Genomic DNA, 57,671 nt, shown 5'->3' with positions numbered 1-57,671 from the left:
AAGGGCGCCATCACGGCCGCGTGGTGCGCCATGCCGATGAGCGGGCCGCGCGCGCGAAGGGCCTCCTTGAGCGCCTCCCACACGGAGATCGGGTCGGCCACGGTGGACCGCCCGGCCGCGTCGGCGGGGCGGTCGCGCACGACCAGCAGCACGAGGAGCGCCATCAGCGCGGTCAGGGCCGTGGTGGAGAGGAAGGCGGCCACCCAGCCGACCTGCCCGAGGGCCCACGCGAGGGGCGCCGCGCTCGCCACCTGGCCGATGCCGCCGACCACGCCGGTGAGGCCGCTGACGAGGGCGTAGCGCGCACGCGGGAACCACAGGGCGGCCAGCCGGATGACGTTGAGGAAGACGAGGGCGTCGCCGAGGCCGATGAGGAACCGTCCGGCGACCGCGGTCTCGATCCCGGGCGCGAGCGCGAACAGGCAGGAACCGACCACCATCGCCACCATGCCCATGGCGAGCGTGTAGCGGGGGCCGAGCCGGTCGGCGAGGAGGCCCGCCGGAACCTGGAGGAGGACGTACACCAGGAGTTGGAGCATCGGCAGCAGGGACAGCAGCGCCGGGCCGACGTCGAACCGGGCCTGGGCCTCCAGGGCCGCGACACCGAGGCCGTTGCGGTGCAGCATCGCCAGGAAGTACCCGGCGACGGCGACCGCCCACACGATCCACGCGCGGGCGCCGCCCGCGGGTTCGGCGGGCACGGTGCTCCCGTCCGGGGTAGTCCGGTCACCGGATGTCTGGGTCTGTGTCACTGGACGACTTCTCTCCGTTTTGTACGACCTCTTCAGTGTCCTCCAGAGACCGGACCATCCCTTACACCGGGGTGACAGGGTGCGCAAAACCGGCCGACGCCCGTGTGCGCCGCCGGACCCGGCATCGGCAAGACCCGCGCTTGGCAGAGTCAAGAACGCGTAACCAGCAAGAAGTCACCACGAGTCACCAGAAGCACGCCAGGAGTTGCCAAAACGGGTGAGACTCACGACAGCCAGGACGGGACTCAGAGGCCTTTATTCGACCCGCGCCAATCGAACAAAGGTACAGAAAAACCCATCTGACCAGCAGGTTCTCGGTTTTGCCCAGTCGATACGGTTTCGTTAATTGTGACATTGGTCACTCGCAGAAGCCTCGACTGCAAGGGGTGAGTTGCTGCTAGCATCCGGAGCGCAAAGAATAACTACGAGGTAACGACACCGTTCACACCTCACCAACTTTGTGGAGGGAACCCGCCAAGGTCCCAGGACGGGCGGAAACCCTCGAACCGCGGCGACTGTGGCCGCACCGAGCACACGGTCAGCACCGCGGCAACCGAGACCCACTGGAGACGACCTTGAGTCACTGGCGCCTGAACAATCCCCGGGCCTCCCGGGCGAAGTCGGCTCTCGCCAGACGAATCAAGCACAAGCCCCGCCACGCCTTCTGCGCCGAGCGCGCGATCACGGCGCTCCTGGGCGAACTCGTCTCAGCCACCCAGCGCCAGTTCTACTGGTCGGGCACCACCGACATGGCCGTCATGTCGGTCCAGCGCGACGTCAACGTCTGGTGTCGCGACGGGCGCTTCTTCTGGAACGACCTGTTCCACGGCGGCACGGTCTCCCATCCCGCGAGCGACCCGGTCGGCGCCGCCGAGCTCCTCAACCCCTTCGCCCGGGGCCCCGAGCCCGTCTACAGCCACGGTTTCGGCGCCGCACGCCAGCCGGTCGCCGCCTGACACCGCGCCTCCTCTCCCCGCTCCACCGCCGCCCGGCCCCGGTCAACCGTGCGCTCCGCACCCGCGGTGCTCTGGAAGACTGGGACGGGGGGACACGACGTGTCCCCCCGCGCAGTGAACCGAGCACAGTGAGGAGACCGGGAACCATGATCCTGATCGTCGTCAAGTACAGGGTCAGGCCGGAGGCCGTCGACCGCTTCCTCGACGAGGTCGCCGACTTCACCGCCGCCACCCGGGCCGAGCCCGGGAACCTGTGGTTCGAGTGGTCCCGCAGCGTCGAGCGCGACGACGAGTTCGTCTTGGTCGAGGCGTTCCGGGACGGCACGGGCGAGGCCCACGTCAACAGCGACCACTTCCGCGAGGGCCTGGCCCGCATGAAGCCGCTGCTCGCCGAGACCCCGCTCATCGTCAGCCGCTCCGTGGAGGGCGAGGGCTGGGACCGCATGGGCGAGCTCACCGTCGACGCCTAGGCGTGTCGGCCCCCCGCCCCCTCGGGCGGACCGCCGGGCGGGTTAGTCTGCCGGTCGGTCATCCGACGAGGGGAAGGCGGTCCGTGGGCACCTACGTGGCGAGCGAGGATCGGTACGAGACGACGGAGTACCGCAGGAGCGGTGACAGCGGGCTGCACCTGCCCCGCCTGTCGCTGGGCCTGTGGCAGAACTTCGGCGCGGACCGCGACCAGGAGAACCAGCGCCGCATCCTGCGCAGGGCGTTCGATCTCGGCGTGTTCCACTTCGACCTCGCGAACAACTACGGACCGCCGCCCGGGGCCGCCGAGGAGAACCTCGGCCGCGCCCTGGCCGAGGACTTCGCCCCCTACCGGGACGAACTGGTCATCACCACGAAGGCCGGGTGGGTCATGGGCCCCGGCCCCCACCAGCGGGGCGGGTCGCGCAAGTACCTGCTCTCGTCGCTGGACCGGTCCCTGGCCAGGATGGGCCTCGACCACGTGGACGTCTTCTACAGCCACCGGCCCGACCCGGACACGCCGCTGGAGGAGACCATGGGTGCCCTCCACCACGCCGTGGTGTCCGGCCGGGCGCTGTACGCCGGCATCTCGTCGTACGGCCCCGCCGCGACCAGGGAGGCCGCCCGCATCATGCGGGAGCTGGGCACCCCGCTGACCGTGCACCAGCCTTCGTACTCGATGCTCAACCGGTGGGTGGAGGGCGGCCTGCTGGAGGCGGCGGCCGACGAGGGCATGGGCGTGGTGGCGTTCTCGCCGCTGGCCCAGGGCGTGCTGACCCCGCGCTACCTCGGCGGCGAGGTGCCACCGGACTCCCGCGCGGGCGTGGGCCGCCCGAGCTGGCGCGACAACATGCTGTCCGAGGAGGTCCTGGAGCGGGCGCGCGCCCTGGACGCCATCGCCTCGGAGCGCGGCCAGACGCTCGCCCAGATGGCGATCTCCTGGGTGCTGCGGGACCAGGGGCCGCGCACGGTGACGACCGCGCTCATCGGGGCGTCGAGCGTGGAGCAGCTCGAACAGAACCTCGCCGCGCTGGACTCCCCCGGGTTCAGCGACGAGGAGCTGCGGCGCATCGACGAGTGGGCCGTGGACTCCGACGTCAACATCTGGTCCGGGGCCACCGCCTCCCGCCCGTAGGGCGTGTGCCGGGGGCCGCGCGGCGCACGCGGCTCCCCGGGGCCGCCCTTTGGGGCCCGTCTCCGGCGGGGTCCCGGGCGGTCCCTTTTCCGGGCGTCGGGGGCGGGCGCGCGCGTTCACCGGGTTTCGCGGCGAAGTCGGGCACAACAGATCTTCGGATCCGAACCACCAAAGGGTGACATAAGGGCACACACCCTCCGTGAACCGGTCGGAATCGTGCTCTATCAGCGATCTTCTCGGGTTACGGTGACTCCTGAGAAACCTCCGGCAGACGCACCGGGCCGTCCTGGCGGGCCCCGAGGCGTCCTCCGCCCCTGGCCCCCCAGAGGACCCATGCGCCCCCTCAACCCCGACGAGCCCACACAGCTCGGGGAGTTCCGCCTCATCGCCCACCTCGGCTCCTGCGGCATGGGCCGCGTGTACCTGGGCGCGGACCCGCACGGGCGCCCCGCCGCCGTCACGGTCGTCCGCGCCGCGTACGCCGTCGACCTGGACTTCCGTGCCCGCTTCGCCCGCGAGGCCGCCCTCGCCCACCGGACGGTCGGCCGCTTCGCCCCGCCCCTCCTCGGCCACGACCTGTCCGCCCCCGTCCCCTGGACCGCCACCGCGTACGTCCCCGGCCCCACGCTGCGCGAGCTGGTGGAACGCACCGGGCCCCTCCCCCCGGCGGCGGCGGCCGTCCTCGCCCGGGGGATTGCCGAGGCCCTGGACACGGCCCACGGCGCGGGCGCCGTGCACCGGGGCCTCACTCCCTCGACCGTCCTGGTGGACGCGCACGGCCCCCGGCTCATCGACTTCGGCGTCGCCAGGGCCGTGGACGAGGCCCGGCTCACCCGCCCCGGCGAGGGCGTCGGCTCCGCCGCCTACACGGCGCCCGAACTCCTCTCCGGCGGCGGGGCCGCCGCCGCCGGCGACCTGTTCTCCCTCGGCGGAGCCCTGCTGTTCGCGACCACGGGGGCCGACCCCTTCGGGGAGGGGCATCCCTCGACCCTGCTGTACCGGGTCCTGCGCGAGCCGCCCTCCCTGGACGGGGTCCCGGGCCCCCTGCGCCCGCTCGTGGCCGCGTGCCTGGACAAGCTCCCCGAGAACCGGCCGACCGCGCAGGAGGTCCTCGACCACCTCGGCGGGCCGCTCCCCGAGGAGCCCCCGACCGCCCCGTGGCTGCCGCCTCGGGCCCGCGCCGCGGTCGCCGCGGCCGAGGAGTCCTACCGCTCCGCGGTCGGCCCCCGGGCCGGCGGCCCCCCGGCCCCCGATCCCTGGGCCGCGCTCGCTCCGGGCGCCCGGCCGGCGCCCCCCGCACGCACCCCTCCCCGGCGGCGGGGCAGGGCCGCGCTGCGCGTCGCGGCCCTCCTGGGCGTGGCGGTCCTCCTCGCGGGCGCGGGCCTGTTCGCCGTCGCGGCCCCGGCGTGGGAGGCGGCCGGGGAGACCGGCGCCGCCCGCGACTGCTCCGCGTCCGGAAGCCTGGCCGGGAACCTCGCCCTCACCGGCCCGCCGCAGGTCATGTTCCCCCCGGACGTGCCCCTCGAACTCTCGTTCTCCCCCGACGGCACCGTCCTGGCCGTCTCCCAGGTCGACCGCGTGACCCTGTGGGACTGGGAGGGGTCGCGGCCCCTGGCCCGGATCGACAACGAGGAGGCCACGGTGCCCCCCACCCCGGCCGCGTTCAGCCCGGACGGCTGCCTGCTCGCCTACGGCACCCTCCACGGGACCGCCGTCACCGACCTGTCCACGGGCAGGGCGTGGAACGTCGGACCGGAGCAGGCCGTCCGGTCCGTCGCCTTCAGCCCCGACGGCTCCTCGCTGGCCGTGGGCGTGCGGAGCGACCCCGGGGCGCGGTTCCTGCACCTCTACGAGACGGAGCGCTGGAAGCTGACGGCCGCCCTGCCGGGTTCCGGGAGCCTCGGCGCGATCCAGTACTCGCCCGACGGCACCACCGTGGCGGGCGGCGAGGTGGGCGGGGGCGTCGCGGTGTGGCGCACGGGGGCCGGGGGGCTCGACCGGCTGGGCCTGGTCGACGAGCGCGCGCGGGTGGGCGCGGACGCCTTCGACATCCTCCCGGACGGCTCGGGCGTCCTGCTCATCCGCTCGGACCGCGTCCTGCTGGTCGAGCCGCAGAACGAACGGGTCCTGCGCGAGTTCGTGCCCGACGACGAGGACCACTTCCTGGTCGACGTCGCCTACAGCGAGGCGAGCGGCCGGGTCTTCGCCGCCATGCTGGCCCCGGGCGCCGGGTCGGGCAGCACGATGGCGTGGGACTACGGCGACGCGGCCAGCGCCCGGCTCGGCCCGGACCTGCCCCGGCTGTTCCCGCTCGTCCTGTCCCCGGACGGGTCGCGGCTCGCCGGGCTGCGAGCGGACACCGGCGACCTGGCCGTCTACGACACCGACCTGTCGCTGCTCGGGGTGATCGGCGACTGACCCGGGCGGGCCGCAACCGGTCACTCGTCCGGGCGGGCCGCCCACGAACCGCTACATTGGCGGAGGAACCCTCCCGAGCACCGCCCCGACCCCGCGCGACCGCCCCCGCGCCGGTGCCCTGACGCAGTGAGGAACGCGTACCCGCCGTGCAGCCCCTCGCCTCCGACGACCCCCGGCACATCGGCCGCCACAGGCTCCTCTCCCGCATCGGCGCGGGCGGCATGGGCAGGGTGTACCTGGCGCGCACCCCGGACGGCCACCTGCGCGCGCTCAAGGTGGTCAAGGAGGACCTGGCCCACGACACCGGGTTCCGGGACCGGTTCGCGCGGGAGGTCCGCGCCGCCCGGCGGGTGCGCGGCCCCTTCACCCCGGCCGTGACCGACGCCGACACGGACGCCGACGTCCCGTGGATGGCCACCGAGTACGTGCCCGGCCCCACGCTGAAGGAGGCCGTGAGCGCGAACGGCCCCTTCCCCGGCCCCTCGCTGCTGGTTCTGGCCCTCGGGCTCGCCCGGGCCCTGGAGACGGTCCACGAGGCGGGGCTGATGCACCGCGACCTGAAGCCGGGCAACATCCTGCTGTCCCCGCGCGGCCCGCAGGTCATCGACTTCGGCATCGCCCGCGCCGTCGAGGGCACGGTGCTCACCCGCACCGGGCAGACCTTCGGCACACCCGCCTACACCTCGCCCGAGCAGATCACGGGGCACGGCGTCTCCCAGCTCAGCGACCTCTTCTCCCTGGCGGGCGCGGTGGTCTTCGCCGCCTCGGCGGAGCCCCCGTTCGGCTCCGGGCGCCCGGTCGACTCCCTGCGCCGGATCATGGCCGACGAGCCCGCCCTGGGTGCGGTCCCCGAGGGCCCCCTGCGCGACGTGCTGGCCCGCTGCTTCGCCAAGGACCCCGCCGGACGGCCCGACGCCGCGGAGGTCCGGGGAGAACTGTCCGCGCTGCCCCTTCCGTCGGCCGAGCACGGCTGGCTTCCCGCCCCCGTGACGGAGCAGATCGACGCCCGAGAGGGCGAGGTCCGGAGGGCGGAGGAGGCCGGGCGCACCACCGTGGACCTGGGGGGCGGGGCCCCGGCGCCGCCGCGCGGCGGCGCCGGGGCCGACGGCACGGGGCACCCGCCCCCCGGGCGTGAACCACAGGAGGGGGCACCGCGGGGGGAGCCGCGGTTCCGCCGCCGCGCCGCGGTCCTCGCGGCGGCGTCCGCGCTGGTCGTCGCGGGAGGGGCGGCCCTCGCGCTCACCGCGCTGCCGGGAGGCGGGGACCCGCGGGAGGCGGCCGGGGGCGGTCCCCCGGCCCCGCCCGGCCCCTCCGCCTCCCCCTCCGCCCAGGGCGCGCCGGAGGTCGACCTGGAGGGGTGGATCTACGAGGTCGACTTCTCCGTGGACGGCGAGTCCCTGTACGTGTTCGGCACGTCCCTGTCCAGGTGGGACTGGCAGGCCGGGGAACCCGTCGACGTGTTCGAGCCCGCCCCGTCCGCGGCGGACATCGGGCCCGACGACCACGTCGCCGGCGCCTACAGCGACCAGATCCGCGTGTGGGACGGCGGCAGCGGCGACGAGGTCAACCGGTTCGGCCAGGACAACGGCGGCCGCGGGTTCTACGACATGCCCGCCCTCTCCTCCGACGGGTCCCGGGTGGCGGTGCTCGCCGCCGAGAACGGCGACCCCCGCGAGGAGCGGGTCGTCCAGATCTGGGACGTGGCGGAGGGGACGCCCGGCGTGGAGTTCCCCGCCGGAGGGGTCCTCACCGACCTGAGCTACACCGCCGACGACTCCCTGCTCGTCGGCACGGTCATGGAGGAGGGGTTCGACGCCTACGTCGGGGTGGCCGTGTGGGACCCCGCGACCGGCGAGCGGCTCCACCTGTTCGAGGGCGGGGACCACTACGCGTTCGCCCTCGCGCCCGACGGGCGGACCATGGCCCTCCAGAGCGGCGCGAGGCGGGTCGACATCGTCGACCTCGGCACCGGCGGGGTCGTCCGCCCCCTCGCCGAACCGGACGCGAGCCACGAGTCCGTCACCGGCATCGGCTACTCCTCGGACGGCGAGCGGGTCCTCGCGGGCTCCTTCGGCTGGGACGACGACCGGGGAAGCGTGTGGGACGCCTCGACGGGCGGGCTCCTCCGCGACGCCGACGTGATGGTGTACGCGCCCATGGGGTCGCACCCGGAGGACGAGTACCTGGCCACGGTCGCCGACGGCGGCGGACGCGTCCTCGTCCTCGACGCCGACTACACCGTCGTCAACGAGCTGAGCTGACCGGAGGGCCGCCATGCAGCACCTCGCACCCCGCGATCCGCGCCGGGTCGGACCGTACCGGACCGTCGCCCTGCTGGGCGCCGGCGGCATGGGCCGCGTCTACCTGGGGATCGACCGGGAGGGCCGCACCGCCGCCGTCAAGGTGGTGCGGGCGGAGTACGCGTACGACCCCGACTTCCGGGAGCGGTTCGCGCGCGAACTCGACCTCGCCCGCCGGGTGCACGGCGCCCACACGCCCCGGGTGCTGGACGCGGACACGTCCGGCCGGACCCCCTGGATGGCCACCGAGTACGTGCGGGGCCCCTCCCTGCACGACCTGGTCCGGTCCGTGGGGCCGCTGCCAGAGGACAGCGTGCGGTTCGCCGCCCGGGGCGTCGCCCAGGCCCTGGAACGGGTGCACTCCCACGGGCTGGTGCACCGCGACCTCAAACCCGGCAACGTGATGGTCTCGGCCGCGGGACCGCAGGTCATCGACTTCGGCATCGCCGCCGCGCTGGAGGACGCCGGGCCGGACGGGGACGGGCGGCTCGTCGGCACCCCGGGGTACATGGCCCCCGAGAACATCCGCCGGGAGCCGGGCGGCTCCGCCGCCGACGTCTTCGCCCTGGGCGGGATGATCGTGTACGCGCTGACCGGCACCGGGCCGTTCGGCGAGGGCCACCCCTCCGCCGTGATGTACCGCATCACGAACCAGGACCCCGTGCTGACGGGCATCCCCGAGCGGCTGCACGGCCTCGTCTCGGCGTGCCTGGACAAGGACCCCCGGGAACGTCCCTCCGCGTCGCGGGTGCTGCACGCCCTGGGCGGTCCGGCGGCGCCTCCGACGACGGCGTCCGCCTGGCTGCCCCCGCCCGCCGTCCACACGCTCGAACGGATCGACGGCGAGTACCGGGACGCCGTCGCCGCCGCAGGCCCCGGGGCCGCGGGCGGCGCCCCCGTCTCCCGGGCCCGGCGGCGACCACTGCTCGTCGGCGCCGCGGGGGCCGCGCTGCTCCTCACCGCCGGGGCGGGGACGTGGGCCCTGGCCGGCCCGTTCGGCGGCGGGACCGCGGAGGAGGACCCCGGCCGCCGCGTCCGGTGCGACCTCACCGAGCACATCGCCCCGGAGCTCGCCGAGGCGGCACGGCCCGTGCCGAGCATCCCGTCGTCGTCCGTCCCTCCCGGCACCGTGTTCTCCGCCGACGGCCGGGTCCTCGTCGTCGCCGGGAGCCAGGGGCTGGCCCTGTGGGACTGGGAGGAGGGGACCGAGATCGCCCGGATCGAGGACGAGGTCCCCGGCCTGTCGCCCACCCCGCTCGTCAGCCCGGACGGCTGCCGCGTCGGCTACAACGGGACGGGCGTGCACGTGTACGTCGCCGGGACGGGCGAGCACACCGTGTACCGGGGGGACGTGGAGGTCGTCGCCTCGGCCTTCGACCCCGACGGCGAGGGCCTGTACCTGGTCGAGGGCACGGGGGAGCCGGAGTCGGCCGTGCTGCGCGTCGACCTGGAGACCGCCGAGGTCACCGACACCTACAGCGGGACCGACGGCGCCCACACGATCGCGGTCTCCCCCGGCGGCGGGTATCTGGCGGCCGTCGACTACACGGGGCAGGTGCGGGTCTGGGACACGGAGAGCGGCGGGACCCTCTTCGAGGCCGGGGGCGCCGAGCCCGGGTACGGGTCCAACCTCGAACTCCCCGACGAGGACGGCGGCCTCCTGTACATGACCGGGGACGGGGTCGTGCACGAGGACTTCCTCGACGGGGGCCCGTCCCGCACGTTCGCCCCGGCCGCGATGCCGGAGAACGGGCTCAGCGAGTTCGTCCTGAGCCCCGGTGCGGACCGGCTGTACGCCCCGTACACGTCCGGCGAGCTGATCGTCGACGAGGACTCGGAGGGGTTCGGGATGAAGGTCTGGGAGTTCTCCACCGGCGAGGAGCTGACCGGGGAGGAGGACGAGGGGTACGTCAGCCGGCTCGGCATGCACCCCGACGGCCACGTGTTCACGGGGGTCCCGCTCCTCGACTCGGACGTCTGGATCGTGGACGCGGAGCGCCTGCGCCTCCACAGCCGTATCGGCTGACCAGCCGCGGCCCCCTCCGCACGGGTCCCGGGACCCGGCTCCGGCGACCCGGCCGCCCCCGCACGGCGCGGTCCCGCACCGGACACGGGTCCGCTCCACCCGCACCGCCACGACACCGGTAAGGCCCATGCTCCCTCTCCACCCCCACGATCCCCCGGCCGTCGGCCCCTACCGGCTCCACGCCCGCCTGGGCGAGGACGCCTGCGCGCGCGTCTACCTGGGCTCGGTGCCGGGGGAGCGCCCCGTGGCCGTGAGGGTCGTGCGCTCCGGGTATGCCGCCGACCCCGGGTTCCGGTCGGCGTTCACCCGCCTGGTGGAGAGCGCGTACGGACCGGACGGCCGCCACGTGTGCGGCGTGCGCTCCGCCGACCTGGGCGGAGCCGTGCCGTGGGCGGCGGTCGACCGGCCCCTCGGCCCGGCCCTGGCCGACCACGTCCGCGACCACGGCCCGGTCCCCGCGGACGCCCTCCACGCGCTCGCCCTCGCCCTGGCACAGGGGCTCGCCGAGCTGCACGCCCGGGGCCGCTCCCACGGTGCGCTGCGGCCCGACGGGGTGGTGCTCACCCGGGAGACCGCGCTCCTCGCCGACGCCGGGCTGGAACGGGCCGCGTCGGACGCCGGTCAGCGCGCTCCCCACCCCTCCTTCTCGGCGCCCGAGGGCGGCGCGGCCCCCGCCGCGGACGTGTTCTCGTGGGCGGCGACCCTGTCCTTCGCCGCGAGCGGGGCCGAGGGGGCTCCCGGCCTGCCGCGCGTCCCGCTCCAGCTCCGGGGGCTGGTCGACGCGTGCCTGCGCCGGGGACCGGACCTGCGCCCCAGCGCCGCCGACCTGGTGCGGATGCTCGGCGGCCCCGCCGATCCGGGCCCGTGGCCGCCTGGGTTCCTCGCCCGGCTGGAGGAGGCCGCGGCACGGCAGGAGGCGGCGGTGGCCGACGGGCCGGGGCGGGCGGAGCGGCCCTCCGGGACCGGGCCGGGGGAGGCGGGCGTGCCGGACGGGAGCACCGGGGCGGACGCCCGGGGGCGCCGGAACGGCCGGAGGGCGGTCGCCGCGGCCGCGGCGGTCCTCGCCCTGGCCGCCGTGGCCGGGGCGGCCGTGTGGGGGCACCGCCTGTCGACCGGGGACGGTGGCGCGGCGGGGGAACCGGGCGGGGCGGACACCGCCGGGCTGGTCACCGAGGGCGGCTGCCCGGACGGCGGAGGGTTCCCGCCGCCCGGTGAGGACGTCGACGGCGCGCGGACCACGGTGTGGGAGACCGCCTTCAGCCCGGACGGCGACCGCCTGGCCGTCACCACCGCCGAACACGGGCTGACGGTGTGGGACTGGCGGGTCGGGGAGGAGGTCGCCAGGCCGGCCGGGTCGGTGGGGCTCGCGGTGGGCCCGGTGTTCGCCCCGACCGGGTGCACCCTCGCCGTGACCGTGCCCACGTCCTACGAGGGCCGGGGCGACGAGCAGGTGCGGGTCGCCCGCACCTTCGACCTCGCGGCCGGCACGTCCGCCGAGCACCTGGGGCCGCAGGACGGGCCCGTCGGGACCGGGGGGACGTGGACGGCCAGGCCGCGCCACGCGGAGGGCCTCGCGTTCAGCCCCGACGGGTCGCGGCTGGCCGTCTCGCTGGAGCGGGCCGACGACAGGCCGAGCGTCGCCGTCATCGACACGGGGACCGGCGCCCGGGTGTCCGAGATCGCGGAGGCCCCGGTCCACGGGACGGCCTTCGCGGACACCGGGCGCGTCCTCACCAACGACGGGGGGACGATCACCGTGTGGGACGCGGAGAGCGGCGAGGAGCTGCACACCGTCCGGGGGACGTCGCACCGCCTGTTCGCCGCGGTGCCCGGAGCCGACGAGGTGGTCCACCTCGTCGGCGACCGGATCGTGTGGTGGGACTACGCGGCGCGCTCGGAGGTGCGGTCCTTCGAGCTCACGGGCTTCGCCGACGCCGAAGGGCCGATCCTCGTGGACCTGGCGCTCTCCGCGGCGCTCGACCGCGTGTACGTGAGCTGGCTGGCCCCCGGGGACGACCCCCTGGAGGACGGCGCGTACACGACCCACGCGTTCGACACGGAGACCGGCGAGGACCTCGCGGCCGGCGGCCGTGGAGCTGACGGGCTCCAGGAGGTCTCCGTGCACCCCGGGGGCGAGGTCCTGGCGGGCGTCTCCGCCGAGGGGCGCGTCGTCCTGGTCGACCCCGACACCCTGGAGCCCGCCGAGACGCTGTTCTGACGGGGCTGACGGGGACACCGGGACGGTCGGCACTGCCGGGGGCAGGGGGTGTCGGGGTGCCGGGACCGCGTTCGGCCCGCGCCGTCCGGGGCGCGCCGGAAGGACCCGGCTCCTCACGGCGCCGCCCGGGCGCTATAGCGTGAAAGCCCGTGCCCGTACCCCGAGAGGACCAGAGGCCATGCCGGAAAACGTCAGCAGCCGCATCCGCGAGGCGGCCTCCGGCCGCCGCACCAGCCCCGCGCTGTCCGTCCTGTCCGACCTGGTCCGGAGCACCGGGGCCGCGGCCAGGTCCGCGACCGTCTTCGGCGACCCGGTGGTGTCGGGGGGTTCCACGGTCGTCCCGGTCGCGAGGATCACGTCCCTCACCAGCTTGGGCGGCGGTTCCAGCCGCCTGTTCGCCGCGGGAGGGGACGGCGCGGGCGGCGGCGGGTTCGTGCGCGCACGGCCCGCGGGGTTCATCGTCCTCGACGAGGCCGGGGCGCGCTTCCACGGCATCCGCCAGCCGGTGACCATGCTCGTCCTCCCGCTCGCCGTGGTCGCCGGCCTCACCGCCGCGCGCATCGTCGGGGTCTCGCTGCGCGAGGCGCGCCGGCGCCGCAGCCTCCGCGCGCGCTGCGAGCCCGCCGCCGCGCCCCCGGCCGAGGTCTCCGTCTCCGAGGGCTCCGCGGCCGGGGAGGAGCGGAACGCCTGACCGGTTCCGGCCATCTCCCCCGCCCGGCCCCTCGTCAGGAGCCGTTCACCGCGGCGAGCAGTTCCTCCGCCGCCAGGAGCGCGCCGTCGAGCATCGCGTCCGCGTCGCCCGATCCCATGCGCGAGTAGTGCACGTCCACGAAGACCTGCCCCTCGACCGCCGTGACCTGCGCACTCCCCGCGTCGTTCTCGGAACCGGCCACGGCGAGGTCGCCGACTCCGAGGTCCGGGTCCGCCTCCTCCGCCGTGAGGTCCGGCGCGGCGCTGTCGGCGTAGGGCCCCTCGTGGATCTCCATGTCGTACCGGAGGGTGAAGCCGCTCAGCGAGAGCAGCATGCAGTTCATCCTCAGGCGCTGGTCGCTCTCGAGCGTCCCGGGGTCGGGCCGCCCGGTCGTGCTCGGTGAGTCGTCGCGCATGTCCTCCGCGCCGAGGAGCTCCTCCAGGACCTCCTCCGGGAGCACCGTGCACAGGTCGTCGGGGGCCATCTCCATCGGGTCGCGCAGCTCGATCTCCGCCTCGGCGGGCTCTTCCCGGACGTCAGCGGGCTCGTCCTGGGCTCCGGCGGCGTCCGGGGCCTGCGGCTCCTCCTCGGCGGCGCTTCCGCAGGCACCCAGCAGGAGCGTGAGGACGAGACCTGCTGCGGCGGCCGGGACGCACTTCTTCGGTTCGGGCACGGGAGATCCTCTCGGGACTGTCGGGTCGGCGGACACCCTAGCGTCCGGCGCACACGAACCGTCACGCACCGTCCCCGAGCTCCGGTCCCGGCCGTTGGCCCGCCCCGGGGCGGGGTCCCGCGGACGCCCGCCCCGACGGGCGGCGGTCGGCGTCCGCGGAACGCCGCCTAGCCGGTCATGCGGGCGACGAAGGCGAACAGCCCCATCGCCCACGCGAACACCGCGGACATGCCGATGATGACCAGGACCTCGGTCCAGTTCAGGAGGCGGCGCAGCGAGGCGCGGGGCACGTCGGTCAGCCGCACCCAGCTCAGCACCCCGAGCACGATCCCGGCCAGGAGCACGATCAGCGGCAGCCAGGGGCCCATGAACGGGTACTCGCCCACGACCGCGACACCCGTGGCCCCCACGCCCAGCACCCCGGCCAGCCGCAGCGGCAGCACGTGGCGGATCCGGTCGAACAGCCGCGAGCGCAGGACCAGCAGGACCGAGAGCAGCCCGCCCAGCAGCAGGTCGGGCAGCCCCTGGGCCAGGACGGCGAGGAGCACGGTGACGGCGCCGCCGCTCACCGCCGCGCCCAGCACGATCCCCAGCAGCAGGCGGTCGGTGTTGCCGTACGTGTCCTCGAACCGCTCCGTGGGCACCTGGCCCGAGCGCCCCACCTCGTAGTCGAGGCCGGACAGGCCGCCCATCACCATGGCGACGCGCGGCAGGGCCCCCACGCACAGCGCCAGGGCGATGCCCATGGAACGCACGCCCTGGACCGGCTCGGTGAAGATCCCCACCACGACGAGGACGGCCGCGGCCACCGCGACGACCCCGAGCCCGGCGATGTACGCCAGACCCGTCTCGTGCATGGCCCAGCCGATCACCGCGACCAGGAGCGCCCCGGAGAGCGCGAAGGCCGCCGTCACCAGCGGGTTCGTGCTCGTCACCAGGGCGGCGGCGAGCACCGCGGTGACCGCGCCCCACACGCAGGCCGCCGCGAACAGCACGTGCGCGACGGCGGGCAGGGGCCTGCGTGCGGCGAGCAGCATGACGGCGACCGTGAACAGGGTCCCCACCGCGGCGACGCCCAGGTGTCCCGCCGAGGGGAGGAGCCGCATCATCAGCCCCAGGAGGACCAGGGGGCCGATACTGGCCACGAGAAGGCCGAAGGACAGCGTCGTCGCGGGGTTCCAGATGCGCGCGGTGTCGTCGACCCTGTCCTCGACGGCGCCGCGGACGTCGTCCACGTGGGAGGGGCGGCTCGGGGCGGTGCGGCGGTCCAGCAGCAGGACGTCGCCGTCGTAGACCCCGGCGCTCTCCAGGGGTTCGTCCGGGTGCACGGGCGACCCGTCCACCGTGGTCAGAGACCAGGCGGCGGGCTCCGTCCGCTCCTCGTCGGGCGCGCAGACCTCGATGATGCGCGGCATCAGGGTCGCCACGGGAACGGTGCCGGGAAGTGCCAGATCGGCCCAGCGCTCCGGTCCGGTGACGGTGACCCGGCAGTATCCACTCACACCAATGGTTCCTTCTGTCGTCGTCGTGGGCGGCATTCGCCGCGAAGGGGGAGGACGGACGCGAATTAGGTGATTCGCGGGGTTCGCGAGATCATTCCTAGCGTAGTCACCCAGACACCAACCCCCGTAGGTGGACGGAAAGAGATCGCTGTGGCGACGAGACCTGTGCCCCGCCCTGCCCGCAGTGTCCCTCCTGCTCCCGGGAACACTCCCCTGGTCATCGCTGCCCCGCCGCAGCTGCCCGAGAACGCGCCGGCGTCCAGCTCGGGGGCGATGATCATCATGCCGATCATCACCGGTTCGGGTTCGCTCCTGATGTCCATCACCATGGGTCACCGCCCCCTGATGGCCGTCGCCGGCGTCATGATCATGATGGCCAGCGTGGTCGTCGGCATCATCATGTTCGTGGCCCAGCACAACGGCCCCCGCAAGCGCATGCGGGAGCAGCGCGAGCGCTACGTCGACTACCTCGACCAGCTCCGCGAGATCGTGCGGGACGTCGCCTCCACCCAGCGCGCGGACAACGCGTTCCGCCACCCCGACCCCTCACTCCTCACCGAGCCCGCCCGCTCGCGGACGAGGAGGTGGGAGCGGCGTCCCGCCGACCCCGACTTCCTCGACGTGCGCGCGGGCACGGGCACGCGCCCCCTCTCCCGGCGGCTCAGGCTCAAGGTCGACACCTCCTCCCCGCTCATCGAGTACGACCCCGTCTGCCAGGGCGCCGCCGACCAGCTCATCGAGCTGTACGCGGACGTCCCCGAGATGCCGCTCGTCGTCCCGCTGCGGGAGCACGGAGTGGTGTCGGTCGTCGGGGACCGCGAGGCGGGACGCGGGCTGGTCCGCAGCATGATCGCCCAGATGGCCGCCTTCCACTCCCCGCACGACCTGCGGATCGGCGTGGTCCGGGACACCAAGCTCCGCGACCGGTGGGAATGGCTCAAGTGGCTGCCCCACAACACGTTCGACGACGCCCAGGACGGGCCGATGCCCGCCAGGTTCGTGTCCGCCAACACCGTGCAGGCCGGCGAACTGCTCGCCGACGAGATCGAGCGGCGCACCGTCGACCTCCAGCGGCGGCGCGGCAAGCCCCCGGGGCCCGGGACGCAGCGGCTCGTCGTGGTCCTCGACGGCGAGCACCAGTCGACCCTGTCCGGCCTGCACGCCGAACCCCCCGTCGCCTCCCTCTCCGACCTGGGCATCCACATCATCGCGCTGGTGGCGGACCGGCGCGAGGAACCGGAGTCGGTGGACCTGCGCCTGAACGTCGACGCCGACGGCACCCTCACCGAGGACACCGAGCTCCCGGGCGCCGGCGACAACCCCGACCGCACGCCGCTCCGGGGGACCGCCGACCGGTCGGACGTCGCCCACCTGACGAGCCTGGCCCGCATCCTGGCCCCGTACGGCATCGCCGCCTCCGACGGCGACGACGCCATGCACGCCACCGTGGGCCTCCCCGAGATCCTGGGCGTGTCCGACGTCGCCCAGCTGGACACCCGCCGCACCTGGCGCAAGCGCAGCACCGGCGACTACCTGCGCGTCCCCATCGGTGTGGGCCCCAACGGCAACGCGGTGCTGCTGGACCTGAAGGAGTCGGCGTTCGGCGGCATGGGGCCGCACGGCCTGGTGGTCGGCGCGACCGGCTCCGGCAAGTCGGAGATGCTGCGGACCATGGTGGCGTCGCTGGTCATCAACCACTCCCCCGAGTCGCTGGCGCTGCTGCTGGTCGACTTCAAGGGCGGCGCGACCTTCGCCGACACCGACCGGCTGCCGCACAGCACGGGGCTGATCACCAACCTGGCCGACGACGACTCCCTGGTGATGCGGTTCCGGGAGGCCACCTTCGGCGAGCTGACACGGCGCCAGCAGATCCTCAAGGACGCGGGCAACCTGCCCAACCTGCACGCCTACGAGGCGGCCCGGGAGGAGGACCCGGGCATGGAGCCGCTGCCGCACCTGCTGATCATCATCGACGAGTTCTCCGAGCTGCTCACCGCCCACCCGGACTTCGCCGAGCTGTTCGTGGCCATCGGCCGGATCGGCCGGTCCATCGGCGTGCACCTGCTCCTGGCCACGCAGCGGCTGGAGTCGGGCAAGCTCAAGGGCCTGGAGTCGCACCTGTCCTACCGGGTGGGCCTGCGCACGTTCTCCGAGGCGGAGAGCCGCGAGGCCATCGGCGTCGGCGACGCCTACCACCTGCCGCCCGAGCCCGGATCGGGCTACCTCAAGGTGGACACCTCCGTCTTCGAGCGGTTCAAGGCCGCCATGGTCTCCCAGCCCTACGAGCCCCCGGCCGAGGAGGAGAAGGAGGAGCACGAGCCCGTCCTCCCCCTGCTGTCCTACAACGGCCTCAGCAAGGTGACCGGCGAGGGCTCGCTGGTGGAGTCGCTCATGGCGTCGGTCCGCGCCAAGGGCGAGGAGTCCAGGCCCAGGAAGGACAAGCGCACCACCCTTCAGGTGACCGTGGACCGGCTGGTGGCGTCGGGAGCGGAGAAGGTGCGGCCGATCTGGCTGGAGCCGCTGCCCGAACTGCTCACCCTGGACACCGTGCTCGCCGACCTGGGCGAGGGCGACGACCTGGAGGGCCCCGGGACCGAGCCCCCCGCCGCGGAGATGCGCGCGGTCCTCGGCCTGACCGACATCCCCCGCGAGCAGCGGGTCGTCCCCGCCGAGATGGACTTCACCGGGGCCGAGGGCAACGTCATCGTCCTGGGCGGCCCCCAGTCCGGCAAGTCCACGATGCTCCGCACCCTCATCGCGAGCCTGGCGTGGCGGTACCCGCCGGGCCGGGTGGGCGTGTACGCCATCGACTTCGGCGGCGGCGCGCTCCAGGCCATGGAGGACCTGCCCCACGTGGCGGGTGTGGCCGGGCGGGCCGACCCCGAGAAGGTGCAGCGGGTCCTGGTGGACGTGCGCGCCCAGCTCGACCGGCGCCAGCGGGTGTTCCGCAAGTACAAGCTGGACTCCCCCGCCGCGCTGCGCCAGGCGCGCGCGGACGGGAAGGTGGCCGGGAACGTGGTCGGCGACCTGTTCCTGATGATCGACGGCTGGTCCTCGGTGCGCGACACCTTCGACGAGGCCGACGAGGTCCTGATGGACATCGCGACCCGGGGTCCCTCCCTCGGCGTGCACACGGTGCTGACCGGCGCGGCGACCTCGCAGGTCCGCTCCCGGCTCCAGGCCCTGTTCGGCGGCCGGTTCGAGCTGCGGCTGAGCGACCCGATGGACTCGGGGATCGGCCGCAAGGTCGCCGACGAGATCCCCAAGGACACCCCCGGGCGCGGCCTGACCTCGGCGGAGCACCACACGCACGTGGCGCTGCCCCGGGTGGACGGGGTCGCCTCGGACGAGGACGTCACCGACGGCATCCGGGACCTGGTCAAGCGGGTCGGCGAGCGGTGGCCGCAGAAGGCCGTCCAGGGCGTCAAGACCCTGCCCGCCAAGGTCGAGCTGGACGACCTGCTCAAGGGGCGCCGCACCCCGCGGGGCCGCCGCGACACCGAACTGGTGCTGGGCATGGCCGAGAGCACGCTCGCCCCCGTGGCCACGAACCTGGACCGGGACCCCCACCTGGTCGTGTACGGGGACCCGCAGACCGGCAAGACCGCCCTGCTGCGCGGACTGGTCAAGCAGATCGTGCGCCGGCCGGCCGACCAGGTCGGCGTGGTCATGGTGGACTTCCGCCGCAGCCACCTGGAGCTGGTCCCCGAGGAGCACCTGCTGGCGTACTGCACGAGCGCGGAGCAGACCAAGGCGGTCGCGGCGAACCTGGCCGGGTCCCTCAAGGAGCGGATGCCGGGACCGGACGTCACCCCGAAGCAGCTGCGCGAGCGCAGCTGGTGGAAGGGCCTGGACCTGTTCATCGTGGTGGACGACATGGACATGCTGGGAGCGCGGTCGAACCCGCTCGCACCGCTGGCACCGTTCATCCCGCAGGGCGCGGACCTGGGCCTGCACGTCATCGCGGCCCGGCGCACGGGCGGTTCGGCTCGGGCGATGTTCGAGCCGGTGCTCCAGGCGCTGACCGACATGGCCACGCCCGGCATGCTGTTCTCCGGCGACCGGATGGAGGGGCGCCTGGCCAACGGCACGGCGTCCAAGCAGCTCCCGGTCGGCCGCGCCCAGCTGGCGCGTCGGGGGCAGCGCCCCGACCTGGTGCAGGTCGGCTGGAGCGACTCCCCGGCGTAGACCCGGGGGCCCGTGCACCCCCTGAGGTCCCGGGGATGCGCGGGCCCGGGGTCCGCCGTGTACGGCCCGCGGGCGGCCAGGGGCGGCCCGTGTGCGGCCCGGGCGTGCGTGGCCGGATGCGGCCACCGTCACAGACCCGCCGCCCACCTGCGACTTCGCCGACCCGGCGTGCCCGGCCGCGCACCTGTCGTGACATTCGTCCGGTTCAATGTCCCTCGTCCCCGGAACCGTGTGCATCCGGACCCGGTACCCGGTCCCCAGAGGGACCGACCCCCGAACAACAGACTTGAGGAGTGGCACCCCATGAGCAGTGGTGAAGCCGGAGCGAACACCTGGGCGGCGATGGAGCAGGGAGCCCAGGCCGAAGCGATGGCCGAGGCGATGGTCGGCCTGGAGGAGACCTTCACCATGCTCATGGACGATCTGGCGAGCTACACGGGCTGGGTCTCCTCGGGCTACATCGCCTTCAGGGACGACCTCCAGCCGGAAGTGCACCAGGTGCAGCAGAACGGGATCGTCCTGGCGAACAACATCCAGGCGGGCGCCTCGGAGATCGCCCAGAACGACTACGACGGCGGCGAGGAGTTCAGCGGGGCGTGGGTCGACATGCCCCAGGTCAACTTCCCCGGCGACGCCCCTCCGCGCTGACCCCTCACCACACCGACACAGGAAGACTCTCCATGTCCGCCAGAGGCGTGACCTACAGCGGCGCCACCACCGAAGCCGTGATGGTGGGTTCCTACACCCTGGAAATGCACTACGACCCGCCCATGAAGGTGTCCGAGATCAGGGCCGGGGCCGAGGACATCAACATGCTGGAACGGAGGCTGCTCGGGCGTGCCGAGGGAATGGACGAGGACTTCGACAGCGCGGCCAAGGAATTCACCGAAGTCGTCAAGTGGGACATCTCGACGGTGAGCGCCTCGGACCTCGCCACCTGGATGGAGGTGGCGTCGAGTCTCCGCTTCTGTGCGGCGGTCACCGAGGAGTGGGCCGACCACGTGAGCACGTACAAGCGTGAGCGCCTCAGGATCATCAATAGGTGGAACGATGAGGCTCCGGCTCACGAGGCGGACCTGGAGGACACTGAGGCCGTCTTCCAATTCGTAGGCCAGAAGACCCCGGCTGAGAAGGCGGGGGAGGCGTTGTCCGCCCTCAAGGAGGAACTGGAGTCGGAGGAGGCCACCGCGTACGGCGAACTCGAATCCAGATCCACCGAGATTATGAATGACCTGAAGGACGGCCCCACTCCCGAGGCCGTTCAGCGCCTCATTGAGAGCGGCTACGTCACCTGGTCGTACTTCAACCTGGGCGGCGACGTCGAGACCATGCCCATCGACGCCGATCCTGACGAGATGGCCGATGAGGTGGTGGAGTACCTCGCTGACCCAGAAGGTTATGACGGCGACATCAACGAAATCGTCGCGCTGCTCAACAACTTCGGATACGTCGCGGTGGACCGGCAGAACAACGGCGGCACGCTGACAAGCGAGGAGCTCGCGTTCCTGACCGACTTCTACGACGCGTTGGAGGAAGCCGGGGGCACCGCCGGAGAACATCCTGGGGTGCTCGGGGTCTCACACAGCATCGCGGAGCACAACGGGATCCCGTCGGAGCAGGCAGAGGACCTTCTCGGAGCCCTGGGGGGAGGTCTCCTGGTCCTGTCGGACGAAAGCCTCCTCGGCGGCTACGACAAGCTACCCGAGAGTGTTCGCAATGTCGTGGAGGGCCCGGATCCGGAGGGCTCCTACGACCGGCTCGCCTGGTATCCCCAGATGGAACCTCTCACGCACCTGATGGAACACGCGAATGCGGAGCTCCGCGGCGGTGAGCAGTTCTCCGTGAACCTGACCCAGACCGTCGCGAACGAACTGGACGTCAGAAACCCCGACCCGGACGACGAGGACGACAACCGCGGCAACCCCCTCTTCTTCAACAATGACGCGGAGATCCTGATCGGCGTTTCCACCCGGAACGAGGACGCTAACCACGCCATTCTCACAGGTGAGGGCCCCTACGAGCACCCGGTCCACGGGCTGGACTCCGCCATGACGGTCCGGGCGCTCTACACCTACAACTGGCCAGACGACGGAGCCACCGCCTCCGAGTTGACGAACTGGATCTGGGAACAGTCGGACGGTGCACCCCATGAGCAAGAACGGGCTGGGGAAGCCATGGCCGGGCTGGTCGACCTGTTCGCCGATCCACACTTCGTCAACGCGCTCTCAGGGACCGGATATCCGGTTGAAGGGCAAATCGTAGATGCGAACGGCAGAACGGTGGACATGGCCTGGGAAGACGCTTCTGCGGGACACCTCAACTCGAAACTCGCCTGGGAGTGGTCAGAGCTGTTCTCCACACATATCGACGGTTTCGCCAGCGAATACGGAACTCCCCTCGCCGACCAGGGAAGCGGTAATGACACAACCTATTGGGACCCGGAACACGGTCTGATGCTGAATCCTGACGCCCGGACGAACTTCGTACAGCAGATCATGGGTGACGGCGACGCGGCTTCCCGGGTCTACACAGAGACCCTGGTCTACGGACACGAGTCTCTGGGTTCCTACACCGGCGCCCCCGGTGAGGACGGCTTCATTCCCACTGACAGCGCTGCGCAGTCCGGAGTACTCCGAGGGCTCGTCGACGTGGCACTAGAGGCGGAAGCCGAGCGACGAGAGGAAAACAGCGATGCTGCGGCGAACTACCAGAACAAGGTCACCGGCTACGCCGTCGACATGTTCGGGGCCATGCTCTCGGAGGTCCCTGTTCCTGGAAGCGCCACTGCGGCGGAAGCCTTCAAGATCGCCAGCAAGGAGGAGTTCAACGTCGAGGCCTACGCAGCAGAACAGCGGGTCGACAACAACACCGGAGAGTGGGAGATCCAGGAGACCGTGAAACTCCGGATGGTCCAGGAAATCGCGATGAACGACCCGGCCGTGATGGAGACCCTGAACGCGAGCATCCCCGGACTCGTACAAACAGACGCGAACGGAGAATATTACATTCCTGCCAGCAGACTCCAGTGGGAGGTCTCGCCGAATGAATATTCGGATACCCTGCGAAACGCCTGGCAAGTAGCCTCAGCGAACGGCACCATCACCGGAGGAGGCGATCCCGATGATGCGGTCGAGGAGTATGTCTCCGCTTACAACACCGCCCGAGGCAAGATCAACGAGTGATCGCCCAGGGTAAAAACTTTTCTTCTCCCTTTCTAGCGATAGACGCACATGAAACTCAGAACCTTTCAGGCGACCGTCATCCTGATGTCCGTATCCGCCCTCATCGTCAGCGGTTGCACACAACCCAGCTCAGACCAGGCGGAGCGTTTCGCGGGCTTCGAGGTCACCCACGAGACCACGGGCGGAACACCGTCGGAGCTCCCTGTCCCCGCAACCGTCTCCGAGGTTGCCTGGACATGGGAAGCCCCTGAGAACAGCCGTGTGGAACGCGTCCTTCCCGTTCCGACCGGGGCTGTGGCACATCTCAGCAACGGTGCCGCCGGCATCGACACCGCCACAGGTGCGACCCTGTGGAACTACCACATCGCCGATTCCGTCGCGCAGGTCTCCATTTCCCCCGACGGCTCCCATACTGTCGTGAGCGCCGAGGGTTGGGCTGCCGTCCTGGACAGCGTGACCGGAGAGGAACGGCAGGTTTTCGAGCACGGACACGATGACGAAGGGGCGCTCTCGATCCACGGCGCGGGCCTCGTGACCGATGGCGGACTGGTTTCCCTCTCGACCGAGGACAGCGCGACGGCCGCCCTCACTCTGGAGCCCTGGGAGGGTTCTCAGGGCGGGTGGACCGGTCAGCCGCTCAGCTGCCCCGGCGGAGGAAGTGCCACCGATATCGTCCAGGCCATGCCCACGAACACACGCATCGTGCTCGTCCAGCAGTGCGGGGGGTCGGACACAGTGATGACCGGTGTGGACACGGCGACAGGCGAGGAAGTCTGGCGGCTGACCGCGGAGGAGGACTTCGAACACTCGTCGTCCCACAGTTTCGGGTTGACCGGTGACGTAGCGGTCCTGGAGACCATCGGTGCGCTCCGCGGCACTGTGGCCATCGACGTGGAAAACGGCAGGGTCATCTCCGAGGAGCTCCCCGACGAACTCGGCAACGACCTGTTGCGCGTCCTACCGGACGGCTACCTGGGAGTGCGTGAGCGGGGAGACCGACTCGACTACGAGATCCGCGACTTCTCGGGAGACGTGAGGGGGTCGACCGGCATCGATCGGAACCGGGTCTCGGGAACTACCACCGGCTTCCTGCCCCTCGAGGACTCGTTCCTGAAACTCACGCTCGCCGAGGGAGGTGACTCGACGCGGATCTCCGTCGTCGACTGGGAGGGATCCGAGGCTGAACACCTGATCGAGCTTCCGGTGGACATGGACGTGTTGGAACTGGCCAGTCTCTCCGAACTGGACTCCGCCGTGGGCCCCGGTAGCTTCGAGGCAGCGCCGGGCGCTGTGCTCGTCCGCGAGTATCCGCAGACGGGTCCGATTACCCGGGTCGTCGGTCTGACCTGAGCATGGAGCGGTTCGGGCAAAGGGATATGAGGAGAAGCCTCGCCCGACAGCTCTCAGCAATTCGATGGGCCTTCGCCATGCGCGAGCGCGACTGCCCGGGTTCGGACAGCGTGCGGCAGAGTCGGATGAGAGAGACATGAATCGATTCCCCATGATCCTGAGCTCTACGGCGGCGACCGCCGTGCTCCTCCTCGGGACGCCCGGATGCGGGATCCTCTCCGGCTCCGGCCAACAGGTCCGGGAGCTGGCCGGACACGAGGTCGTCCACGAGATGTCCGGGGACGACCTCGAGGAGCTCGCGGTGCCGACCACGGTCTCCGAGGCGTCGTGGGTCTGGGAGGGCCCTCGGGACGGGGAACTCGTGGGGGTCCACCCCGTGCCCACCGGCGCGGTTCTGCACCTGAACGACGGTGTGGTGGGCCTGGACACCAGGACGGGGAAAGAGGTGTGGAGCTACCGCCTCCTGGGCTCCGAGGCCGAGGCCGCGGTCTCCCCCGACGGGACGTTCGTGGCCGTGAGCGCAAGCGGCTCCCTCGTGCTCCTGGACTCCGGCACCGGGGTGGAGACGCTCGTGCTCGAACACGGCAGCGCCGGAACGGACCGGCTGTCGGTCCAGCACGCCGGCCTCGTGACCGACGACGGCCTGGTGACGGCCGGGCCCGGCGACGGGGGCGGAGTCGCCGTCTCCTTCTCCCCGTGGGACGACGAACCGGGGTGGCGCGGCGAGCGCCTGCGGTGCCCCGGCGGCATAGGGGACCCGCGGGTCGAGGACGGCTTCCTCACCCCCAGCGGCGTCGTGGTGGTCCACGCGTGCGGCGGCTCCGACCTGCGCCTGACGAGCCTCGACACCGCCACCGGGGAGGAGCAGTGGAGCCTGGTGCGGGGGCAGGACTTCGACGACGCGGCCGAGCACCCCGAACAGCTCGACGAGGAGACGTTCGCCGCCGCGGGCGACGTGGCCGTGCTCCAGAACATGGCGCTCATGCGCGGCACCGTCGTGATCGACACGGTACGCGGGGAGGTGCTGTCCGAAGCGCTCCCCTCCGGTCCGGAGGACACCGTGCTGCGCGTCCTGCCCCACGGCTACCTGGCGGTCCGCTCGGAGCGCCTGGAGAACGGGCAGTGGGAGGACCGCTTCGAGGTCCGGGACTTCTCGGGCTCGGTGAAGGACACGGTCGTCACCGACGAGAACAGCGTGGGAAGCACCGTCTCCGGCCAGCTCCCGCTCAAGGACTCCCTGCTCAAGCCGAGGTGGTCCGAGGAGGAGGACAACATGGAGGTCGCCGTCTTCGACTGGGACGCGGAAGGCCCCGAGGAGACGATCGCGCTTCCCGTGGAGGTCGACCTCGGCGGGATCGACAACGTCTGGGAGGTCGAGGAGGCCCTGGGCCCGGGGACCTTCCAGGAGGTCCCCGGCGCCGTGCTCGTGCGCGAGCACACGCGCGGGGAGCCGGTCCCCCGTGTGGCGGGGCTGACGTGACCGCGCCGGAAGCGCGCGCCCGCGCACGTCCGGCGGTCCGCTGCGCCGCACCCGGGAGGAGAACGGCATGGACCGCGCCCCAATGACGCCGACAGCAGGGACGGTGGCCTCCCTGACGGGCGCTGCCGCCCCGGTGCCCGTGTCCCGGGCGAACCCGGTCCTGGGTGCGCTGTCGGGGAACGAACCATGACACCCTCGGAGTGATCCCACCCTTCTGTCCCCGCCCCCGTGCACCCTCCCCCGGCTCCCGTCACCGACCTTCCCCGAAAGGCAGCTCCATGCGGCGTTCCCCCGCCCTGACCCCGGCCGTGTGCCTGCTCGCCCTCGCCGCCCTCACCGCCTGCACGGACACGTCCGGCGGCTCCGACGGACCCGCCGAGACGGTCGAAGGCCTGGCCGAGGAGGGGCTGACCGGGCTGGCCCTGCTGCACCGGGGGTTCGAGGGCGGCGACCCGGAGACCGACCAGGTCCTCGTGTTCCACGACCCCGCGACGGGGCAGCCGACGCACCGGATCGCGCTCCCCGACGGGGCGGTCGACCCCATGGCCCCGTCGGTCCCCGTGCACGCGCAGTTCTCCGAGGACTGGGCGTTCTTCGCGTACGCGACCACGGAGCCCAACGCCGTGAACGTCGCCGTGCTCACCGACCCGGAGGACGCCGGGCAGGCCGACGTGGAGGAGGTCTCCTACCAGCCGGTCGAGACCGTCACCCCGGCCGCCGGCGAGGTCCTGTCACAGCCGGTCATCCACGGCGACCGGCTCTGGTTCGTGTCCGACAACGAGCAGGACGGGGCTCCGCCCCAGGTGCTGTCGGTGCCGCTGGACGCCCCCACCGGCACCCCCAACCAGGAGGGGAGCCTCGCCCTGGGCGAGGCCCAGCGGCCCAGCGACTGGACCCTCACCCCCGAGGGGGCGCTGCACATCCGCAACAGCGTGCAGACCCAGCAGATGAACGCCTCCGACGGGGGCAGCCTCGTGGTGCGGCAGACCGACGGCAGCGTGGTGAACGCGACGCTCAACGTCGACGGCGGCCAGTGGCAGACCTTCGACGGGGCCCCGGTGTGGGGCGAGGGCACCGCCCTCCTGCGCCCGGACGCCGTGGGCGGCGCCGACACACCGCCGGGCGCGTACCTGGTGACGGTCGAGGGCCAGGGCCACCGGGCGACCCGGCTGCTGGAGGACGCCGACGGTCCGGTCGAGCAGTACGCGCCCGCCCCCGGGCGGGAGGCCGTCCTGCTCCAGACCGGTGAGGCCTGGTTCCGGGTGGACCTCGCGGACGGCTCCGTGGAGGAGACAGCCGAGGCCTTCCCGCGCTTCCACGACGCGTCCATGGACGGGTGGCCCCTCGCGGTCCGCTGGGCGACGGAGCCGGCGACCGACGATCCCAGCGCCGATCCCTCCGGGTCCCCCTCCTCCTGAGGCCCCCGGTGCGGCCGCCCGCACATGGCCGGAAGCGGCCAGCCGCATCCGCCCCCGCCCACGGGCGGCCCGGGACGGGAGTGCGGGAAACCCCCGTCCGGGGTGGCTCGATGCGGATCCGGGCCGCCGGGCCCCGCGAGAACCCGGTCTTCCTGCACGGCGTCCGAGGTCACGAGACGCGCACCTCCGTTGACCGAGAGGTGGGATCCTTACTATCGTCCGTATCCTCCCCTTCCTCCTGTGGCCACACGCATCCCCGTGCGAACAGGGGCCGGAGGGCGAGCCCCCACCCGACTTTCCGGAAAGGTCCAGATGTCGCACGTCGGTCTTGAAAACGTCAACAGCCTCTCCACCGGCGGTGAGCAGCTCGGGCAGGAGTCCGACGGCCTCCGCACCCAGATGAACCAGCTCATCCAGGACATGGTCAACGACGCCGACTCCCTCCAGGGCCAGGCGCTCACCGACTTCCGCATGGCCCGCGAACAGCTGACCGAGCGCTTCGACGAGCTCATGACCTGGTGCAGCCAGAACGGCATCAAGCTCAACGAGGGCCAGCAGGAGTTCAACGTCACCGACACGGACTCCAGCGCCGAGTACTCGCAGGCCGGGAACGACCTCGGCGGCCTCAGCCGCCCGGTCAACGTCTGAGCCCCCGCACCTCTCCCCGCTCCTCCCTCCAGAAAGGCTTTCCCCCATGGGTTCCCAGTTCGACGTGTACGGCGACGTCGCCGGCCTCCAGGGCCTGGCCGAGGACCAGCAGGCCCACCTGGGCCGCTTCTCCGCGATCATGAGCCAGATCAACGAGCAGTCGGAGTCGACGGTCAGCCAGTGGGAGGGCTCCGGCAGCGCCCAGTTCCAGGCCAAGGCGTCGGAGTTCGACACCCAGTTCTCCGAGGTCAACTCGGCCTTCGCGAAGGTGATCGCGGCCACCAGCAACACCGCGGACAACTACGGTCGGCTGACCAAGTACCTCGACGGTCTGTTCTAGTAGGCTGAGCGGCGATGTCCTCCCCGACCCCGACGTCCCCGCCTGCCTCCTCCGATCCGGACCCGCAGCTCCCCGAGGCGTTCCACTACACGCCCAACGAGGAGAAGTACGTCCTCCAGGCGGACGCCCTGCGGCACCGGCAGCTGCGGTCGGCGCTGCTGTACGGGTCGAGCCGCTACTGGCGCCGCAGGCAGCAGGTGTGGCCCGCGGTGATCGGCGGGCTGATCCTGGTCGCGCTGATCTGCGGGGTCATCGCCCTCATCGGGGCCTTCGGCCGGCAGCAGGAGGTCAACGAGGAACGCGGGTGGGGCAACACCACCCGTCAGCAGATGATCCAGAGCCCCCTCACCGACGTGTCCCCGTTCCCGTAGCACCCGTGACACCGGTGCCTTCGGGGCCCACTCCCCCACCGCCCGAGAGGCGGCGGGGATCCTCCACCACGAACGCCACAAGGGGGTCGCTCTCCCGTGTCCGGCTCCGAGCACGCCCCCTGGGCGCCCGGGTACGACACGTCCGCACTGCTCCACCAGGGGCGGCGCGCCCGGATCATCCGGGCGACGCGCTCCACCAGCGGTGCCGACGTCGTCCTCAAGGTCCTCCCCGAGGCCCTGGGCCGCGCCGAGCTGAACCAGCTCCGCGACCTCGCCGGGGTGCCCGGCGTGGTGCCGCTGCTGGACGCGGGGACCACCGCCGACGGTGACGTGTTCGTGGTCCTGCCGTTCTACGCGGACGGCTCCTTCGGCGACATGCTCGTCCGCAGGGGGCCCGCGCCGGTGCAGGAGGCCGCGGCCGTCGCCCGTGGCGCGGCGGCGGCGCTGGGGTCGATGCACGGGCGGGGCCTGCTGCACAACGACGTCTGCCCGGGGAACGTCCTCCGGGCGGGACGGACGCCGGTCCTGACCGGTTTCGGCTCGGTCCGGAGGTCCGGTGAGGCCCTGCCCCCGCCCGCCCCCGGCACGGAGGCCTTCCTGCACGCGGCGCCGGAAGTGCTGCGCGGCGAGGCCCGCACGCCCGCGACCGACGTCTACCAGCTGGCCTCCACCGTCTGGACGATGCTCGCCGGGCACGCGCCGTTCTCGCCGACGGACGGCGGCCCGTTCGACGCCCGGACGTACGCGGAGCGGGTCCTCTCGGAGGAGCCGAGCCCGGTCCCCCGGCCGGACGTCTCCCGCAAGCTGCGCGGTGTGCTCACCCGGGCCCTGGCCAAGCTCCCCGAGGAGCGCTTCCCGAACGCGTCGGCGTTCGCCGCGGCGTTCGAGCAGGCGCGCACGGCCCGGTCCGCCGCGCCGTCGGCCGGTTCCACCGGCGGCCAGGCCCCCTTCTCGGGTACGCGGGAACCGGTGGGCGGGGCGCTCGCTCCGGCGACCGGACCCCAGGCGCCCCTGTCGGGACCGCAGTCCCCGGCCGCGCAGTGGTTCCCCAGCGGTCCCCAGGCCTCGCACGCTCCGGTGGCCCCGTGGGCCACCGGGCCGAACACCCCTCCGCACGCCCCCGCCGACCCGTACACCGGTCCGCAGGGTTCCCACGGCGCGCGGCAGGCGCCCCCCGCCTCCCCCGGGGCGGACCCGGCCCCGCCCACGGGAACCGAGGCGCCGCCGTCCGGCCCCCCGGCTCCCGCCACGGGACCGCGTGCCCCCCTCTCCGTGCCCGGCGGAGCGCAGAACCCCTATTCCGTGCCCTCGGGGCCGTGGACGCCCCCGGCGGCGCCGTCCGGCCCGCAGGTCCCCCACGGTGCGCCCTCCGGACCCCAGGCCCCTCCCGGGGCCCCGTGGCCCTCCGGAGAACCGTCGGCCCACCGCGCACCCTCCGGACCCCACGCCCCACCGAACGCCGCGCCCACCGGTCCCCGGGCGCCGCAGGCCGACCCCGGGCGGCCCCCGTTCCCCGCGTACGCGCCGTCCGGCCCGCAGGACCCCCACGGTGCGCCCACCGGCCCCCGGACACCCCCCGGGGCCCCCTGGTCCCCCGCCGACCCGCCGACCCACCACGCGCCCTCCGGGCCCCAGGACCCACCGGCCGCCCAGCACGGACCGGCGGCGCTCCCCGTCGCCCCCTCGCCGGCCGCGGGCGAGCCCGGCACGCCTCCGGGCGGCGCCCACCCCCCGGCCGGTCCCCGGACCCCGCGGGAACGGCGGGCGCCGCTGCGCCGCCCCACCGGCCTGGAGGGCAGCAGGCTTCCGGCCCTCGACGCCGGCGGCACGGCCGAGATCATGATGGCCAAGATGCGCGGCGAGGAGATCTCCCCGCTGCGCGCCTGGTCCCGGCTGGAGGGGTGGACCGGCACCGCCGAGTCCTCCTTCCTCCCCGTGGACCGGACCCCGGACGAGAAGGACGACGTCCCCGTGTGGTCCCCCGCGCAGGACGGGGACCGGGGCCAGGCGCGCTGGCGCCGCCACCTCCACATCGGCGTCACCGTCTGCGGCATCCTGCTCGCCACCAGCGTCTCCGGCGTGTTCGCCGCGACCGGCCCCGAGGAGCCCGTGGTGACGGCCGCGGCCGAGGAGCCCGAGCCGGAGGCCCCGGCCGGGGACCCCGCAGCGGACGAGGTCGTCGCGCCCGAGGCCCCGCCGGAGGTCTCCGCGCCGTCACAGGTGCTGTTGTCCGACAACTACGGCTCCGTCGAGCTGGCCTGGACGGACAACAGCGGGGGCACCGCCTCGTTCTTCGTGTTGGGCGGCCCGCAGGACCACCCCCAGGCCACCCTGGCCAGGACCGGCCCCGGCGTGGTGTCCGCCCAGGTCGTCACGGCCGTCACCGCCGTCGAGTACTGCTTCACCGTGGTCGCCGTGGACGGCGCGTCCGCCCCCTCCGACGAGGTGTGCACGACCCGCGCCGCGGACCGGGCGGAGGCCGAACGCCTGGAGGAGGAAGAGGAGGAGCGGCAGCGCGAGGAGGAGGAGCGGGAGGCGGAGGAGGAGGCCGAACCGTCGCCCTCGCCCAGCCCCGGGGCCGCCGACTGACCCCTCCGTCCCGGCCGGGGCGGCGGGTCCGGCGGCGCCGTGCCGCCCCGTCCGACCGTCCGCCTGTGACGGGGGGCATACCGGGCGAGAACGTCCTCGGATAGCGTTTGCTGACTTCAGCCGCGCGTCTACTCTGGGAGCCGTCCCTTGTCCGGGGTCATCATCGGGTTCGGCGTCATCGCCAGCATCGTCGTCATCGGCTACATGTTGGGACGTCTGCCCATCCTGGGTCCTGGGGCCAAGGAGGTCCTCAGCAAGCTGGCCTTCTTCGTGGCCGGCCCCGCGCTGATGTTCACCATCCTGGCCGACACCGACCTGTCCCTCCTCGCCTCCGGTCCGGTCCTGGTCAGCGCGCTCAGCGTCGCCCTGGTCTCCGTCCTCTTCATCGCCGTGGGCGCGGTGCGGCGCTGGGGCGTCGGTCTGACCACCGTCGGCACCCTGTCCGCCGTCTACGTGAACGCGGGGAACCTGGGCATCCCCATCGCCGCGTACGTCCTCGACGACGCCTCGCTGGTCGCGCCCATCCTGCTCATGCAGCTCCTCTTCCTGGCCCCGGTGGCGCTCACCGTCATGGACCTGAGCCGGGGCGAGGTCCGCGGGTTCGGCCCGGTGCTCCGCCGCGCGCTGGGCACCCCCTTCCGGAACCCGGTGGTGATCGCCTCCCTCGCGGGCGTGCTGCTGTCCCTGTCCGGCTGGGAGCCGCCCGCGCCCCTGCTGGAGCCCTTCGAGCTCCTCGGCGGCATGGCGGTCCCGGCGATGCTGCTGGCGTTCGGCATCTCCCTGCACGGCGGGGGCGTGCCGGGCCGGGGACCCGACAGGGCGAAGGTCCTGTTCGGGGTCGTCCTGAAGTCGGTGGTCCTGCCCCTGACCGCGTGGGCCCTGGGCGCCCTGGCGTTCGGGCTGACCGGGCCGTCGCTCTTCGCCGTGGTGGTGCTGGCGTCCCTGCCCACCGCCCAGAACGTGTTCACGTACTCGGTCCAGTACGGGGTCGGCGAGAACATGGTGCGCGAAGTGGTGCTGCTGTCCACCTTCCTCACCGTCCCCGTCCTGGTCACGGTCGCGTTCCTGCTCGGTTGAGCCTCCTCGGTGGTGCTGGCTGTAGTACGGGGACGCCCGGACGCACCAGTGTTTCCGGGAGCCCGGAAACCTAGGTTCGAGGGGTAGGAAGACCACCTCCCGGGAGCACACATGCAACGAGTCCCCCGCGCCCTCCCCCTTCTGGCCGCGCCCCTGATGATCGCCGCCGCGCTCCTGCCCGGCGCGGCCCCCGCCGCCGCGGTCGGAGCCGTCCCCGCGGCCGAGCCCGTCCCGCTGACCGCCGAGAGCGCCCGGGAGTTCGTCGACACCCGTGTCGCCGAACTCCTGGAGGAGCACGGCGCCCCCGGGGTGGCCGTCACCGTCGTCGGCGGCGGGGAGCAGCTGGCCTCCGCCTCCCACGGCTACTCCGACCTGGCCGAGCGGACCCCGCTCGACCACACCGCCCAGGTCTTCCCCCTCGCCTCGGTCTCCAAGTCCCTGACGGCCGCGGCGGTCCTCACCCTGGTGGACAGCGGGGAGATCGACCTCCACGAGGACGTCAACGCCTACCTGCCCGAGGACGCCCGGCTCGCCACCGACGGCATCACCATGCACCACCTGCTCACCCACACCGCCGGCTTCGCCGAGCTGGTCGACATCCCGTTCGCGAGCGACACCGCCGCGCACCTCACCCTGGACGGGGTCGCCCGCACCAGGGAGCCTGAACAGCTCAACGAGTCCGGCCGGTTCCCCGCGTACTCCAACCACGGGTCGGGGCTGGCCGGGTTCATCGCCCAGGAGGTGAGCGGGGTCCCCTTCGACGAGTTCGTGGAGCAGACCGTCTTCGGACCTCTCGGCATGGCGGACAGCGGGTTCGTCCAGGTCCACGAGGCCCGGGGGACCCTCGACCTGCCCGCGTTCCACCTGGCGGACGGCTCGGTCCCCGAGGACCTGCACGTGTCCGCTTCCCCCGCCGGCGCCGCCCTCGCCACGACCGACGACATGGCCCGGTTCATGCTGGCCCTGCTCGGCGGGGGTGAGCTCGACGGCGAACAGGTCCTGCCGGAGAGCGTCCCCGCACTGATGACGGACCGGCAGTTCGAGGTCCACCCCGAGCTGGCATCGATCGGCTACGGCACGTACCAGTGGCGCGGCGGGGACTCCCCCGTCCTCGGCCACGGCGGGGACCTGGTGGGCATGCACACCGGTTACACGCTGGTCCCCGCCATCGGCGCGGGCCTGTTCGTCGCCGTCAACGGCGACGACACCTCGCCGGAGACACAGGCCAACCCGCTGCTGGACCTGCGCATGGCCGTGGCCGCCGCGTTCTCCGAGACGTTCGCCCCGCAGGCCCCTCCGTCCGGCGAGGCCGACCCGGGGGCCGACCTCGGCCCGTACACCGGCAGCTACATCACCAGTCGGCGCGCCGGGAGCGGGCCTGCCCAGCTCACCGTCCTCCTCGACAACATGGTCGTGCGGGACGGCGGGGACGGGACGCTCTCGGTCGGCGGCGGGATGGCCCTCGACGACCGCTGGCTCCCCGCGGGGGAGGGCCGCTTCGTCGCGGAGAACGGCGAGGACGAGCTGGTCTTCCTGGAGGAGGACGGCGAGGTCGTCGCCCTCGCCACCGGCTCCAACCCCACGCAGGTCTACGAGCGGACCTCGTTCCTGGCCAGCCCCCTCACGCACGGCGTCGCCGCGGCGGCCTCCCTGCTGGTCCTGTTCACCGCGTTCGTCCAGTTCCGCCGGGCCCGCGACCGGTTCACCGTCGTCGCCCGGGTGCTGGGGGCGCTGACCGCCCTGGCCTGCTACGCCGGCGTCGGGATCCTCGCGTACGGGCTGTTCGTCGCCCCCCACAAGGTGGAGGAGTGGGTCTTCGGGGGGTCCCTCATGCTGACCGCGCCCCTGGCCGCCGCCGTCCCGCTGGCCCTGGCCACCGCCGCCGTGGCCGCGACCGCATGGGCGCGGGGACGGCTGAGCGCGGCCGGGCGGGTCCACCTCTCCCTGGTCGCGGTGGCCGCCGCCGTGTTCGTCGCGGTGGGCGCCCAGTACGGCTTCGTGTGGGGGCTGTCCTGACCCGTCCGGGGTCACGGGGCCCCGGGGCCGGGGTCCGGACAACGGAATCCCGCGTGTCGGCGGGGCTCCCGGGGGAATACTGACGGTGCGGGCCCGCCCCCTCCCCCTTGGGGGGCGGGCCCTCCTCGCGGGAAGGGGCCGGTGCGCTCGCGCACCGGCCCCTCATCCCTGCTGTGTGCCCGCGGTCCCTCCCGTCCGTGGCCGGGCGCCCGGCCACGGCTCCCCGGGCCCCGGAGGAGCGGCCCTGCCCGCCCGGTCCCGCGGGCGCCCGAGCCGGCCGGGGCCGGGTCGGGCGCCGACCGGGACGGGGCCTACCCCCAGGCCAGAGCGGTCAGCTCGGGGTCCTCCAGCGCGGTGCCGATGTCGCGCAGCACCTTGGAGCCCAGCTCGCCGTCGACCAGGCGGTGGTCGAAGGACAGCGACAGCGTCGTCACCTTGCGGACCTTGAGCTCACCCTTGTGCACCCACGGCATGTCCCGGATCTGGCCGAAGGCGAGGATCGCGGCCTCGCCCGGGTTGAGGATCGGGGTGCCCGCGTCCACGCCGAACACGCCGACGTTGGTGATGGTGATGGTGCCGCCGGACATGTCGGCCGGACTGGTCTTCCCCGCCCGCGCCGTGTCCGTCAGCCGTTTGAGCCCCGCCGCCAACTCGGGCAGCGTCATGGCGTCGGCGTCCTTGACGTTGGGCACCACCAGTCCGCGCTCGGTGGCGGCCGCGATCCCCAGGTTGACGTAGTCCTTGACCACGATCTCCTGGTTGTCGCCGTCCCACGTGGCGTTGATCTCCGGGTGGCGGCGGACCGCCATGAGGAGCGCCTTGGCGACCAGCAGCAGCGGCGACACGCGCACGTCGGCGAAGTCGGGCCGCGCCCGCAGGCGCGCGACCGCCTTCATCGTCTTCGTGACGTCCACCTGGAGGAACTCGGTGACGTGCGGCGCCGTGAACGCGCTGCCGACCATCGCCGCGGCCGTGTGCTTGCGCACCCCCTTGACGGGGATGCGCCGCTCGCGGGCCGACCGGTCCGCGGGGGCCGCCGGCGCGGACTCCGGCTGCGGCTCGGCCTGTACCGGGGCCCGGACGGCCTCGGCCGCGGCGCGGACGTCGTCACGGGTGACGATCCCGCCGTCGCCGGTGGGCGCGACCGACCCGAGGTCCACTCCGAGGTCCTTGGCGAGCTTGCGCACCGGGGGCTTGGCCAGCGGACGGCCCGCGGGGCCGGACGCCGGAGCCGGGGCCGCGGGTACCGCGACCACGGCGGGGGCGGGCGCCGGAGGCGCCGCCGACGGCGGGACGGGCGGTGACGACGGTGCGGACGGGGCCGGGCGGCGGCGGGCGCGGCGCTGCGTAGAGGCCGCCTTCTCGCCGTAGCCGACCAGCGGCTTCTCCCGCACCTCCGTGTCCCCGCCGTCCTCCGCACCGGGGTCGGCGCCGGACGCGGAGCCGCCGGTGCCGTCGTCCACGGTGATGATCACCGCGCCGACGTCCACCGTCTGGCCCTCCTCGGCCAGCAGCTCCCGGACCGTGCCCGCGAACGGGCTCGGCAGCTCGACGACCGCCTTGGCCGTCTCGATCTCGCAGATCATCTGGTTGACCTTGATCTCGTCACCCGGCTTGACGTACCAGCTGAGGAGTTCGGCCTCGATCAGGCCCTCGCCGACGTCGGGCAGCCTGAACGACTGCACGCCGTCGACGGCGGGCGCACTCTTCTGAATCGCCATGTGCTTCGGTTTCCCCGATCCCTAGTACGCGAACGCCCGGTCGACCCCGTCCAGAACCCGGTCGAGGTCCGGGAGGTAGTACTCCTCCAGACGCGACTGCGGGTAGGGGGTGTCGAAGGCGGCGACGCGGATGACCGGCGATTCCAGGTGGTAGAAGCACTCCTCGGTGACGCGGGCCGCGATCTCCGCGCCGGGGCCGCCGGTGAGGACCGCCTCGTGGGCGACGACCAGGCGCCCGGTCCGGCGCACCGACTCGACCACGGTCGGGTAGTCCACCGGGGAGAGGGAGCGCAGGTCGACGACCTCGATGGAGTGCTCGGTGTCGGCCTCGGCCGCCTGGAGCGCGGTCTTGACCATCGGGCCGTAGGCGAGCAGGGTCACGTCGGTGCCGGGCCGGGCCACGCGCGCGGCGCCCATGGGGGTGGCCTCGGCGATGGACGCCCCGGTGTCGACCTCGGACTTCTCGTAGTAGCGCCGCTTGGGCTCCAGGAAGATGACCGGGTCGTCGGAGCGGACGGCCTGCTGGATCATCCAGTAGGCGTCCTCGGGGTTGGCCACCGTGACCACGCGCAGGCCGGAGGTGTGCGTGAAGTACGCCTCCGGGGACTCGCTGTGGTGCTCGACGGCGCCGATGCCGCCGCCGTAGGGGATCCGCATGACCACGGGCATGCTGAGCTTGCCCGCCGAGCGCCTGCGCATCTTGGCCAGCTGGGTGAAGGTCTGGTTCGCCGCCGGGAAGAAGAACCCGTCGAACTGGATCTCGACCACGGGGCGGTAGCCGCGCATGGCCATGCCGATCGCGGTGCCGACGATGCCGGATTCGGCGAGCGGGGTGTCGATGACCCGGTCGGCGCCGAAGTCCTTGTACAGGCCGTCGGTGACCCGGAAGACGCCGCCGAGCCTGCCGACGTCCTCGCCCATGACGAGGACCTTGGGGTCGTGCTCCATGGACGCGCGCAGGCCCGCGTTGATGGCCTTGCCGATCGTGAGGCTGGTTCCCATGGCCTAGCGGCCCCCTTCCGCGCCGGCGCTCTCGAAGGAGGCCAGGTAGTCGGCGAACTCGGACCGCTGCCGGTCGATGTGGACGTTGGGCTCGGCGTACACCTCGTGGAAGATGTCGAGCGGTTCCGGGTCGGGAAGCGCACGGCACTCGGTGCGCACCTGCTCGCCGATGGTCTCGGCCTCGGCGTCGACGGAGGCGAAGAACTCCTCGTCCGCGAGGCCGTTGAGCTCGAGGTGGCGGCGGACGCGCAGGATCGGGTCCTTGGCCTTCCACTCGTCGAGTTCGGCGGAGGCCCGGTACCGGCTGGGGTCGTCGTTGGTGGTGTGCGCGCCCATCCGGTAGGTGAACGCCTCGACCAGGGTGGGGCCGTTGCCCTCGCGGGCGTTGTCCAGGGCCGCGCGTGTGACGGCGAGGACCGCGAGGACGTCGTTGCCGTCCACGCGTACGCCCGGGAAGCCGAACCCGGCGGCGCGCCGGTAGATCGGCACGCGGGACTGGCGCTCCAGGGGCTCGGAGATCGCCCACTGGTTGTTCTGGCAGAAGAACACGACCGGGGCGTTGTTCACGGAGGCGAAGTTGAACGCCTCGTTGGTGTCGCCCTGGCTGGTGGCCCCGTCGCCGAAGTAGGAGATGACGGCGGTGCCGTCCTCGCCGAGGGCGCCGTCGCGCTGGACGCCCATGGCGTAGCCGGTGGCGTGCAGCGCCTGGCTGCCGATGACGATCGTGTACAGGTGGAAGCCGTGCTCGTGGGGGTCCCAGCCGCCGTTGGTGACGCCGCGGAACATGCCGAGCAGTTCCTTGGGCTCGATGCCGCGGCACCAGGCGACGCCGTGCTCGCGGTAGGAGGGGAACGCCATGTCGTGTTCGCGCAGCGCCCGGCCGGAGCCGATCTGCGCGGCCTCCTGGCCGAGCAGTGAGGCCCACAGGCCCAGTTCTCCCTGGCGCTGGAGGGAGACGGCCTCGCTGTCGACCCTGCGTACGAGGACGAGGTCTCGGTAGAGCGCGCGGATCTCCTCCGCGCCGATGTCCAGGGGGTAGTCGGGGTGCCCCGTGAGCTCCCCTTCCGGTGTCAGGAGCTGGATGAGCTCCGGTTCCTCGTGCGCGGTGGTGTCCGACACGTCGCTCCTCGGGTTCTCGGGGCCGGGTTCGCGTGGGTGAACGCTGATCGGCCGTTTCACGGTCCGCCTCACCCGGGGGTGGTGGGTGAGGGCGGACAGCCCTCCCCATATCGTGACAGACCTCACTATGGAGAGCGCAAGCCCTCGGCGTCACCTTTTACGCTGTGGCCCCCATGATCCACGACGGCCGGCCGACCCGATTACCAGGGCTTCCTAGCATGTACAAGGTCTTCCAACAACTTTGTGGACGCTTGTCGGAGCCGAGCGCACGACGCCCGGACGGTCCCTCGGCCGGGGCCCGTCCGGGCGTGTCGGAAGAGGCGGTACGGACCGGCCGGGACGTGCCGGGCGCGAGCGGCGCCGGGGGCCCGTCGACGGGCGGCCGGCGCGGGCGTCGCCCCCGGTACGCGGGCCGCAGGCGCGTCGGGAGCGGACCGCCGGAGCGCGAGAAGGCGCGCGGGCGGGACGGGCGCGCGGGTCCGCAGGAGCGGTGGTCCAGGGGTCGCCTCGGGAGCCGGGGCCGGTCGGGGCCCGGCTCGCCGGCCGACGGGGAGGACTCGTCGGCGGTCGGGCGGCGGGTCGGCCCGCCGGGCGATGACGGCGCTCCCGGCAGGCGTGTGCGCCGACGGGGCTCGGACCGGGCGGCTCACGGCCGGGACCGGCCACGGGGGACGGGTACGGGGGACCGAAAAGGCCTCGGGGCGGGTTTCCGGCCCGCCCTCGACCGGGCTCGCCGGTGTCGCGCGCGGCCTAGTCGGCGGCCTGCGCCGGAACGCGCATGCCGCGGTCGCGGGCGTAGTCGGAGAGCATCTCGCGGAGCTGGCGGCGGGCCCGGTGCAGACGCGACATCACCGTCCCCAGCGGGGTCCCCATGCGCGCGGCCACCTCCTTGTAGGCGTAGCCCTCGATGTCGACGAGGTAGATGACCTCCTGGAACTCCTCCGGCAGACGGGCGAGCGCCTGCTTGATGGCGGAGTCCGGCAGGTGGTCCAGGACCTCGTTCTCGGCGGACCGCATGCCCGAGGACGTGTGCGCCTCGGCGGCGGCCAGCTGCCAGTCCTTGATCTCGTCGGTCGTGTCCTGGCGCGGTTCGCGCTGCTTCTTGCGGTAGCTGTTGATAAAGGTGTTGGTCAAGATCCGGTACAGCCAGGCACGCAGATTCGTACCCGCACGGAACTGGTGGAAATTGGCGAACGCCTTGGCGAAGGTCTCCTGTACGAGATCCTCGGCGTCCGCCGGGTTGCGGGTCATCCGCAGGGCCGTGGGATAGAGCTGGTCGGCGAACGGTGTGACCTCGGTGGCGAAGTCCAGCGTCTGGTCCTCGCTCCCGGGTCCACCGGTCGTGGAGGCCTGGTCCATTTCGATAGTCGTCAAGATTCCCCCTCCGTGACGACCGGACGATCACTTCCACACTGTTAGACGCCACCACGTGCTCTCAATGATGACATCAATGCACGTGATACGAGTCACGAACGTACCGAAAACGTCCCCGGCACTGTTAAGCGTGCGGTAAAAGCCCGGCGTGCCGCCTGGTCAGAACCTGGTCCCGAGCCATACCCGTTCCCGCGTGCCGTACGCTTGCGTCGCCCCCTCCGGCCGGTCCGGGGAGTGTGGCCCGCCAGCCGCAGGCACATGCGGCACAACCGTTTCCTTGTGGAGGACCCTGTGGCCCGCGTCGTTGTGGACGTCATGCTCAAGCCCGAGATCCTGGACCCCCAGGGCCAGGCCATCGCCGGGGCCTGCCCCCGTCTCGGCTTCGAGGGGATCGGCCAGGTCCGCCAGGGCAAGCGCTTCGAGGTGGAGGTCGAGGGCGAGGTGGACGACGCCAGGCTCGCGGACGTCCGCCGCCTGGCCGAGACCCTCCTCGCGAACACCGTCATCGAGGACTTCGAGGTCCGCGTCGAGGCCTGAGCCCCCGGCCGGCCTCCCGTGAGATCCGGCACACCGGGCACCGGTGTCACGCCGGCGACCGGCCCGGACCTCGGAAAACGGGTGGCACCGAGCAGGCCCCGAGTGCCCCGGGTGTCGGAAGTGTCCAGAAACCACCAGTCGCGTCCCCAGGGGGCGCGGCTGTTCGTTTTACTCCGGCCGCCCTCGGGAAGGTTCTTTACCGTGCCGGGCTGCATACGACAACGGAGTACGAGAGGTTTACGGATGGACACCGTTTTCTCGATCTCCCTGCCAAGGCAGGCGTACACGGTCTCCGTGGTACGCGACGTCCTCGGCACCTTGCTCCACAGGGCCGGTCTCTGCCGGAGCTGCGCCGACGACGTCCTGCTGGCCGTCTCCGAGGCCAGCGCCAACGCCATCGACCACGGCGGCCCCGCCCGCGACTACGTGGTCGAGGCGGAGCTGGGGGGACGCTGGTGCGAACTGCGGATATCCCATACCGGTAGGGCGCCGGACCCCGAGGCCGTCGCCGAGCGGTTCACCACGGACAGCATGCCCCTCCCGGGTCTGGACTCAGAATCCGGAAGGGGCATCCTACTGATGCGGTTCCTGATGGACGAGGTCGCCTTCGAGGGGGAGCCCCGCACGACGGTCCTGCTGCGCAAGCGGGTCGCCCTGTGCGACGAGGCGTCGGAGGCGTCGGCCGCGGGCCGCGTCCCGGAGGCGAGATTCGCCCTGCTCTGAACCAGCCGAACCCCGCGCACCGTCCGCGCGGGGTCCGGTGCGTCCGGAGCCGCCTCCCCGATCCGCGACATGTGTCGCACACCACGCGGAGGCCCCGTCCCCCGCGCCCCGCGTCGCGGCCGGGACCGGACGCCCCTGACCGTCCCCGCGCGGGGCCCGGTTCCTGTGGGGTCGCACACGCGGACCCCCGTCCCCGGGGCCCCCACTGGGAGGATCACACAGGAGCGGGCCGCCCGGAGGGGGTGACCGTCGTACCCGAGCACAGGTGAGCGGGTACGCTGCGGAGTGCGGAAGTCCCCGCCCCCGGTTGGCGGGGCCAGGCACCGGCATCTCCTCGCCGAACGCTCCCCGTGCACGCGGGGGGCGGATCCCAACCTCTCGGAGTGTGCTCATGACAGCCCGTGTGGGCGTCGTCACCTTCCCCGGCTCCCTCGACGACAAGGACGCCGCGCGCGCCGTCGCGCTGGCGGGCGCCGAACCCGTGTCGCTCTGGCACGCGGACGCCGACCTCAAGGGCGTGGACGCGGTCGTCCTGCCCGGCGGCTTCTCCTACGGCGACTACCTGCGCTGCGGCGCCATCGCCCGGTTCGCGCCGCTGATGTCCGAACTGGTCCCGGCCGCCCGCTCGGGCGCGCTGCCGGTCCTGGGCATCTGCAACGGCTTCCAGATCCTCTGCGAGAGCCACCTCCTCCCCGGCGCCCTCACCCGCAACGCCTCGCTGCGGTTCGTCAACCGCGACCAGGTGCTCCGGGTCGAGAACGCCGGCACCGCGTGGACCGGCGACTACACCGAGGGCCGCGAGATCCTGGTCGTCCTGAAGAGCGGCGAGGGGAGCTACGTCGCCGACGAGGCCACCCTGGACGAGCTGGAGGCCACCGGCCGCGTCGTGGTCCGCTACGTCGGCGGCAACCCGAACGGCTCCCGCCGGGACATCGCCGGGATCACCAACGAGCACGGGAACGTCGTCGGCCTGATGCCGCACCCCGAGCACGCCGTCGAGGCCCTCACCGGCCCCTCCACCGAGGGACTCGGCTTCTTCACCTCGATCCTCAGCCACATGGCCGCCGGTTCGCCGGTGAACGCCTGACCCGCACACCGAACAGGGGACGGTCCTCGCGATGATGGCGCTGCTGCGCTCCCGAAACACGATGTTCGTCCTCGCCGCCGTGGTCATCGTCGGCCTGGTGGTCTCGGCGGGGCTCGGCCTCTTCAACGCGATCGGCTCGGCCCCCACCGCTCCCGCCGCCCCTCCGCAGGGGCAGGGACAGGAGGGGCAGGGCGGCCAGGGCACCGGCCCCGCCCCCGACGCCCCGCCGGACGTGGACGTGCTCGGACAGGCCCCGGCGGGCCTGTCCTACGTCTCCGACCCCGAGGCCGACGTGTACTGCGAGCAGAACGAGTGCGTCCGCCTCGTGATGGTCCTGACCGAGGGCGGCGAACTGCCCGAGGACTCCCGCGAGTCCGTCGAGACGGTCCTCGCCCACCTCGCCGAACACGGGTGGGAGGAGCAGAGCCCGCAGGGGGCGCCAGAGGGCCGGGCATTCCTCACCGACGGTGACCACCTGCTGGCCGACACCTCCTCCCACGACACGGCCGACGCCTCCGCGATGCTCATGCTCGGCAACGCCGAACAGGCTCCGGCCACCCCCTGACCACGACCTTCCGCGCCGGTCGGCGGACGCCGCGGCCCGGGCCACATCCGCACATCCCGAACGGAACCACGCATGTCTGAAGTACCTGGTCTCGACACCGTCGCCGTGGCGCACGAGAACCCGGACACCCCGCAGCCGTACGCCGAGCTGGGCATGGCCAAGGACGAGTACGAGCGGGTCAGGGAGATCCTGGGGCGCAGGCCGACCTCCGCCGAGCTGGCCATCTACTCGGTCATGTGGAGCGAGCACTGCTCGTACAAGTCGTCCAAGGTGCACCTGCGCCAGTTCGGCGAGAAGGCCCCCGAGAACGACGCCCTCCTCGTCGGCATGGGCGAGAACGCGGGCGTGGTGGACGTCGGCGACGGCCGCGCGGTCACGTTCAAGATCGAGTCGCACAACCACCCGTCGTACGTGGAGCCCCACCAGGGCGCGGCCACCGGCGTGGGCGGCATCGTCCGCGACATCCTCACCATGGGCGCCCGCCCCGTCGCGGTGATGGACGCGCTGCGGTTCGGTCCCGCCGACGCCGACGACACCAAGCGGGTCCTGCCCGGCGTGGTCTCCGGCATCTCCTTCTACGGCAACTGCCTGGGCCTGCCCAACATCGGCGGGGAGATCGGCTTCGGGGCGGGCTACATCGGCAACCCGCTGGTCAACGCCCTGTGCGTGGGCGTGATGAAGCACGAGGACATCAAGCTGGCGCAGGCGCCGGGCCCGGGCAACAAGGTCGTGCTGTTCGGCTCCACGACCGGTCCCGACGGGATCGGCGGCGCCTCGGTGCTGGCCAGCGCCACGTTCGACGACGAGTCCCACGCCAAGCGGCCCAGCGTCCAGGTCGGCGACCCGTTCATGGAGAAGCTCCTCATCGAGTGCAGCCTGGAGCTGTTCGAGAAGGACATGGTCGTCGGCATCCAGGACCTGGGCGCGGCCGGCGTCTCCTGCGCCACCACCGAGCTCGCCGCGGGCGGCACCGGCGGCATGAACATCCAGTTGGACCGCGTGCCGCTGCGCGACCACCGGCTCACTCCCGAGGAGATCCTCATGAGTGAGTCGCAGGAGCGCATGATGGCGATCGTCGAGCCCTCCAAGATGGAGGAGTTCCTGGCGGTCTGCGACAAGTGGCAGATCCTGGCGACCGAGATCGGCGAGGTCACCGACGTCACGGCCGAGGAGGCCGCGCGCGGCGGCCGCCTCGTGATGACCTGGCACGGCGAGACCGTGGTGGACATGCCGCCCCGGACCGCCTCCGACGAGGGCCCCGTCTACGAGCGCCCGTACGCGCGCCCCGCCTCGCAGGACGCGCTCCAGGCCGACGACGCCGCCGGCCTGGCCCGGCCCGGCACCGACGCCGAGCTGCGCGATCAGCTGCTGCGCGTCCTGGGCGCCCCCGGCGTGGGCGACCCGACATGGGTCACCCAGCAGTACGACAGCTACGTGCGCGGCGACACGGTGGTCTCCACGCCCCACGACGCCGGGATGATCCGCATCGCCGACGACTCGCACCGGGGCGTGGCCCTGTCCACCGACGGCAACGGCCGCTTCACCCGCCTCGACCCGTACGCGGGCACGCAGCTGGCGTACGCGGAGGCGTACCGCAACGTCGCGGCGACGGGTGCCCGTCCGCTGGCCGTGACCAACTGCCTCAACTTCGGCTCGCCGGAGGACCCCGGGGTGATGTGGCAGTTCGCCGAGTCCACCCGGGGCCTGGCCGACGCCTGCCTCCAGCTGGGCACCCCGGTCACCGGCGGCAACGTGAGCTTCTACAACCAGACGGGCGACGTGGCGATCAACCCGACGCCGGTCATCGGCGTGCTCGGCGTGATCGACGACGTGCGCTCCCGGCTGCGGACCGCCTTCGGCTCCGAGGGCGCCAGGGTGTTCCTGCTGGGCGAGACCAGGCCCGAGTTCGGCGGCTCCGCGTGGGCCGACACGATCCACTCCCACCTGGGCGGGCTGCCGCCCCGGGTGGACCTGGCCGCCGAGGCCGCGCTGGGCGAGGTGCTGGCCGCCGCCGCCGAGCGCGGGCTGGCCGACGCCGCGCACGACCTGTCGGACGGCGGCCTCGGGGTCGCCCTCGCCGAGTCGGCGATGCGCGGCGGCTGCGGCGTGCGGGTGACCGTGGACGGCGACGTCTTCACGGCCCTGTTCAGCGAGTCCGGCGCCCGCGCGGTCGTCGCGGTCCGGCCGGGCGAGGAGGAGGCGTTCGTGGCGCTCGCCGGCTCGCACGGCGTCCCGGTCGAGCAGATCGGCGTGGTGGGCGGCGACTCCCTGTCGGTCACCCACCCGGGCGGCGCCGTGGAGGTCCCGCTGGCCGAGCTCCGCGAGGCCTACGAGGCGGCGCTGCCCGCCCTGATGAGCGGCGTGTAGCCACGGTTCCGCGGAGGCGGGGGCGCCTGTCGGGCGCCCCCGCCTCCGCGCCTCAGCCGACCTTCATCTGCTCGTCCCCGAAGTCCGCGATGATGAGCAGCGTCCCGCCGAGCGCGGTCACGTAGCGGTCGAGTACGTCACGGGTGGAGAGGTCCCCGGATTCGATCTGCGACACTCTCGCAACGGACACCCCCATCCTCTGGGCCACCTGCGACTGACTCAGCTCCCGGTGCTTGCGCATCTCGACCAGGCGCCAGGCCCTCGCCCGATCGCGAAGGCGTGTGACCTCCTCCTCGAACTGCTCCTGCCCCCCCGAGGACTCCACGGCCTTCTCCAGATGGCCGCTGTCCCGCCAACGCCGGTATCCGCTCATCGCCCCACCTCTTCCCGCCGCTCCGTCAAGTAGGACTCGTAGAGACACTCCGCCCGAGGTATCGCCTCTCGGTACCAGGTCTTCCATCGCCCCGATTTGTCCCCCGCGACCAGCAGGATCGCGGAGCGCCACGGATCGAAGGCGAACAGGATCCGGACCTCTGTTCCCGAGGAGGAGCCGGGCCGAAGCTCCTTCGGATTGGCGACAACCGACCCCGCCACCGTGTCGACCAGAGGTCTTCCTTCAGCAGGACCGCTCTGTTCCAACACGAGAATGGCCTGGTTGACCAACCTGTGGGTCTTCTGATCCGTGGTGTGGAGAACATCCAGGAACTCCTCCACTTCCCCGGTCATGAGAATCTCCCACGAACCCAACGACACTCACCGACCTTCAGATTACCGGCTCTTAAGGAAATCCTAAAGAGATCTGCTCGTGCGTATACGGGCTTCTCGAAAGTCGGCGGCGCGACCGGAGGGGCCGGGGCGGGGGAGGGACCGGGCGGTCCTGGGGTAGGACTGGTGGAGGGAGGTGGTGCGGTATGCGACGAGGCAGGTTGAGGGGACCGCTCGGCAGTCCCGAGCGCCCCGCGAGCGCACTGGGGTTCCGACTGGTCCTGGCCGTGTTCGGCGCCCTGGTGATGCTGGTCGGCCTGGTCCTGGCCCTGGCCTGGGACGCCGACGCGTGGCTGGTCGTCCTGCTGGTCGCGGGGTTCGTCGGCACCTGCGTGAACGTGTACTGGGTGGACCGGCGCCTGAGGTACGAGCGGCCGCGCTCCTGACGGTCGACCCGGGGCGCGCGGCGCCGCCGTGCGGGGCTGCGGGCCGGGAACCGTCCCGGTGACGGCGGACCGCCGGGGCGGGGCCTCCCCCGTCCCGGCGGCGGACCGTGCGGCCAGCAGCCCGCGGTCAGCGGTCCGCGCGGCCCTCCGGGAGCCAGGGCTCCCACACGTCGCGGTTCCCGTCCACCCAGATCTCGGCGGCCTCGGTGGGGTCGAGCCCCTCCTCGGCGATCATCCGGGCGACCTCGTTCTGCTGCTCGTTGGTCCACGTCCAGTTGTCGAGGAACTGGTACGAGGGCTCGTCCGCCTCCACGAACCCGGTCCGGAAGATCTTGTTCATGTCGTAGACCGGGTAGTCGCAGGGCACCCACTCCAGGTCCTCGTCGCACCCGGGCTCCCACGCGGGGAAGTCGACGCGGACCAGTTCCAGCTCCTCCTGGAGCCACTGCGGGTCGTAGAAGTAGAAGAGCACGGGCTCCTCCTCGGCGTAGCGCCGCCGGACCTCGGTGATCTGCGAGGCCTCCGACCCCGCGAAGACGATCTCCAGGTCCAGGTCGAAGGCGTTGATCATCCCCTGGTCCTGGGTGACGAACCCGGGGGCCCCGCCCAGGAACTCCCCCCGGTCCCCGGTCTCGGCGGTCCGGAAGAGGTCCGTGTGCTCCTTCAGCCCGTCGACGGCGGCGATCTCCGGGTACTCGTCCACCACGTAGCCGGGGACGTACCAGCCGATGCCGCCGACGTTGCCGTTGGGGCCGCCGTCGACCACGGTGCCGTTGCCCTCGGGCCCGTAGAGGTCCATGAGGTCCTCGTGGCCCCAGTTCTCGACGATCACGTCCAGCACGCCCTGGTCCAGGGCCTGCCACGACGGCTGCTCGTCCGTCCGGACCAGCTGGACGTCGTAACCCATCTCCTCCCGGAGGATGTACGCCAGCACCTCGGCGCTGGCCTCGTAGCCCACCCAGCCGTTGAGGGCCATGCGGACGACGCCCGGGTCCCGGGCGATCTGGTCGGTGCGCACCGCGCACGCACTCACCGCGGCCAGGGCCAGGCCGACCGCGATCCCCCTCACCAGGAGGGAGGCGCGGCGGGGCGCGCCCGGCCCCCGCCGCGCGGACCGGGGCGCGGTGCGGGCCCCCGTCCCGAACAGCGCGCGGACACGGTCGGGGAACGGGCCCCGGGGGTCCTGTCTAGGCACGGGGTGCCCTCCTTCCCTGCGTCAGGCGGTCCAGGAACAGGCCCAGGCAGACGATCGCCAGCCCGGACGCCAGGCCGAGGCCGAGCTGGTTCTGCGCCAGGCCGAACACCACGTCGAAGCCGAGCGAGCCGGCCCCGACGAGGGCGCCCATGACCACCATGGACAGCACCAGGATGATCCCCTGGTTGACGGCGAGCAGCATCGAGCCGCGCGCCATGGGCAGCTCCACCTTCGTGAGGAGCTGCCACTTGGTGGACCCCTGGGAGCGGGCCGCCTCCAGGGGCGGGGCGGGTACGCCCCGGATGCCGTCGTCGACCAGGCGGATCACCGGCGGCAGGGCGAAGACGACCGCCGCCACCAGGGCCGGGACGCGGCCGATCGAGAACAGCGCCACCGCCGGGATCAGGTAGACGAACGGCGGCAGGGTCTGCATGGCGTCGAGGACCGGCTTGAGGATCGCGGCGAGCACGTCGTTGCGGGACATCAGCACGCCGATCACCACGCCGAGCGCGATGGTCAGGGCGGACGCCACCAGCACCTGCGAGAGCGTGTCCATGGCGTTGTCCCACACGCCCAGCAGTCCCGCCCCCACGAACGCCAGCCCGGACACGACGCCCGCCCCGAAGCCGGAGAAGATCCACGCCAGGGCCGCCGCGGCGAGCGTCACCAGCCACCAGGGCGACCCCGTCAGGAGCGAGCCCAGCGGCCCCAGGACCCAGTCGAGGGTCCATGCGCCCAGCGCGGCCGTGGTCGGACCGATCGCCGCCTGGACGGCCTCGTAGGCGGCGTTGACCGGGGCCGCGAGATCGACCGCGACCTCGCGCGGCCACCCGCGCACGCCCATGAGCCGCGCGACGGCGACCACGGCGACCGTCAGCGCGAGCCCGCCGCCGAGGAGCGGCAGCCGGAGCCGCTCGGGGACGTCCGGGGTGCGCGCGCCGTGGCCGACCGCGCCCGTCACACGGTCCAGGGCGATGGCGAGCATGACGATCGCCAGGCCCGCCTGGAACGCCTGGCCGACGTTCACCTTGGAGAGCGCCTGGTAGATCGCGTCGCCCAGCCCGCCGGCGCCGATGACCGAAGCGATGACGACCATGGACACGGCGAGCATGATGGTCTGGTTGACGCCGAGCAGGATGGTGCGCCTGGCCAGGGGCAGCTGCACCTTGGTGAGGACCTGCCACGGCGTGGACCCCAGCGACGTGGCCGCCTCGACCGCGCCCCCGGGCACCTCGCGGATCGCCAGCGCCGTGATCCGGACCACGGGCGGGAACGCGTACACGGCGGTCACCACGGCCGCGGCCGGGTTTCCGATGCCGAACAGCAGCACGAACGGCAGCAGGTACGCGAACGCGGGCATGATCTGCATGAAGTCCAGCACCGGGCGCACGCCCCGGTGGAACCGGTCGCTGCGGCCCGCGAGGATGCCGAACGGGATGCCGAACAGCAGGGCGATGAACACCGACGCGATGATCAGCGCCAGGGTGGTCATCGACTCGTTCCACAGCCCGGTCAGCGCGAACACCCCGAAGGCGGCGAGCACCAGGAGCGCCACGCGCCACCCGGCGACCCGCCAGGCGGTGAGCACCCCGAGGACGGTCACGCCCGGCCAGGTGAGGAAGTCGAGGAACTGGTCGATCAGCACGACGGCCGACCCCAGTCCCACGGACACGTAGTTGAAGAAGTACAGGAACAGCGGGCTGTCGTTGCGGTTGACGACGATCCACCCGTACACGCCGTCGAGCCACGCCATGAAGGCGTCCCCGACGGCGGTCGGGAAGGGGCCCGCCCACGCGGGACCGCCCAGCGCGCGGGTCGCCCAGTACCCGGCCACGAGGATGGCGACGACCGCAGCGGCCTGCACCCACGTGTTCCGCAGGAGGGAGGGGCCTGCTCCCCCGGCGCCGCCCGGGGCGGCCTTCCCGGAGCCGGCGGCGGGTCGGGTCACAGCGGCCATGTCACCCACCGCTCCCGGCCGTGGCGGACCCGCCGGGCCCACCGTCGTCGCCGAGGTCCGCGACGTGGCTCGCCGACGCCGGGTCGGTGGCCCCGTCGGACAGCTCCTCCGACGTCTCCCCCTCGATGGCGGCGGCCGCCGCGGCGTTCTCCAGCTGGTCCTCCGCGATGGCGCGCAGCACGTCGTCCCGGCCCACGTAGCCCAGGAGGGTGCCGCCCTCCACGACCCGGACCGGCGCGGTGCTCGCGGCGAGCATCGGCAGGACCTCCGCCAGGACCGTGCCGGGTTCGGTGGTCGGTCCGTCCGTGCGCTCCCCCGGGAAGGGCTCGCGCACCAGCCACCGGGCGGTCAGCACGGTGGTGCGGGCGACGTCGGAGGTGAAGTCGGCGACGTAGGCGTCGGCGGGGCGCCCCACCACCTCCTCCGGGGTGCCGACCTGGACGAGCTCGCCGTCGCGCATGATGGCGATGCGGTCGCCCAGCTTGAGCGCCTCCTGGAGGTCGTGGGTGATGAACACGGAGGTCTTGTGCAGCTCCCGCTGGAGCCGCACGACCTCGTTCTGCATGTCCCGGCGGATCAGCGGGTCCAGCGCGCTGAAGGGCTCGTCGAACAGCAGGACCTGCGGGTCGACGGCGAGCGCGCGGGCCAGGCCGACCCGCTGCTGCATACCGCCGGAGAGTTCGCCGGGCCGGGAGTTCTCGTAGCCTCCCAGGCCGACCATGTCGATCATCTCGCGGGCCCGCGCGTAGCGGTCGGGGCGCGGCATGCCCCGCACCTCCAGGCCGTAGGCCACGTTGTCGATGATCCTGCGGTTGGGCAGCAGCCCGAAGTGCTGGAAGACCATCGCCATCCTGTGGCGGCGCAGCTCGCGCAGCCTCTGCGGCCCCGCCTCCCCGATGTCCTCGCCGTCGAGGAGCACCTGCCCGGAGGTGGGCTCGATCAGCCGGGTCAGGCACCGGATCAGCGTGGACTTGCCGGAGCCGGACAGGCCCATGACCACGAAGGTCTCCCCGGTCCGCACGTCGAAGGAGACGTCGCGCACCGCCACGGTGCAGCCGGTCTCGTCCTTGATGCGGTCGCGGTCCGCGTGCTCCAGGTCCGTGCCGATGACGCTGTCGGCGTTCCTGCCGAAGATCTTCCACAGGTGGCGCACCGAGAAGGTGGTGTCGGAGGCGCCCTCCTGCGGGACGGCCTCCCCCTCCGCGCGCGTGCTCATCGGCTCTCCCCGTCCACGGCCCGCCCGTCCTGCCGGATCAGGTCGGCGGCCCGCTCCCCGAGCGCCAGGACCATGACCATGGGGTTGGGGGTGGGGAGGGTCGGGAACACCGAGGCGTCGGCGACGCGCAGTCCGCGCAGCCCCCGGACGCGCAGGCGCGGGTCGACCACGGCGGTGTCGTCGGAGGCCGCTCCCATGCGGCACGTTCCCGCGGGGTGGTAGACGGTGTGGGCCGCGCGGCGGCCGTACTCGGACAGCTCCTCGTCGGTCGTGACCGCGGGGCCGGGGGCGACCTCGCGTCTGATCCAGGAGCGGAACGGCTCCGCGGCGGCCACCTCGCGGGCGATCCTCAGGCCGTCCACGACGGTCTTCTCGTCGTACCCCTCGGGGTCGGTGAAGTACCGGAAGTCCAGGGCGGGCGGGACCGAGGGGTCGGCGCTGGTGAGGGAGAGCTTGCCGCGCGAGCGGGAGCGGGGGATGTTCGGCGTCATGCACACCGCCCAGCCCTCGGGCGGCGACTCGTAGCCCAGCCGCTTCGTGTTGTCGTCGAAGGGGATCTGGTAGATGTGGAACATCAGGTCCGGACGCGGGTCGCTGTCGTCGCGCCGCACGAACAGGGCCGCGTCCGAGTGCATCACCGTGTTCTGCGGGACCGGCCGGTCGGTCTCCCACATGATGATCGACTCGGGGTGGTCGAGGAGGTTCTCGCCCACGCCCGGCAGGTCGTGGACGGGTTCGACCCCCACGGCGCGCAGCTCCTCGGCGTTGCCGATCCCGGAGAGCATGAGCAGGCGGGGGGTGTCGACCGCCCCGGCGCACAGGACGACCTCGCGGCGGGCGTTCACGGTGAGGCGCGTGCCGTCCGCGGCGGTGGCGCGGACCCCGGTGGCGCGGTCGCCGTCGAGGAGCAGCCGGTCGACCCAGGTCTCCAGCATGACGGTGAGGTTCTCCCGCACGTCCATGATCGGGTGCAGGTAGGCCACCGACGCCGACGAGCGGTGGCCGGTGTAGGGGTCGTAGGCGATGGACAGGAACCCGGCGCCCTCGGCGAAGCCGCCGCCGTGGGAGGTGAGCGCGTTGAAGTCCTCGACGACCGGGACGTCCGCGGCCTCGGCGGCCGAGGCGACCCAGTCCCGGACCATGGCGTTGCGGTCCTTCTCGGCGATCGGGACGATGTTGCACCTGATGCGGTCGGCGTAGGACTGCACGGTGGCGTTGTCCCAGCCCTCGGCGCCCGCCGCGACCCAGTCGTCCAGGTCCTCGGCGAAGGGCCGGAAGCTGATGAGCGTGTTGTGCGAGGAGCACCCGCCGAGCACGCGGGCCCGGGAGTGCAGGATGTCGGAGTTGCCGCGCGGCTGCTCGACGGTCGTGTACCGCATGTCGAGGTCGCCGCCGAGGACGCTCAGCCAGTCGCGGAGCCGGAGCACGTGCTCCAGGTCGCGGTCGTCGGGGCCGCCCTCGATGAGGCACACGGTGGTGCCGGGATCCTCGGTGAGGCGGTTGGCGATCACCGAGCCCGCTGTGCCTCCGCCGACGATCACGTAGTCGTAGGTGGTCTCTGTGGCCACGGTCCGATTCCTCTCGTTGTCTCTGGCCCGGGGGATGCCGGGGAAACCGACCTGTGCGGGTTCTGCTGTCGTGCGGATGCGGGGCGGGGGCGCTCCGCGGTCGTGGGGGCGGGGCAGGGGCCTCAGCCGAACCAGCGCTGCGGTTCGGGCGCCAGGTTGCGGTAGATGTGCTTGGCCTCGCGGTACTCGTCCAGGCCGGCCGGCCCCAGCTCCCGGCCGACGCCGCTGCGGCCGAAACCGCCCCACTCCGCTCCGGGGAAGTAGGGGCCGTAGTCGTTGATCCAGACGGTGCCGTGGCGCAGGGCCGCGGCGACGCGCTCGCCGCGGGCGGTGTCACCGGTCCACACACCCCCGGAGAGCCCGTAGTCGGTGTCGTTGCCGAGCTCGACCGCCTGGGCCTCCGTCTCGAACCGCTCCACGGTGACGACCGGGCCGAACACCTCGTTCTGGACGATGTCCATGGACCGGTCGCAGTCCACGAACACGGTGGGCCGGTAGAAGTAGCCGTCGGCGAGCCCGGGGTCCTCGGGCCGCCTGCCCCCGGCGATGATGCGGGCGCCCTCCTCGACACCGCGCGCGACGGCGGCCTCGACCTTGGCGCGGTGCTCGGCCGACACCAGCGGTCCGCAGCGCACCCCCTCGTCCTGCCCCCGGCCGATGCGGATGGCCTCGGCCCGGCGGGCGAGCTCGGTGGTGAAGGCGTCGTGGATCGCGTTGTGCACGATGAGCCGCGCGCCGGCGGAGCACACCTGCCCGGAGTGGAAGAACGCGGCGCTGAGCGCGTAGTCCACGGCGGTGTCGAGGTCGACGTCGGGGAAGACGATGTTGGGGTTCTTGCCGCCCAGTTCCAGGGCGATCTTCTTGACGGTCCGGGAGGCCGCCGCCATGATCCGCCTGCCGGTGGCCAGACCGCCGGTGAAGGAGACCAGGTCCACGTCGGGGTGCTCGGAGAGCGGTGCGCCCGCGTCGGGGCCGCTCCCCGTGACCAGGTTGACCACACCCGCGGGGATGCCCGCCTCGGTCGTGAGCTCGACCAGCTTGGCGGTGGTGACGGGGGTGATCTCGCTGGGCTTGACCACCATGGTGTTGCCCGCGGCGATGGCGGGGGCCATCTTCCAGGCGAGCTGGAGCAGCGGGTAGTTCCAGGGGGTGATCATGCCGCAGACGCCGACGGGCTCGTGGACGACCTTGCTGTGCACCCCCTCGGGCGCGGAGACGAGGCGGCCCGCGTCCTTGTCCGCGAGTCCGGCGTAGTAGCGGAAGACGTCGGTGACGTCGTCGACGTCGATCCCGCCCTCCTCGATGGTCTTGCCGGTGTCGAGCGACTCCATGACCGCGATCTCCGCGCGGTCGCGCTGGAGGAGGTCGGCGATGCGGTCGAGGACGCGCCCCCGCTCCCCGGCCGTGGTGCGGCGCCACTCCCCCGTGTCGAAGGCGCGCCGCGCGGCGGCGATGGCGTCCTCGGCGTCGGCGCGGCCCGCCTCGCTGACGATGGTCAGGACGGAGGCGTCCGCCGGGTCCAGGATCTCCCGGACACGGCCGTTCCGCGCCGCGCGCCACTCGCCGTCGATGTACAGGCTGGTGGCCGTCGCGGAGCCCGGTTCGGACAGGTACGGCACGGACGGCAAGGTTACGTAGGGTTCGTTCACGGGTCCGGTTTGCCCAAGATGCGTACTCACAAACTGCCTCGTCTCTAAGACGCACACGTCACAGCGCCCCCACAACCCCGACTGGGCTGGAGGAACTCCCCGGCCTTCGGGGACAGCCGTCGGCACGCCTCGCGCCGCACACAGGCAAGTAACTACGCCGAGTGACGGCGGCCCCCGGGACGAACACCCGCACCTGGGGAATACCGGCCACAGTCTTTGACGTACATTGAGGTGTACCTAAGTGGGTTCGTCCGCACTTCGGCGCTCTCACGACACGGCCCGCACCGGAGCCGCGCCCGACCGCGCAACCCGTGAGGAAGCATGCTGCTCGAACAGGAACGCCGCGACGTCTGCCTGACCGCCCGCGCCCTCGCGGACGGTCCCGGCACCGCCCCCGGGGAGGCGGGAACCGTCAGCGTCCGCAGCGGCGACCTCGTCGTGGTCACCCCCCACGGAGTCCCCCTCGACCGGCTCCAGCCCGCCGACTGCCCGGTGATGTCGCTCGACGACCGGGTCCTGGAGGGGCGCCGCGACCCCGCGGCCGAGGCCACCCTGCACATCGCCGTCCACCGCCGCGCCGCCGAGGGCGGGCGCGACGTGACGGCCGTCGTGAACGCGTTCACCGCCGACACCGTCGCCGTGTCCTCCGTGCTCGCCGAACTGCCGCCGATCCACCACCGCGCCGCCGCCCTGGGCGGGGCGGTCACCGTGACCCCCTACACGACCTACGGCAGCGGCGAAATCGGCGACCTCGCGGCCAAGGCCCTCAAGGGCCGCGACGCCGCCCTCCTGGCCGACCACGGCGGGCTCGCCCTGGGCCGCGACCTGGCGCACGCCCTGGAGAACCTCCGCCTCCTCGACTGGCTGTGCGCCGCCTACGTCAGGGCCCGCCGGATCGGTGAGCCCCGCGTGCTCTCCGAGGACGAGCTGGCCCAGGTGCGCCGGCGCGACGCCTACGGGTGGGCCGGCCCCGACGTCTGGTAGCCGCCGCGCCCCTCGGAGTTCCGTGTCGCCGCCGCCCCGGAGCCGGGGTCCCGCGGGCGACGGACCGGATACGCGCACCGGCCGTCGGAGCGGAGCCGTTCGCCGCCCCGGCGGGGCCGCGCCGTGACCGGGCCCACGCGAACCCGGCGCGGATACCCGGTGACATGCCGCCCGGAAACGCCACAATGGTGGGGACGACCAACCCCGGCCGGTGGGAGGCTCCATGCGCTGCAGCTACATCAGGCTCCTCGTCAACGACTACGAGGCCTGTTTCCACTTCTACTCCGAGGTCCTCAGGCTCCCCGTCCTCCGAGGGGACGAGACGAGCCGCTACGCCGAGTTCGACGTGGAATCGGGGACCCGGCTCGCCATCAACCAGCGTGAGGTGATGGCCGAGGCCCTGGAGACCGACACCGCCGACCCCGCACTCCCCCACCAGGACCGGATCGCGGTGATCTTCGAGGTGGACGACGTCGACGTGACCGCCGCCAAGCTGGTCGCGGACGGCGCCCGCCAGGCGATGGAGCCGCGGGACTGGACGGCCTGGGGCGTCCGCGCGGCGCACTTCCGCGACCCCGACGGCTACCTGCTGGAGATCAACCAGCCGCTCCTGCCCGACCTGGCGCTCTGACCCCGGGCGCCCTGCGCCGGGCGCCGGTCCTCCGGGGACGACGGCCGCCGGAACCGGCGTGCGGCTCCGGTCCGGGTGCCCCGGGGCTCCCGGTTCGCCCCTCAGCGGACGATGTGCTCCAGCAGCAGCTCGTTGACCCGGTCCGCGCGCTCCACCCCCAGGAGGTGCGCGGCTCCGGGGACCACCTCGAACCGGGCGTCGGGGAGCCCGTCGGCGAGCCTGCGCCCGTGGCCGGGGGGCAGCAGCGGGTCGTGGGCGGCCGACACGACCAGGGTGGGCACCCGCACGTCGGCGGCCAGGTGGCGCTGGTCCAGCTTCGCGACCGCGTCGCACACCGAGGCGTACCCGCCCGGGTCGAGCCGGGCGAAGTCCTCGGTGAACCTGGCCACGACCTCGGGACGGTCCTCGGCCATGTCGGGGGTGAACCACGGCCGCACGACGTCGGCGGCCACCGACTCCAGGCCGACCTCCCGCACCCGCGAGGCGATCCGGTCCCACCTGTGCACGGCGGGTGTGCGCGGGGCCGCGGCGAGCAGCGCCAGGCGGTCCAGGCTCCGGGGCGAGTTCGCCGCGATCCACACCAGCAGTGCGGACCCCAGCCCCGCGCCGACGGCCGACACCCGTGAGAAGCCCCGGTCCTCGAGGACGCCGAGCAGGTCCAGGGCGAGGTCCGCCACCGTGCAGGGCCCCGCGGGGGCCGGTGAGGAGCCGTGGCCGCGGTGGTTGACCCGCAGGACCTGGAGGTCGCGGGTGAGCTCCGGCATCTGTGGCTCCCAGACCGACATCGTCGTGCCGAAGGGCGGCACGAGCAGGACGACGGGCGCGTGCCTGGGGCCGTCGATTCGGTACTGGAGCGGGATCAGGGCCATGGAACCTCCGGGTCGCCAGAACGCCAGGTTATCCGTTGTCCTCTCGGGGGTTCCAGGAAAGCCCCTGCCTACCGCGCCAAGTGGAGGACAGTACTTGACCTCCACGGTTCCTAGGGTGGTGACCACGAGCTTCGGTGCGACGGAAAGCGGTGGTCATGATGGCGACGACGACGGAGAAGGTCCTGGACGCAGAGCGCGCGTCCCTCCTGCGCGCCCTGGGGGAGCAGCGCGACTTCCTGCGCTTCACCCTCCGGGGGCTGGACGACGAGCAGGCGGCGCGGCGCACCACGGTGAGCGAGCTGACCCTCGGGGGCCTGCTCAAGCACGTGGTGTCGACGGAGCGCAGCTGGGCCGACTTCATCCGGAACGGCCCCGCGCCGACGGAGGTGGACTACGACGACCCGTCCACCTGGCAGGAGCACGCGGACAGCTTCCGGCTGCTGGACGGTGAGACCCTCGCCGGCGTCCTGGAGGACTACGAGCTGGCGGCCGGGGAGACGGAGCGGCTGGTGGCCGAACTGCCCGACCTGGAGGTCTCGCACCCGCTCCCGAGCGCGCCGTGGTTCCCCGAAGGGGGGTCCTGGACGGCCCGCGACGTGCTGCTGCACATCCTCCGCGAGACCGCACAGCACTGCGGCCACGCCGACATCGTCCGCGAGGGCCTGGACGGCCAGAAGACCATGGGCTGACCCCGGTCCCGGACCGGCCGCGGACACGCGGCAAGCCGTTTCATGGTGATGTACATGGCATATGCTCAACATGTACATCACCATGAAACGGAGTCCGACATGAGCCTGACCCAGGTCGACATCGACGACGAGGCCCTTCGTGAGGCCATGAGACTCTCCGGCGCCTCGACCAAGAAGGAGACGGTCAACCTCGCCCTCAGGGAATACGCGGCCAGACACCGTCGCATAGCCGCCCTGGAACACTTCTCCGCACTCGCACGGGACTGGGATTACGAGAGCTGGCAGAAGAGGCGCTCCGCCGAGAAGGGGGATGGGGAGTGATCAGGTACCTGATCGACTCGTCCGCGCTGTGGCGGATTCTGAGGGACCCGAAACACAGGGATGCCTGGCGCGACGTCGTCGTCGAGGGGGCGGTGGGGTCCTGTGCCGTCCAACGTACGGAATTCCGCCGCTCCGCACGCAATCTCGACGAGTACGAGCAGTTCAACGAGATGTTCGAGACCCTGCACCCGGATGTGCCCACGCCGAAGAGCGCCTGGCAGTGGGTGGAGTCCGCGCAGTACCGGCTCCTCCGGGGCGGCGCGCACCGGGCGTTGTCCTCGGTGGACCTGCTCATCGCCGCGACGGCGGCACACCACGGTCTTGTCGTCCTGCACGACGACAACGACTTCGCGACGGCGGCACACCACCTCACCGACCTGCGCGAGCGATCCGTCCGGAACACACCCTGAGACCGGCCGCGGACACGCGACGGGGCGGGCCCACCGACCGGTGGGCCCGCCCCAGAAGAAAGGTGGCGAGGGTCGCTCCCGCATCCCCCCTCAAAGTACGGAAGCAACCCTCGCCTGGGAAGCGGCCGGCGACTCCTCCCCCCGGGAGTCGCGGCCTGTAAGGTCTGCCGCGGATCGACCCTGTCGTTCCGCGTTGATGACGACACTACCCACCCCAACCTCGAAGAACAACCCTCAGTCACGAGAAACTACTTAAAGTGATCGTCATTGCTGGGCAGGCCGCAGCCCAAGGGCTTCGGGACATCGTCAACCAGGGGTCATGACGGCCCGCCCGGAGGCCGCGCATAGCCTGGACCGGTGAGATCTCCGCTCCTCAGCCCCCGCTGGCTCGGCATCCACCTGGTCGCCCTGCTGGTCGTCCTGGTGTGCGCCACCGGCACCTCGTGGCAGTTCGTCCGCGCCTTCGAGCCCGACCGGGAGGTGATCACCAACCCGGTCGAGGACCTGGCCTCCGCCCGCCCCGTCGAGGACCTGCTGGAACCCGGTGCGTACATGCACCCCGACTCCTTCGCGAACCAGGCGGTCGAGGCCACGGGCCGCTACGACACCGCCGAGCAGCTCCTGGTGCCCCGGGTCGTGGACGGGGTCCTGGGGCACGACGTCATCCTGCCGCTGGTCACCGCGGACGGCAGCGCCGTCACCGTCAACCGGGGCTGGGCCGAGGAGGGGCAGGACGTC

Annotated in this window: 47 protein-coding genes (2 of these 47 cut by a window edge); 32 read left to right on the top strand and 15 right to left on the bottom strand. The window is 72.7% G+C overall.

The features are described 5' to 3' along the window. Positions 1 to 701 carry the 5' portion of an MFS transporter gene (locus tag ACFQBR_RS29320; protein WP_267947625.1) on the bottom strand. It extends 535 nt beyond the left edge of the window, so the window shows 701 of its 1,236 coding nt (coding positions 1-701); it begins with the start codon at positions 699 to 701; its stop codon lies beyond the left edge, outside the window. Between the two features lie 626 nt (positions 702 to 1,327). On the opposite strand from ACFQBR_RS29320, the gene ACFQBR_RS29315 reads away from it, so the two are divergent. From ACFQBR_RS29315 to ACFQBR_RS29280, 8 genes are all read left to right on the top strand, one after another. Further along, positions 1,328 to 1,708 carry a hypothetical protein gene (locus tag ACFQBR_RS29315; RefSeq protein ID WP_267947624.1) on the top strand — a complete coding sequence of 127 codons (381 nt, stop codon included), beginning with the start codon at positions 1,328 to 1,330 and terminating at the stop codon, positions 1,706 to 1,708. 146 nt (positions 1,709 to 1,854) lie between these two features. Further along, on the top strand, positions 1,855 to 2,178 hold the full coding sequence (locus ACFQBR_RS29310) for a putative quinol monooxygenase (protein WP_267947623.1): 324 nt from the start codon (positions 1,855 to 1,857) through the stop codon (positions 2,176 to 2,178). An 83-nt stretch (positions 2,179 to 2,261) separates the two neighbouring features. After that, entirely contained in the window at positions 2,262 to 3,311 is a 1,050-nt protein-coding gene (locus tag ACFQBR_RS29305; RefSeq protein ID WP_267947622.1) for an aldo/keto reductase, read from the top strand. 333 nt (positions 3,312 to 3,644) lie between these two features. After that, positions 3,645 to 5,729 carry a WD40 repeat domain-containing serine/threonine protein kinase gene (locus ACFQBR_RS29300; protein WP_378554905.1) on the top strand — a complete coding sequence of 695 codons (2,085 nt, stop codon included), beginning with the start codon at positions 3,645 to 3,647 and terminating at the stop codon, positions 5,727 to 5,729. A gap of 146 nt (positions 5,730 to 5,875) precedes the next feature. Then, positions 5,876 to 7,990 carry a WD40 repeat domain-containing serine/threonine protein kinase gene (locus tag ACFQBR_RS29295; RefSeq protein WP_344186131.1) on the top strand — a complete coding sequence of 705 codons (2,115 nt, stop codon included), beginning with the start codon at positions 5,876 to 5,878 and terminating at the stop codon, positions 7,988 to 7,990. Between the two features lie 13 nt (positions 7,991 to 8,003). Next, positions 8,004 to 10,055: a protein kinase domain-containing protein gene (locus ACFQBR_RS29290; protein WP_378554904.1), complete on the top strand. Its 2,052-nt coding sequence runs from the start codon at positions 8,004 to 8,006 to the stop codon at positions 10,053 to 10,055. Between the two features lie 127 nt (positions 10,056 to 10,182). Next, positions 10,183 to 12,273, top strand: coding sequence for an acyl-ACP thioesterase (locus ACFQBR_RS29285; RefSeq protein ID WP_378554903.1), 2,091 nt, complete (start codon positions 10,183 to 10,185; stop codon positions 12,271 to 12,273). A 178-nt stretch (positions 12,274 to 12,451) separates the two neighbouring features. Continuing rightward, complete coding sequence (locus ACFQBR_RS29280) at positions 12,452 to 12,964, top strand: hypothetical protein (protein WP_267947617.1); 513 nt, start codon at positions 12,452 to 12,454, stop codon at positions 12,962 to 12,964. A gap of 34 nt (positions 12,965 to 12,998) precedes the next feature. On the opposite strand, the gene ACFQBR_RS29275 is transcribed toward ACFQBR_RS29280, so the two are convergent. Further along, a complete protein-coding gene (locus ACFQBR_RS29275) occupies positions 12,999 to 13,637 on the bottom strand; it encodes a hypothetical protein (protein WP_344184561.1) in 639 nt (212 codons plus the stop codon). 167 nt (positions 13,638 to 13,804) lie between these two features. Next, on the bottom strand, positions 13,805 to 15,139 hold the full coding sequence (gene eccD, locus ACFQBR_RS29270) for a type VII secretion integral membrane protein EccD (RefSeq protein WP_267947615.1): 1,335 nt from the start codon (positions 15,137 to 15,139) through the stop codon (positions 13,805 to 13,807). Between the two features lie 219 nt (positions 15,140 to 15,358). On the opposite strand from eccD, the gene eccCa reads away from it, so the two are divergent. The 12 genes from eccCa (at position 15,359) to ACFQBR_RS29210 (ending at position 33,798) form a co-directional block, all read left to right on the top strand. After that, entirely contained in the window at positions 15,359 to 19,327 is a 3,969-nt protein-coding gene (eccCa, locus tag ACFQBR_RS29265; RefSeq protein ID WP_378554907.1) for a type VII secretion protein EccCa, read from the top strand. A 303-nt stretch (positions 19,328 to 19,630) separates the two neighbouring features. Further along, complete coding sequence (locus tag ACFQBR_RS29260) at positions 19,631 to 19,975, top strand: hypothetical protein (protein WP_344184562.1); 345 nt, start codon at positions 19,631 to 19,633, stop codon at positions 19,973 to 19,975. 32 nt (positions 19,976 to 20,007) lie between these two features. After that, a complete protein-coding gene (locus tag ACFQBR_RS29255) occupies positions 20,008 to 22,509 on the top strand; it encodes a TPR repeat domain-containing protein (protein WP_344184563.1) in 2,502 nt (833 codons plus the stop codon). Between the two features lie 48 nt (positions 22,510 to 22,557). Further along, a complete protein-coding gene (locus ACFQBR_RS29250) occupies positions 22,558 to 23,859 on the top strand; it encodes an outer membrane protein assembly factor BamB family protein (RefSeq protein WP_344184564.1) in 1,302 nt (433 codons plus the stop codon). Positions 23,860 to 23,995: 136 nt separating this feature from the next. Continuing rightward, positions 23,996 to 25,339: an outer membrane protein assembly factor BamB family protein gene (locus tag ACFQBR_RS29245; protein WP_344184565.1), complete on the top strand. Its 1,344-nt coding sequence runs from the start codon at positions 23,996 to 23,998 to the stop codon at positions 25,337 to 25,339. Positions 25,340 to 25,617: 278 nt separating this feature from the next. After that, the gene (locus ACFQBR_RS29240; RefSeq protein WP_344184566.1) at positions 25,618 to 26,757 is read left to right on the top strand and encodes a hypothetical protein; all 1,140 of its coding nucleotides are present in this window, start codon (positions 25,618 to 25,620) and stop codon (positions 26,755 to 26,757) included. A gap of 312 nt (positions 26,758 to 27,069) precedes the next feature. Then, the gene (locus tag ACFQBR_RS29235) at positions 27,070 to 27,405 is read left to right on the top strand and encodes a hypothetical protein (RefSeq protein WP_267947612.1); all 336 of its coding nucleotides are present in this window, start codon (positions 27,070 to 27,072) and stop codon (positions 27,403 to 27,405) included. A gap of 46 nt (positions 27,406 to 27,451) precedes the next feature. Then, positions 27,452 to 27,745 (top strand): WXG100 family type VII secretion target, encoded by a 294-nt coding sequence (locus ACFQBR_RS29230; protein WP_267947611.1) that lies wholly within the window; start codon positions 27,452 to 27,454, stop codon positions 27,743 to 27,745. 14 nt (positions 27,746 to 27,759) lie between these two features. Further along, positions 27,760 to 28,116, top strand: a complete 357-nt coding sequence (locus tag ACFQBR_RS29225) for a hypothetical protein (RefSeq protein ID WP_267947610.1) — start codon at positions 27,760 to 27,762, stop codon at positions 28,114 to 28,116. A gap of 96 nt (positions 28,117 to 28,212) precedes the next feature. Next, entirely contained in the window at positions 28,213 to 30,705 is a 2,493-nt protein-coding gene (locus tag ACFQBR_RS29220) for a serine/threonine protein kinase (protein ID WP_378554902.1), read from the top strand. A 147-nt stretch (positions 30,706 to 30,852) separates the two neighbouring features. Beyond that, complete coding sequence (locus ACFQBR_RS29215) at positions 30,853 to 31,782, top strand: AEC family transporter (RefSeq protein WP_267947608.1); 930 nt, start codon at positions 30,853 to 30,855, stop codon at positions 31,780 to 31,782. Positions 31,783 to 31,893: 111 nt separating this feature from the next. Beyond that, positions 31,894 to 33,798 carry a serine hydrolase domain-containing protein gene (locus ACFQBR_RS29210; RefSeq protein ID WP_344181148.1) on the top strand — a complete coding sequence of 635 codons (1,905 nt, stop codon included), beginning with the start codon at positions 31,894 to 31,896 and terminating at the stop codon, positions 33,796 to 33,798. A 311-nt stretch (positions 33,799 to 34,109) separates the two neighbouring features. On the opposite strand, the gene ACFQBR_RS29205 is transcribed toward ACFQBR_RS29210, so the two are convergent. The 4 genes from ACFQBR_RS29205 to ACFQBR_RS29190 all read right to left on the bottom strand — a co-directional run bounded on the left by ACFQBR_RS29205 (position 34,110) and on the right by ACFQBR_RS29190 (position 39,014). After that, positions 34,110 to 35,519, bottom strand: a complete 1,410-nt coding sequence (locus tag ACFQBR_RS29205; RefSeq protein WP_352983244.1) for a dihydrolipoamide acetyltransferase family protein — start codon at positions 35,517 to 35,519, stop codon at positions 34,110 to 34,112. Positions 35,520 to 35,540: 21 nt separating this feature from the next. Continuing rightward, positions 35,541 to 36,521 (bottom strand): alpha-ketoacid dehydrogenase subunit beta, encoded by a 981-nt coding sequence (locus tag ACFQBR_RS29200; protein ID WP_267947605.1) that lies wholly within the window; start codon positions 36,519 to 36,521, stop codon positions 35,541 to 35,543. 3 nt (positions 36,522 to 36,524) lie between these two features. Next, positions 36,525 to 37,640 carry a pyruvate dehydrogenase (acetyl-transferring) E1 component subunit alpha gene (pdhA, locus tag ACFQBR_RS29195; RefSeq protein ID WP_267947604.1) on the bottom strand — a complete coding sequence of 372 codons (1,116 nt, stop codon included), beginning with the start codon at positions 37,638 to 37,640 and terminating at the stop codon, positions 36,525 to 36,527. A 750-nt stretch (positions 37,641 to 38,390) separates the two neighbouring features. Beyond that, positions 38,391 to 39,014, bottom strand: coding sequence for a sigma-70 family RNA polymerase sigma factor (locus tag ACFQBR_RS29190; RefSeq protein ID WP_267947603.1), 624 nt, complete (start codon positions 39,012 to 39,014; stop codon positions 38,391 to 38,393). A 291-nt stretch (positions 39,015 to 39,305) separates the two neighbouring features. On the opposite strand from ACFQBR_RS29190, the gene purS reads away from it, so the two are divergent. The 5 genes from purS (at position 39,306) to purL (ending at position 44,293) form a co-directional block, all read left to right on the top strand. Further along, positions 39,306 to 39,551 carry a phosphoribosylformylglycinamidine synthase subunit PurS gene (gene purS, locus ACFQBR_RS29185; protein ID WP_267947602.1) on the top strand — a complete coding sequence of 82 codons (246 nt, stop codon included), beginning with the start codon at positions 39,306 to 39,308 and terminating at the stop codon, positions 39,549 to 39,551. 243 nt (positions 39,552 to 39,794) lie between these two features. Then, positions 39,795 to 40,274: an ATP-binding protein gene (locus ACFQBR_RS29180; protein WP_267947601.1), complete on the top strand. Its 480-nt coding sequence runs from the start codon at positions 39,795 to 39,797 to the stop codon at positions 40,272 to 40,274. Positions 40,275 to 40,665: 391 nt separating this feature from the next. Beyond that, positions 40,666 to 41,361 carry a phosphoribosylformylglycinamidine synthase subunit PurQ gene (gene purQ, locus ACFQBR_RS29175; protein WP_267947600.1) on the top strand — a complete coding sequence of 232 codons (696 nt, stop codon included), beginning with the start codon at positions 40,666 to 40,668 and terminating at the stop codon, positions 41,359 to 41,361. Positions 41,362 to 41,392: 31 nt separating this feature from the next. Continuing rightward, positions 41,393 to 41,926: a hypothetical protein gene (locus ACFQBR_RS29170; protein WP_267947599.1), complete on the top strand. Its 534-nt coding sequence runs from the start codon at positions 41,393 to 41,395 to the stop codon at positions 41,924 to 41,926. Between the two features lie 72 nt (positions 41,927 to 41,998). Continuing rightward, entirely contained in the window at positions 41,999 to 44,293 is a 2,295-nt protein-coding gene (gene purL / locus ACFQBR_RS29165) for a phosphoribosylformylglycinamidine synthase subunit PurL (protein ID WP_344181154.1), read from the top strand. 52 nt (positions 44,294 to 44,345) lie between these two features. Here the strand turns inward: purL and ACFQBR_RS29160 are convergent, their stop codons facing one another. Both ACFQBR_RS29160 and ACFQBR_RS29155 read right to left on the bottom strand, forming a co-directional pair. Next, on the bottom strand, positions 44,346 to 44,666 hold the full coding sequence (locus ACFQBR_RS29160) for a helix-turn-helix domain-containing protein (protein WP_267947597.1): 321 nt from the start codon (positions 44,664 to 44,666) through the stop codon (positions 44,346 to 44,348). Beyond that, complete coding sequence (locus ACFQBR_RS29155; protein WP_344181156.1) at positions 44,663 to 45,019, bottom strand: type II toxin-antitoxin system RelE/ParE family toxin; 357 nt, start codon at positions 45,017 to 45,019, stop codon at positions 44,663 to 44,665. Before ACFQBR_RS29155 ends, ACFQBR_RS29160 begins: the two co-directional genes overlap by 4 nt. Positions 45,020 to 45,204: 185 nt before the next feature. Here ACFQBR_RS29155 and ACFQBR_RS29150 point away from each other — a divergent pair, with 185 nt between their 5' ends. Continuing rightward, entirely contained in the window at positions 45,205 to 45,444 is a 240-nt protein-coding gene (locus ACFQBR_RS29150) for a hypothetical protein (protein WP_267947596.1), read from the top strand. A gap of 127 nt (positions 45,445 to 45,571) precedes the next feature. On the opposite strand, the gene ACFQBR_RS29145 is transcribed toward ACFQBR_RS29150, so the two are convergent. The 5 genes from ACFQBR_RS29145 to ACFQBR_RS29125 all read right to left on the bottom strand — a co-directional run bounded on the left by ACFQBR_RS29145 (position 45,572) and on the right by ACFQBR_RS29125 (position 53,029). Beyond that, on the bottom strand, positions 45,572 to 46,513 hold the full coding sequence (locus tag ACFQBR_RS29145; protein WP_344181197.1) for a glycine betaine ABC transporter substrate-binding protein: 942 nt from the start codon (positions 46,511 to 46,513) through the stop codon (positions 45,572 to 45,574). Positions 46,514 to 46,631: 118 nt separating this feature from the next. After that, a complete protein-coding gene (locus ACFQBR_RS29140; protein WP_344181158.1) occupies positions 46,632 to 48,596 on the bottom strand; it encodes an ABC transporter permease in 1,965 nt (654 codons plus the stop codon). 1 nt (position 48,597) lies between these two features. Beyond that, positions 48,598 to 49,812, bottom strand: a complete 1,215-nt coding sequence (locus tag ACFQBR_RS29135; RefSeq protein WP_267947594.1) for a quaternary amine ABC transporter ATP-binding protein — start codon at positions 49,810 to 49,812, stop codon at positions 48,598 to 48,600. Beyond that, positions 49,809 to 51,380 (bottom strand): GMC family oxidoreductase, encoded by a 1,572-nt coding sequence (locus tag ACFQBR_RS29130; protein WP_344181161.1) that lies wholly within the window; start codon positions 51,378 to 51,380, stop codon positions 49,809 to 49,811. The genes ACFQBR_RS29135 and ACFQBR_RS29130 overlap by 4 nt, the downstream gene beginning before the upstream one ends. A gap of 122 nt (positions 51,381 to 51,502) precedes the next feature. After that, positions 51,503 to 53,029 carry an aldehyde dehydrogenase family protein gene (locus tag ACFQBR_RS29125; RefSeq protein ID WP_267947592.1) on the bottom strand — a complete coding sequence of 509 codons (1,527 nt, stop codon included), beginning with the start codon at positions 53,027 to 53,029 and terminating at the stop codon, positions 51,503 to 51,505. A 321-nt stretch (positions 53,030 to 53,350) separates the two neighbouring features. Between ACFQBR_RS29125 and ACFQBR_RS29120 the strand changes: the two genes are divergently transcribed. After that, positions 53,351 to 54,013 (top strand): class II aldolase/adducin family protein, encoded by a 663-nt coding sequence (locus ACFQBR_RS29120; protein WP_267947591.1) that lies wholly within the window; start codon positions 53,351 to 53,353, stop codon positions 54,011 to 54,013. Positions 54,014 to 54,236: 223 nt separating this feature from the next. Beyond that, positions 54,237 to 54,644 (top strand): VOC family protein, encoded by a 408-nt coding sequence (locus ACFQBR_RS29115; protein WP_267947590.1) that lies wholly within the window; start codon positions 54,237 to 54,239, stop codon positions 54,642 to 54,644. A gap of 101 nt (positions 54,645 to 54,745) precedes the next feature. Here the strand turns inward: ACFQBR_RS29115 and ACFQBR_RS29110 are convergent, their stop codons facing one another. Further along, positions 54,746 to 55,513, bottom strand: coding sequence for an alpha/beta fold hydrolase (locus ACFQBR_RS29110; RefSeq protein WP_344181164.1), 768 nt, complete (start codon positions 55,511 to 55,513; stop codon positions 54,746 to 54,748). Between the two features lie 155 nt (positions 55,514 to 55,668). Here ACFQBR_RS29110 and ACFQBR_RS29105 point away from each other — a divergent pair, with 155 nt between their 5' ends. The 4 genes from ACFQBR_RS29105 to ACFQBR_RS29090 all read left to right on the top strand — a co-directional run. Continuing rightward, complete coding sequence (locus ACFQBR_RS29105; RefSeq protein ID WP_344181166.1) at positions 55,669 to 56,202, top strand: DinB family protein; 534 nt, start codon at positions 55,669 to 55,671, stop codon at positions 56,200 to 56,202. A gap of 99 nt (positions 56,203 to 56,301) precedes the next feature. Continuing rightward, the gene (locus tag ACFQBR_RS29100) at positions 56,302 to 56,523 is read left to right on the top strand and encodes a type II toxin-antitoxin system VapB family antitoxin (RefSeq protein ID WP_267947587.1); all 222 of its coding nucleotides are present in this window, start codon (positions 56,302 to 56,304) and stop codon (positions 56,521 to 56,523) included. Continuing rightward, complete coding sequence (locus tag ACFQBR_RS29095) at positions 56,520 to 56,933, top strand: PIN domain-containing protein (protein WP_344181168.1); 414 nt, start codon at positions 56,520 to 56,522, stop codon at positions 56,931 to 56,933. The genes ACFQBR_RS29100 and ACFQBR_RS29095 overlap by 4 nt, the downstream gene beginning before the upstream one ends. 357 nt (positions 56,934 to 57,290) lie before the next feature. Continuing rightward, positions 57,291 to 57,671 carry the beginning of an SURF1 family protein gene (locus tag ACFQBR_RS29090; RefSeq protein WP_344181170.1) on the top strand. It continues 408 nt past the right edge of the window, so only the first 381 of its 789 coding nucleotides appear in the window; it begins with the start codon at positions 57,291 to 57,293; its stop codon lies beyond the right edge, outside the window.

The organism is Nocardiopsis tropica (assembly GCF_042660575.1).
Taxonomy (GTDB): Bacteria; Actinomycetota; Actinomycetes; order Streptosporangiales; family Streptosporangiaceae; genus Nocardiopsis; species Nocardiopsis tropica.
This window is presented reverse-complemented; position numbering and strand designations above follow the sequence as displayed.

Coding starts and splice junctions, on each gene's coding strand:
- ACFQBR_RS29290 (WP_378554904.1), top strand. CDS start 8,004: ATGCAGCACCTCGCACCCCGCGATCCGCGCCGGGTCGGACCGTACCGG.
- ACFQBR_RS29260 (WP_344184562.1), top strand. CDS start 19,631: ATGAGCAGTGGTGAAGCCGGAGCGAACACCTGGGCGGCGATGGAGCAG.
- ACFQBR_RS29225 (WP_267947610.1), top strand. CDS start 27,760: ATGTCCTCCCCGACCCCGACGTCCCCGCCTGCCTCCTCCGATCCGGAC.
- ACFQBR_RS29210 (WP_344181148.1), top strand. CDS start 31,894: ATGCAACGAGTCCCCCGCGCCCTCCCCCTTCTGGCCGCGCCCCTGATG.
- ACFQBR_RS29235 (WP_267947612.1), top strand. CDS start 27,070: ATGTCGCACGTCGGTCTTGAAAACGTCAACAGCCTCTCCACCGGCGGT.
- ACFQBR_RS29110 (WP_344181164.1), bottom strand. CDS start 55,513: ATGGCCCTGATCCCGCTCCAGTACCGAATCGACGGCCCCAGGCACGCG.
- ACFQBR_RS29180 (WP_267947601.1), top strand. CDS start 39,795: ATGGACACCGTTTTCTCGATCTCCCTGCCAAGGCAGGCGTACACGGTC.
- ACFQBR_RS29250 (WP_344184564.1), top strand. CDS start 22,558: ATGAAACTCAGAACCTTTCAGGCGACCGTCATCCTGATGTCCGTATCC.
- ACFQBR_RS29120 (WP_267947591.1), top strand. CDS start 53,351: ATGCTGCTCGAACAGGAACGCCGCGACGTCTGCCTGACCGCCCGCGCC.
- ACFQBR_RS29115 (WP_267947590.1), top strand. CDS start 54,237: ATGCGCTGCAGCTACATCAGGCTCCTCGTCAACGACTACGAGGCCTGT.
- purL (WP_344181154.1), top strand. CDS start 41,999: ATGTCTGAAGTACCTGGTCTCGACACCGTCGCCGTGGCGCACGAGAAC.
- ACFQBR_RS29280 (WP_267947617.1), top strand. CDS start 12,452: ATGCCGGAAAACGTCAGCAGCCGCATCCGCGAGGCGGCCTCCGGCCGC.
- ACFQBR_RS29140 (WP_344181158.1), bottom strand. CDS start 48,596: ATGGCCGCTGTGACCCGACCCGCCGCCGGCTCCGGGAAGGCCGCCCCG.
- ACFQBR_RS29300 (WP_378554905.1), top strand. CDS start 3,645: ATGCGCCCCCTCAACCCCGACGAGCCCACACAGCTCGGGGAGTTCCGC.
- ACFQBR_RS29160 (WP_267947597.1), bottom strand. CDS start 44,666: ATGAGCGGATACCGGCGTTGGCGGGACAGCGGCCATCTGGAGAAGGCC.
- ACFQBR_RS29150 (WP_267947596.1), top strand. CDS start 45,205: ATGCGACGAGGCAGGTTGAGGGGACCGCTCGGCAGTCCCGAGCGCCCC.
- ACFQBR_RS29230 (WP_267947611.1), top strand. CDS start 27,452: ATGGGTTCCCAGTTCGACGTGTACGGCGACGTCGCCGGCCTCCAGGGC.
- ACFQBR_RS29255 (WP_344184563.1), top strand. CDS start 20,008: ATGTCCGCCAGAGGCGTGACCTACAGCGGCGCCACCACCGAAGCCGTG.
- ACFQBR_RS29245 (WP_344184565.1), top strand. CDS start 23,996: ATGAATCGATTCCCCATGATCCTGAGCTCTACGGCGGCGACCGCCGTG.
- ACFQBR_RS29105 (WP_344181166.1), top strand. CDS start 55,669: ATGATGGCGACGACGACGGAGAAGGTCCTGGACGCAGAGCGCGCGTCC.
- purQ (WP_267947600.1), top strand. CDS start 40,666: ATGACAGCCCGTGTGGGCGTCGTCACCTTCCCCGGCTCCCTCGACGAC.
- ACFQBR_RS29310 (WP_267947623.1), top strand. CDS start 1,855: ATGATCCTGATCGTCGTCAAGTACAGGGTCAGGCCGGAGGCCGTCGAC.
- ACFQBR_RS29200 (WP_267947605.1), bottom strand. CDS start 36,521: ATGGGAACCAGCCTCACGATCGGCAAGGCCATCAACGCGGGCCTGCGC.
- ACFQBR_RS29240 (WP_344184566.1), top strand. CDS start 25,618: ATGCGGCGTTCCCCCGCCCTGACCCCGGCCGTGTGCCTGCTCGCCCTC.
- ACFQBR_RS29285 (WP_378554903.1), top strand. CDS start 10,183: ATGCTCCCTCTCCACCCCCACGATCCCCCGGCCGTCGGCCCCTACCGG.
- ACFQBR_RS29100 (WP_267947587.1), top strand. CDS start 56,302: ATGAGCCTGACCCAGGTCGACATCGACGACGAGGCCCTTCGTGAGGCC.
- ACFQBR_RS29170 (WP_267947599.1), top strand. CDS start 41,393: ATGATGGCGCTGCTGCGCTCCCGAAACACGATGTTCGTCCTCGCCGCC.
- ACFQBR_RS29155 (WP_344181156.1), bottom strand. CDS start 45,019: ATGACCGGGGAAGTGGAGGAGTTCCTGGATGTTCTCCACACCACGGAT.
- ACFQBR_RS29135 (WP_267947594.1), bottom strand. CDS start 49,812: ATGAGCACGCGCGCGGAGGGGGAGGCCGTCCCGCAGGAGGGCGCCTCC.
- ACFQBR_RS29205 (WP_352983244.1), bottom strand. CDS start 35,519: ATGGCGATTCAGAAGAGTGCGCCCGCCGTCGACGGCGTGCAGTCGTTC.